This window comes from Caldimonas mangrovi (assembly GCF_023721835.1).
GTDB classification, from domain to species: domain Bacteria; phylum Pseudomonadota; class Gammaproteobacteria; order Burkholderiales; family Burkholderiaceae_C; genus Caldimonas; species Caldimonas mangrovi.
This window is the reverse complement of record NZ_JAMKFE010000005.1, coordinates 341,119-398,789: the sequence shown is the minus strand read 5'-3', so window position 1 is coordinate 398,789 and position 57,671 is coordinate 341,119. Positions and strand designations below refer to the sequence as shown.

Genomic DNA, 57,671 nt, shown 5'->3' with positions numbered 1-57,671 from the left:
GCCGTCGCCCTGCGGCACCATCAGCGTCCCCAACCGACGCTGACGGCGCTCGGCCAGGCCGTCCAGATCTTCGCGCCGGAACGGCTCGGGCAGGAACAGACGATCGGCCAGGCACAGGCCCTTGGCCCTGAGTTCCGTCGCGGCCTGCAGCAGGTGGTAGCGGAACACCGGCCAGTTGCGCTTGCCGGCCATGCGTGGGGACCAGCGGTTGAAGCCGGCACGCTCCATCAACAGGTGCAGCATCGCGCGCAGGCCGAGAGGACGGTGCGACGATCTCACATGGGTCGGAGCAGCTGGCTCGGCAGCCGCCCTGGAACTGCCCTGGCGTCGCGACAGCGGAAACGAAAACACCACCTCGAGCCGGTCGCCCTCGAGTTCCCGCACGGCGTCGCCCATCAACTCGCCGAGGCCACCGTGACTTGGCGGCGGCTCGTAGGCGTCGCAAAGCGGGTCGTGCTGGTGCCCGGTCCCGGGGCAGCGCTTGACCACGTAGTCCCGGTAGCGGGCGATGTAGACCGGGATGCCAGGGTCGCGGCACAGGCAGCGCAGCAGCAGCCGCCCGTCGTAGGCATGCGCGAGTCGCTGCTGGAAGTCGGGCTGCCGCGGATGGATGACCTCCTCACCCGCCAGGTAGCACGGTCCTAAGTTTTCCATCGCAACAATGTCCTGCCGGGAACCGTCCGTCGCTATCCGGATCCGGCCACCCGACGAGCAGCCGCCATGCATTCCATGGCATGAGCAACACGCAGGCTCACGGCTGGACCATGTTCGCCGGGCGCTATCCCCAGCCGCTGTGGACAACCCTGTGCGCCAGTCCCTGACGGGACGCTCCTGCCCGCATCGGTGGGGACACCGCATCGGATTGCTGCAATCTGCGGCAGCCAGCGTCAACGAGTTGGAGGAAACACTGAAGGACCTGCCCCTACTGCGGACAGGGATGCGTTGCGCCCGCCGCCCGGCATCTGCAGGCGCCGCGAACCGGGACAAATTTAGGACGCCGTTAGGACGCAGCGTCCCGGAATGACAAACGGGCTAGCAGCTTGTGGCTGCTAACCCGTTGATTTTATTGGTCGGGGTGGCGGGATTCGAACTCGCGACCCCTTGCACCCCATGCAAGTGCGCTACCAGGCTGCGCTACACCCCGACGAAGCCAAAGAGTATACGATGCTTTGCGTCAGATGACCAGCAAACTGCGGATCGACAGCAGTTCCTGGCGCACTTGATGCACCGAGTACGGCACCACGGCCGCGCGAGCGGAAGTGCTCGCGACCAGCGCGGCCGCGACCGCTTCCTGAGCCACAGGCGCCTCAACGACCTCGTGTTCGTAGACGGGCGGCACACTCTCCGGAGCATCGACCGATTCCTGCCGCGATGCATGGCTGCCCATTTCGGCCAACCGGTTGCGTGCGCCGCTGATCGTGAAACCCTGCTCGTACAGCAGCTCGCGTATGCGACGGATCAGCAGCACCTCGTGGTGCTGGTAGTAGCGCCGGTTGCCGCGGCGCTTCATCGGCTTCAGCTGGGTGAATTCCTGCTCCCAATAGCGCAGCACGTACGGCTTGACGCCGCACAGCTCGCTCACCTCACCGATGGTGAAGTAGCGTTTGGCAGGGATGGCGGGGAGCGATTTCTCCACTGAAATCAATAAGATCGAGCAAGAAAGCTAAGACTTTACTCGAACTCTTCCCCGGCGGGAATGTCTCCCTGCACAACACCCTTCAACTTGTGACTGGCGTGAAATGTGACCACATTGCGCGCCTTGATCGGGATCGCTTCTCCGGTGCGCGGGTTGCGCCCGGGCCGGGGCGCCTTGCGCCGGATCTGGAAGTTGCCGAACCCCGACAACTTCACGTCCTGGCCTTCCACCAGGCTGGCGTGAATGATCTCGAAGAAGGCTTCGACCATGTCCTTGGACTCGCGCTTGTTCAGCCCCAGCCGTTCGAACAGCAGGTCGGCCAGCTCGGCCTTGGTCAGCGTCGGCGTCTCGATGGACGGGAGTATCGCTCTATCCATGTTCGCTCCTCCGGCCCACCTCAGCCGCGCAGTCGGCCCCCCAGCCGGGACCCCAGTGTATCGACCACGGCTTGCACCGCGGCCTCGATCCGCTCGTCGGTCAGCGTCGCGTCGTCGTCGAGCAGCTCCAGTCGCAGCGCCACGCTGTGCTCGTCGGCACCGATTTCGCCGGTGGCAGCCTTGGGCTTGTAGATGTCGAACAAGGTCACGTCGCGCACCAACCCTCCGGTCGGTGCCGCTTGCACAGCCTCGATCAGCGCGTCGTAACGCACGTTGTCGGCCACGATCACCGCCAGATCGCGCGTCACCGCCTGTTGCCGGGCAATGGGCTTGTAGGTCGGCACCGGACGGCGCTGCAGCGCGGCTGCCTCGATCTCGAACACCACCGGCGCGTGCGGCAGCTCGTAGGCCTGCCGCCATTTCGGGTGGAGTTCACCCAGGTGGCCGACCACGCCATCGTCCAGCACGATGGCCGCGCAGCGTCCCGGGTGGAAGGCCGGGTGCTCGGCCACGACGAAACGCGGCTGCAGCGGCGCCAACAGCTGGGCCAGGTCGCCCTTCACGTCGAAGAAGTCGACCAGGCGCTCCGGCACGCCCCATTGCACCGGTGCCGCAGGGCCGTAGGCCAGTCCGCACACCCGCATCGGCTGGTGCAGGCCGGCCACGGTCGCGTCGCTCTCCGGCACGCTGTCGTCACGCAGGAACACGCGCCCCGCTTCGAACACGCGCACACGGCCCGCCTTGCGTGCCAGGTTGAAACGCAGCACCTGCACCAGGCTGCCGATCAGCGACGACCGCATCACGCTGAGGGAGCTGGCGATCGGGTTCAGCAGACGGATCGGCTGCACGTTGCCGGCAAAGTCACGTTCCCAGCGCTCTTCGACAAAGCTGAAGTTGAGGGTTTCCTGGTAGCCCAGGCCGGCCAGCGTCCTGCGCACCGCATGCAAGCCGCGCTGAGACTCGGTGCGCACACGCGGCACGATCGGGCCGAGCGGCGCGGTATCCGGCAGGTTCTGGTAGCCCAGCACGCGGATGACCTCTTCGATCAGGTCTTCCTCGATCTGCAGGTCGAAGCGCCAGCTCGGCGGCGTCACCGTCACCGTGCCGTCACCTTCGGTGAACGACAACCCCAGGCGGCGGAACACGTCGGCGCATTGTCGCTGCGTGACCGGCATGCCGATCACCTTGGCGGCGCGCTCGACGCGCAGTGTGACCGGCGCACGCTGCGGCAGGTTGACGATCTGGTCGTCCATCGGCCCGGCCTCGCCGCCACAGATTTCGAGCACCAACTGCGAGATGCGTTCGATGTGCTCGACCGTCAGCGCCGGGTCGACGCCGCGCTCGAAACGGTGGCCGGCATCGGTCGAGAAGTTGTAGCGGCGCGAACGTCCCGCGACGGAGTGCGGCCACCAGAATGCGGCTTCGACATAGATGTTGTGGGTGTCGTCAGACACCGCCGTCGCGTCGCCGCCCATGATGCCGGCCAGCGATTCGACAGCCTCGTCGTCAGCGATCACGCCGACCTTCTCGTCGACCTCGATCGTGTTGCCGTTCAGCAGCTTCAGCCGTTCGCCCTGGCGGCCCCAGCGTACCGTCAGGCCGCCGTGGATCTTGTCGAAATCGAAAATGTGAGAAGGCCGACCGAATTCGAACATCACGTAGTTCGAGATGTCGACCAGTGCCGTCACCGGGCGCTGACCGCAGCGCTCCAGCCGCTCGACCATCCAGGCCGGCGTGCGCGCCCGGGTGTTCACATTGCGGATCACACGGCCCGAGAAGCGGCCGCACAGGTCGGCTGCCTCGATGGCGACACGCAACGTGTCCGTGTTCTTCACGGGCACGGGCGCAAACGCGACAGCCTTCAGCGGGGCACCGGTCAGCGCAGAGACTTCGCGTGCAATGCCGTACACGCTGAGGCAGTGCGCCAGGTTGGGCGTCAGCTTCAACGTGAACAGCACGTCGTCGAGCTTCAGATGCTCGCGGATGTCCTGTCCGATCGGTGCCCCGTCGTCGAGCACGAGCAGCCCGCCGTGGTCTTCCGACAGTTTCAGCTCGCGCGCCGAGCACAGCATGCCCTGGCTTTCGACGCCTCGCAGCTTGCCGAGCTTGATCTGGAACGGCTTGCCATCTTCGCCCGGCGGAAGTTCAGCGCCGACCAGCGCACAGGGCACCTTGATGCCCGGGCGCACGTTCGGTGCGCCGCAGACGATGTTCAACGTCTGCCCGGTGCCGGCGTCGACCTGGCACACGTTCAGCCGGTCGGCGTTCGGGTGCTTGGCGACTTCCAGCACCTGAGCGACGACGATCCGCTGGAATGGCGGAGCGACCGGGCGCAGCTCCTCGACCTCGAGCCCGGCCATCGTCAGGATGTCGGCCAGCTCCTGCGTGCCGATCGGCGGGTTGCAGAACTCGCGCAACCATGATTCTGGGAATTGCATTTCGACTCCGGGCCTCTTACTTGAACTGCGACAGGAAGCGCAGGTCGCCGTCGAAGAACAGGCGCAGATCGTTCACGCCGTAGCGCAGCATCGCCAGTCGGTCGATACCCGAACCGAAGGCGAAGCCGATGTAGCGCTCGGGATCGAGCCCCATGTTGCGGATCACCTGAGGGTGCACCTGCCCCGACCCCGAGACCTCCAGCCAGCGCCCTTTCAGCGGCCCGCTGTTGAACATCATGTCGATCTCGGCGCTCGGTTCGGTGAACGGGAAGTAGCTCGGCCGGAAACGGATCTGCATGTCGTCAGTCTCGAAGAACTCGCGCAGGAAGTTCACGTAGACCGACTTCAGGTCCTTGAAGCTGACGTGCTCGCCGACCCACAGGCCTTCGACCTGGTGGAACATCGGCGAATGCGTGGCGTCGCTGTCGACGCGGTAGGTGCGCCCCGGCGCGATCACGCGGATGTCGGGCATCGGCTGGCCGGCGTCGAGCTGCACACGGTGCCGCTTGACGTGCTGCACGGCGTAGCGGATCTGCATCGGGCTGGTGTGCGTGCGCAGCAGGTGCCCGCCTTCGACATAGAACGTGTCGTGCATCGAGCGCGCCGGGTGGTCGGCCGGCGTGTTCAGTGCCGTGAAGTTGAACCAGTCGGCCTCGATCTCGGGACCGTCGGCCACGTCGAAACCCATCGAACCGAAGATCGCCTCGATGCGCTCCATCGTGCGGATCACCGGGTGCAGCGCACCGACGCCACCGCTGCGGCCCGGCAGCGTCACATCGAGCGCTTCGGCCCTCAACTGAGCTTCCAGCTCGGCCTCGGCCAGCGCGTGCCGGCGTTCGTTGAGCGCCGCCTCCACCTGCTGCTTCGCTTCGTTGATGGCGCCGCCGCGGGCCTTTTTCTCCTCGGGCGCCAAGGCGGCCAGCCCCTTCAGGAGTTCGGTCACGCGGCCAGCCTTGCCCAGGTAGCGCGCCTTGGCGTTCTCCAGGTCGGCCGGCGTCGGCGCCTGCAAGAACTCGGCGCGCGCCTGTAAGACCAGTTGGTCAAGCTCGTTCATGCTGTGCAGTCGGCGCGCCTCGGGGGCACGCTGCTATCGGTCTGGACATAAAAAAAGGCCGCACCCGGTGTCGGCCTTTTCCTGCTGCCCCGGTCTAGCGGGGCGCTGCGGTGGTCGGGGCCGTCGGCCTCGACGCCATCACGGCAATCAAGCAGCGAGTTGAGCCTTCACCTTTGCGACGATGCTGCTGAATGCAGCCGGGTCGTTCACAGCCAGTTCGGCCAGGACCTTGCGATCGATGTCGATCGAGGCCTTCTTCATGCCGTTCATGAACTTGCTGTAGGTGATGCCCTGCTCACGGGCCGCCGCATTGATACGGGCGATCCAGAGACGGCGGAACTCACGCTTCTTGGCACGGCGGTCGCGGTAAGCGTACTGGCCGGCCTTCATCACCGCCTGTTTGGCGATGCGGAATACGTTCTTGCGGCGGCCGCGGAAGCCCTTGGCCAGGGCCAGGATCTTCTTGTGACGGGCGCGTGCGGTAACACCACGTTTGACGCGAGGCATGTCTTTTCTCCTTCAACCGTTGAAAGCGGACCCGACGGTCACAGACCCGCGAAGGGCATCATCTGTGCGATGTGGCCCATGTTGGTGTCATGCACGTTGGCAGCGCCACGCAGATGGCGCTTGCGGGTCGTGGACTTCTTGGTGAGGATGTGGCGCTTGTACGCCTGACCGCGCTTGACGGTGCCACCCGGGCGAACGCGGAAACGCTTGGCCGCGCTCTTCTTGGTCTTCATTTTGGGCATCACTGCTCCTTCTTCGTTGTGCCCGTGAGGCGCCGCGAACCTTTCGCGGTCTTGTTGGCCCCGGGCCACTTGGCCTTGCCGCCGGCGACCAGACCGGCGACAGGTTTCGAACCTGACGGCTCCCTGCGGAGCCTTACTTCTTCTTCTTGGGCGCCAGCACCATGATCATCTGGCGGCCCTCGAGCTTGGGCATGTTCTCTACGACGCTGACGTCGACGAGATCGTCACGCACCCGCTCCAGCAATCGCATGCCCAGTTCCTGGTGCGTGATCTCGCGACCGCGGAACCGCAGCGTCACCTTGCCCTTGTCACCTTCTTCAAGGAAGCGGCGCAGGTTGCGCAGCTTGATCTGGTAGTCGCCCTCGTCCGTGCCGGGGCGGAACTTCACTTCCTTGATGTCGATGACGTGCTGCTTGGCTTTCGCCTCTGCGGCCTTCTTCTGTTCCTGGTACTTGAACTTGCCGTAGTCCATCAACCGGCAGACCGGCGGCGTCGCCGTTGCTGCAATCTCGACGAGATCGACATCGCTCTCAGAGGCGAGCCGCAAGGCTTCCTGCAGGCTCACGATGCCGATGGGTTCGTTCTCGGGGCCGTTCAACCGGACTTCCGGTGCGGTGATTTCCCGATTCAGTCGATGCTTGCGCTCCACGTTGGGAGTGCGCCGGTCCATGAAAGTAGCGATGGCTCAGATCCTCAGGGGTCCCGCCCCAAAACAAAAAAAACACGCACATCGGCTCGGAAGAGGCGGCAGGCGGGCCGCCTCTGCTCAAACCTTCTGGGCAATGTCGCTTGCAATCTTCAGGGAGAAGGTGTCGAGTGACATCGCACCGAGGTCTTGGTTGCCCCGGGCGCGCACTGCGACGGTTCCCGCCGCTTTCTCCTTGTCACCGACAACGAGGATGTAGGGAACCTTCTGCAACGAGTGCTCGCGGATTTTATACGTGATTTTCTCGTTGCGCAAATCACGTTCAACTCTAAGTCCTTGTTTTTGCAGCGTTTTGACCACTTCCTGGACGTAATCCGCCTGCGCGTCAGTGATATTGGCGACGACCACCTGCACGGGCGCCAGCCAGGCGGGCAGTGCGCCGGCGTGCTGCTCGATCAGGATGCCGATGAAGCGCTCCAGGCTGCCAACGATGGCGCGATGCAGCATCACCGGCACCTGACGCTCGCCGCTTTCCGTGACGTACTCGGCACCCAGGCGCTCGGCCATGAAGAAATCGACCTGCATCGTGCCCACCTGCCACGGGCGTCCCAATGCATCCTTCAGCGTGTACTCGATCTTGGGCCCGTAGAAGGCGCCGTCGCCCGGGGCGATCTCGAACGCGACGCCGGAGCGCCGCAAGCTCTCCATCAGGGCGTGCTCGGCCTTGTCCCAGGCGTCGTCGGAGCCGATGCGCGCCTCCGGCCTCGTGGCCACCTTGTAGATGATGTCGGTGAAGCCGAAGTCCTTGTAGACCTTTTGCAACAGCGCCGTGTAGACCTCGCACTCGGGCAGGATCTGGTCTTCGGTACAGAAGATGTGTCCGTCGTCCTGCGTGAAGCCGCGCACGCGCATGATGCCGTGCAGGCCCCCGGTCGGTTCATTGCGGTGGCATTGGCCGAACTCGCCGTACCGCAGCGGCAGGTCGCGGTAACTCTTGATGCCTTGCTTGAAGATCAGGATGTGGCCGGGGCAGTTCATCGGCTTGAGCGCGTAGTCCCGCTTCTCCGACTCGGTCGTGAACATGTTCTCCCGGTACTTCTGCCAGTGGCCCGTTTTCTCCCACAGCGTCTTGTCCAGGATCTGAGGGCCCTTGACCTCCAGGTAGCCGTTGTCGCGGTACACGCGGCGCATGTATTGCTCGACCTCCTGCCACAGAGCCCACCCCTTGGGGTGCCAGAACACCGTACCGGGCGAATGCTCGTCGATGTGGAACAGGTCCAGCTCGCGCCCCAGTTTGCGGTGATCGCGCTTCTCGGCTTCTTCCAGCATGTGCAGGTATTGCTGCAGCTCGTCCTTCGTCGCCCAGGCCGTACCGTAGATACGCTGCAACTGCTCGTTGCGATGGTCCCCGCGCCAGTAGGCGCCGGCCACTTTCATCAGCTTGAAGTGCTTCAGCCTGCCCGTGCTCGGCACATGAGGGCCGCGGCACAAGTCCTCGAAACCGCCTTCTCGGTACAGCGACACTTCCTCGTTCGACGGAATGCCGGCGATGATCTCGGCCTTGTAGTGCTCGCCCAGGCTCTTGAAATACGCGACCGCCTCGTCGCGGGGCAACACGCGGCGAGCGACCTTTTCGTCCTTCTTCGCCAGCTCGGTCATCTTCTTCTCGATGGCTTGCAGGTCATCCGGCGTGAACGGGCGCTTGTACGAAAAGTCGTAGTAGAAGCCGTTCTCGATGGTGGGGCCGATCGTCACCTGAGCGTCGGGAAACAGCTCCTTCACCGCGTAGGCCAGCAAGTGCGCCGTCGAATGCCGGATCACGTCCAGCCCTTCCGGGTCCTTGTCCGTCAGGATCGCGAGCGACGCATCGCTTTCGATGCGGTAGCTGGTGTCCACCACGTGAGCGTCCTTGCCCTGCCCCACCCGGCCCGCGATGGCCGCCTTCGCGAGCCCGGGGCCGATGGAGGCCGCCACTTCGCCCACGGTCACCGGGCCGGGAAACTCGCGTCGGGAACCGTCGGGCAACTGAATTGAAACCATGAAAACCTCTCTGGGCGGCCTCCGAGCGGACCGCTGAAAACAAAAAAGCGCGGGGGTCGCCGCGCTTTGTTGGAGAACAGACAAACGAAAGCCGCGGCCGACCGACTAGACCTTGAAGAAGGTGATGGTGGTCGTAGTTCGCGGTGTCATAACCCCTGATGCCTTTCTCGCTCTTGCCGGTCCGAGGGAAGCCGCAATTGTATCGCAGCAGACACAAAAAAGCCCGGCAAGAGGCCTTGGCCGGGCGAATGCATCTACCGATGCGGTTGGAGCTTTTCACTGGCGGGCACCATCGACGACGGCGCCCGCCCCCTCGAGGGCGATATCAGCCGTGCTTCTGGTCGAAGAATTGCTCGTCTTCGGTCGAACCCTTCAGTGCGGCGGTGGACGCCTCGCGTTCGATCGTCGTGGTCACGGCGTCGAAGTAGCCGGTACCGACCTCGCGCTGGTGCTTCACGGCGGTGAAGCCCTTCTCGGCGGCGGCGAATTCCTTCTCCTGCAGCTCGACGAAGGCGCTCATCTGGTTGCGGGCGTAGCCATGGGCCAGCTCGAACATCGAGTAGTTCAGGCTGTGGAAGCCGGCCAGCGTGATGAACTGGAACTTGTAGCCCATCGCGCCCAGCTCGCGCTGGAACTTGGCGATCGTCGCGTCATCGAGGTTCTTCTTCCAGTTGAACGACGGCGAGCAGTTGTAGGACAGCAGCTTGCCCGGGAACTGCTTGTGGATCGCCTCGGCGAACTTCTTCGCGTAGGCGAGGTCCGGCTTGCCGGTTTCGCACCAGATCAGGTCGGCGTACGGCGCATAGGCCAGGCCGCGGCTGATGGCCTGCTCCAGACCGGGCTTGGTGCGGAAGAAGCCTTCAACGGTGCGCTCGCCGGTACAGAACGGCTTGTCGTTGTCGTCGACGTCGCTCGTGACGAGGTCGGCTGCCTCGGCATCGGTGCGGGCGACCAGCACGGTCGGGGTGCCCATCACGTCGGCGGCCAGGCGGGCCGCAACCAGCTTGGCCACCGCCTCACGCGTCGGCACCAGCACCTTGCCCCCCATGTGCCCGCATTTCTTGACGGACGCCAGCTGGTCTTCGAAGTGCACGCCGGCGGCGCCCGCCTCGATCATCGACTTCATCAGCTCGAAGGCGTTCAGCACGCCGCCGAAGCCGGCTTCCGCGTCAGCCACGATCGGCGCGAAGAAGTCGACGTCGTCCTTGCCCTCGGACCACTGGATCTGGTCGGCACGCTGGAAGGTGTTGTTGATGCGGCGCACGACGGCGGGCACCGAGTTGGCGGGATACAGCGACTGGTCGGGATACATCTCGCCAGCCAGGTTGGCATCGCCTGCGACTTGCCAGCCCGACAGGTAGATGGCCTTCAGACCGGCCTTGACCTGTTGCATGGCCTGGTTGCCGGTCAGCGCTCCCAGCGCATTGACGAAGGGCTCGGTATTGATCAGGCTCCACAGCTTTTCGGAGCCACGCTTGGCCAGCGTGTGCTCGATCTGCACGGAGCCCCGCAGGCGCACCACGTCGGCGGCGCTATAGCCGCGCTTGATGCCCTTCCAGCGCGGGCTCTCAGCCCAGTCTTTCTCGAGGGCAGCGGCTTGTTGTTCACGAGTCGGGTTCGTCATGGGGACCTCCAGTTAGTCAAGACATCGATGCGATCAGGATGGAGCAAAGCTTACGAGTCTTGGGAGGCCAATGCGAGACTTATGTCTTATATAAGACACAAAAGTTTCTTCATTAAAAACAAAGGCTTAGCCGGTCGATTTCAGGATGCGGGAATGACTTTCCCACAATGGAAGAGCATGCGGCACTGCACCATGCCGAACTTTTCTCTATGCGAAATCTCGATTTCGTCATGTGGAAGCTTACCCCCCTGCCAGCCGACCGGCACCCTGCCTTCAGATCTCCAGCGCGGTGGTCCGCTTCACGGTACGCAGCACCAGCATCGAATTCAGGCGCACCGCGCCCGGCAGTCGCGCCAGCACCTCGGCATGGAAGCGCTCCAGATCTTCTGCGTCGCGGTAGCTGAACCGCAGCAGGTAGTCGCTGCTGCCGGCAACGTAGTAGCAGTCGAGGATTTGCGGCTCATCGCGCACCGCCTGCTCGAAGGCTCGCAAGCCTTCGGGCGTGGTGCGTTCGACGTTGACGATCGTGAATGAAACGCCCGGTTGCCCCACAGCCTTCGGCTCGAGCAGCGCGACGTAGCGGTCGATCACGCCGCTCTCCTCCAGCAGCTTCACCCGGCGCAGGCAGGCGGACGGCGACAGGTGAACGCGCTGTGCAAGCTCGACGTTGGACAGACGCCCGTCCGCTTGCAGTTCGCGCAAGATGGCGCGGTCGATCGCGTCGAGCGGCACTTCTCGGGCTGGGTTTCGCATGAAATTCTTTGGTGACGTCGATTCGCGGCATCTTATGCGACGGGACGCCGGCTGCACGCATGACCTTGCAACCCTGTTGCGCCCGCTCCGGCCTAGACTGGGCTTGACTTCGGCGCGCCGAAGTTCATCCTTTCACTCACCTCATCCAGCCTGCCCGCCCATGCACCAAGACCTTGATGCCTATTGGATGCCGTTCACGGCCAACCGCCAGTTCAAGAAATCGCCGCGGCTGCTCGCGCGTGCCGAAGGCATGTATTTCTGGACGCCTGAAGGTCGGCAGGTGCTGGACGGCGTGGCAGGGCTTTGGTGCGTCAATGCGGGCCATGCCAGGCCCAGGATCGTGGAGGCCATCCGCCAGCAGGCCGGCGAACTCGACTACGCGCCCCCTTTCCAGATGGGCCACCCGAAGGCCTTCGAACTGGCCGAACGGCTGGTCGAGCTGACACCACCGGAGTTGAGCAAGGTCTTCTACACGAACTCCGGGTCCGAGTCCGTAGAGACGGCATTGAAGATGGCGATCGCGTACCACCGGGTGCGCGGCGAAGGCCAACGCACGCGACTGATCGGCCGGGAGCGCGGCTATCACGGTGTCAACTTCGGGGGCATCTCGGTCGGCGGCATGGTGGCCAACCGGAAAATGTTCGGCACCCTGCTGGCCGGGGTCGACCATATCCGGCACACGCATGACCTGCAGCGCAACGCGTTCTCGCGCGGGCAACCCGAACACGGCGCCGAGTTCGCCGACGACCTGGAGCGCCTGATCGCGCTGCACGACGCCTCCACCATCGCAGCCGTCATCGTCGAACCGGTGGCCGGTTCCACCGGCGTGCTGATCCCGCCACAAGGCTACCTTCAGCGGCTGCGCGAGATCTGCGACCAGCACGGCATCCTGCTGATCTTCGACGAGGTCATCACCGGGTTCGGCCGCCTGGGATCGCCGTTCGCCGCGACCCACTTCGGCGTGACCCCTGACCTGATGACGGTCGCTAAAGGCATCACCAATGGGTGCGTGCCGATGGGCGCTGTCTTCGTGAAGCGGCAGATCCACGATGCCTTCATGAACGGGCCGGAACATCTGATCGAGTTCTTCCACGGCTACACCTACTCGGCGCACCCGCTGGCATGCGCGGCAGCACTCGGCACGTTGGATACTTACCAGGACGAGGCCTTGCTGACCCGCGGCCGGGGCGAACTGGCGCAGTACTTCGCTGACGCCGTGCATTCGCTGAAAGGCCTGCCGCACGTGATCGACGTGCGCAACATCGGCCTGGTCGGGGGTATCGAGCTGGCGTCCATTGCCGGTGCGCCAGGCAAGCGGGCGTTCTCGATCTTCCTCGACTGCTGGGAGCGCGGTGTGTTGATCCGCACTACCGGAGACACCATCGCGCTGTCGCCGCCGCTGATCATCGAGAAGTCCCACATCGACCAGATCGTCGGCACGCTGGCCGATGCACTGAAGCGGGTCGAGTAGAAGCTGCGCCGCAGCCCTCTCGGGACCGACTCCGCGTGTCTACCCGGCCCGCGTGCATCGGGTGTTTCCCCTGGCGGCATTGACACCGGCGGGTGCTTTGGCACACTGCCTGCGTAAGGAGCGTGAACCTCGCGCTGCACCCGCAAGCCCAGTGCGCCGTCGCAGACACCGGGTCAAGAGCCCAGCGCAGCAAGCCCCATGAGCCACCAACACCCGCCCACGGTGAACCGGCGCCAGCCCGTGGTCCTGGTTCCCGCCTGCAACAAGATGATCGGGCACCACCCGTTCCATGTTGCAGGCAAGAAGTACGTCGATGCCGTGCGGCTGGCAAGGTGCCTGCCGCTCGTGGTGCCGACCGCGACTGTCTCCGAGATCGATGAACTGCTTGCGCTCGCCGATGGCGTGCTGCTGACCGGGTCGGTGTCGAACGTGCATCCCGGCCATTTCGGCGAAGAGGTATACGACCCGAGCCTGCCTTTGGACCCCGGGCGCGATGCCTGGACGCTGCCGCTGATACCCGCCGCACTGGACCGCGGCATCCCCCTGTTCGCGATCTGCCGCGGCCTGCAGGAAGCCAACGTGGCCCTCGGCGGCAGTTTGCACCAGGCTGTGCAGGAGGTCCCTGAGCGGCGCGATCACCGCGCGAAACCCGGTGCCGACGTCCATGTGCAGTACGGCATCGCCCACCCGATCACCGTCGAACCGGGTGGCGTGCTGCAGCAGGTGCTGGGCCTGACGCAGTTCGACGTCAACAGCCTGCACGGCCAGGGCGTCAACCGGTTGGCACCGGCGCTGCGCGTCGAAGCCACTGCGCCGGACGGCATGATCGAAGCGTTCTCCCACCCCGAGGCATCGGGCTTCAACCTTTTCGTGCAGTGGCACCCCGAGTGGCGTGCTGCAGAGAACCCGGTGTCACTGAAGCTGTTCCAGGCTTTCGGCGACGCCTGCCGCCAATATCGAGACCGCCACTCGGGCCCCCTCACCTAGCGCCGCCCGCCCGTCAACCAGCGCAGACGCGGCGTCGCCGCGAGGGTCAACGAGGAAAGGGATGTATGGTGGTCCGAGACAGTTTCACTTTCAGCGAGCTGGAGCAATGGCTCAACGAGCGACGCGTGACCGAGATCGAGTGCCTGGTGCCCGACCTCACCGGCGTGGCGCGCGGCAAGATCCTGCCGCGCGAGAAGTTCACCGAAGACCGCGGCATGCGCTTGCCGGAGGCGATCGTCGCCATCGGCGTCACGGGTGAGTTCCCGGACGAGGGGCCGTACTACGACGTCATCACGCCCACCGACCGCGACATGCACTTGAGGCCCGATCCGGCGACGGTGCGCATCGTGCCGTGGGCCACCGACCCGACGGCGCAGGTGATCCACGATTGCTTCGACCGCCACGGCAACGTCGTACCCTACGCGCCACGCTCTGTGCTGCGGCGGGTGTGCAACCTGTTCAATGCCGAAGGCTGGGAGCCCATCGTTGCGCCGGAGCTGGAGTTCTACCTGATCGAGCGCAGCACCGACCCGAACCAGCCGCTGCGCCCGCCGGTCGGCCGCAGCGGCCGCGCCGAGACGTCGCGTCAGGCCTATTCGATCGACGCGGTGAACGAGTTCGACCCGCTGTTCGAGGACATCTACGCGTACTGCGAGCAGATGGAGCTCAACGTCGACACGCTGATTCACGAGGTGGGCGCCGGGCAGATGGAGATCAACTTCTTCCACGATCGTCCGTTGCAACTGGCCGACGAGGTGTTCTTCTTCAAGCGCACGATCCGCGAGACGGCGCTGCGCCACGGGATGTACGCCACCTTCATGGCCAAGCCGATGGCCAACGAGCCGGGCAGCGCGATGCACGTGCACCAGAGCCTGCTCGACAAGGCGACCGGGAAGAACCTGTTCAGCAACGAGGACGGCTCGCCGTCCCAGGCGTTCTACTGGTACATCGGCGGCCTGCAACGCTACACGCCCGCGGCGATGGCCTTGTTCGCGCCCTACGTCAATTCCTACCGCCGCCTGGCACGCGCCACCGCGGCGCCGATCAACATTCAGTGGGGCACCGACAACCGCACGGTCGGCATCCGGTCTCCGGTCGCCGCCCCGGCGGCACGACGCATCGAGAACCGCGTGATCGGCGCCGACGCGAACCCCTACGTCGCACTGGCCGCAACGCTGGCCTGCGGCTACCTGGGACTGAAGAACCGCATCGAGCCGACGCCCGAGTGCAAAGGCGACGCCTACCTCGGCGACTACGCGCTGCCGCGCAGCCTTGGCGAAGCGCTCGCACTGCTGAAGGATGAAGCCGACCTGCACGAGGTGCTCGGTCGGGAATTCATCACCGTCTACACCGAAGTCAAGGACACCGAGTACGAAGAGTTCATGAAGGTGATCTCGCCCTGGGAGCGGGAACACTTGCTGCTGCACGTCTGAACCCTCTGGCCCCGACCATGACCATGAATGCCGACATCTCCTCGAGCCGCAGCACGCGCGACTGGCAGGCCGCCGACGCCGCACACTTCTTGCACCCGTTCACCGACTTCCAGTCGCTTGCCCGCAAGGGCGCTCGCATCATCACGCGTGGCGAGAACGTCTACCTCTGGGACAGCGACGGGCACAGGATCTTCGATGCGATGAGCGGCCTGTGGTGCGTCAACGTCGGCTATGGGCAGCAGGCGCTGATCGACGCCGCCGCGCGGCAGATGCAGCAGCTACCGTTCTACAACGCCTTTTTCCAGACCGCCACGCCGCCCGCGATCCAGCTGGCCGAGTTGCTGGCCGAAGTCACGCCGCCGCAGTTCCAGCACGTCTTTTTCTCAGGCTCGGGCTCCGAAGGCAACGACACTGTGGTGCGCATGGTGCGGCGCTACTGGGACCTGCTCGGCCAGCCCGAGCGGCAGGTGATCGTCAGCCGCAAGAACGCCTACCACGGCTCGACCATGGCCGGCGCGTCGCTGGGCGGCATGGCGGCGATGCATGCGCAAGGCGGCCTGCCCATCCCGGGCATCGTGCACATCGAGCAACCGCACTGGTATCAGGTGGGCCGCGAGATGACTCCGGAAGCCTTCGGGGTGCACGCGGCCGGCTGGCTGGAAGAGAAGCTGCTCGAACTCGGGCCGGAGAAGGTCGCCGCGTTCATCGGCGAGCCGGTGCAAGGTGCCGGCGGGGTGATCGTGCCGCCGGACAGCTATTGGCCGGAGATCCAGCGCATCTGCGACAAGTACGGCGTGCTGCTCGTCAGCGACGAGGTGATCTGCGGCTTCGGTCGCACGGGGCATTGGTTCGGTTGCGAGCGCTTCGGCTCGCGGCCCGACCTGATGACCTTTGCGAAGGGAGTGACGTCCGGCTACGTACCGCTCGGCGGCGTGATGGTCGGCGAGCGGATCGCGAAGGTGCTGATCGAGCAAGGCGGCGAATTCGAGCATGGGTACACCTATTCAGGCCACCCGGTGGCCTGTGTGGTCGGTGTCGAGAATATTCGCTTGATCCAGCAGCTGAAGCTGGTGGAACGGGTGCGAGACGAGACCGGCCCTCGTCTGGCGAAGCTCTATGCGTCGCTGCGAGACCACCCGTTGGTCGGCCATGCCGAGACCTGCGGCCTGATGGGCGCCATCCAGCTCGTCAAGGACAAGAGCGACGGCACCCTGTTTCCTTCCGAACTCGAGGTGGGCATGGTGTGTCGCGGGCATTGCTTCGGCAACGGGCTGATCATGCGGGCGGTCGGCGACCGGATGATCGTCGCGCCTCCGCTCGTCACGACGGCCGAACAGATCGACGAACTCGGCCGGTTGATCGCGATGTGCCTCGACAAGACCTGGGCCGACGTGAAGGCCAACGGCTGGGTCTGACACCCCACCACGGAGACACCCGACATGCCACAGAACCCGATCGACTGGCACGCACGTGCCGCAGACCTGCAGCCGGATGGCCGTCTGCTGATCGATGGGCGGCGCTGCGACGCTGCCGATGGTGCAAGCTTCGACAAGCACTCGCCGATCGACGGCCGTCGGCTCGGCGTGGTCGCACGTGGGATGGCCCCCGATGTCGACCGCGCCGTGGCGGCTGCGCGTGCCGCCTTCGATGACGGCCGCTGGGCGCACCAGCCTCCGGCAGCGCGCAAGAAGGTGCTGCAGCGCTTTGCCGAGAAGATCCTCACGGCCCGCGAGGAACTCGGGCTGCTCGAAACCCTGGACATGGGCAAGCCGATCCGCTACAGCATCCATGTGGACGTGCCGGCAGCGGCGCGCTGCCTTGCCTGGTACGCCGAAGCCGTCGACAAGGTGTACGACGAGATCGCGCCCACCGGCCCCAACGCGCTGGCGCTGATCACACGCGAGCCCGTGGGCGTGGTCGGTGCGATCGTGCCGTGGAACTACCCGATGATCATGGGCGCGTGGAAGCTGGGGCCCGCCTTGGCGACCGGCAACAGCGTCGTGCTGAAGCCCTCGGAGAAGTCGCCGTTCACGGCGCTGCGGCTGGCCGAACTGGCGCTTGAGGCCGGCCTGCCGCCCGGTGTTTTCAACGTGGTGCCGGGGTACGGGCATGAAGCCGGCGAGGCGCTCGCACTGCATGCGGACGTCGACGCTATCGGCTTCACTGGCTCGACCCGTACCGGGCGCCGCATGCTCGAGTACGCCAGCCGCTCCAACCTGAAGCGCGTCTACAACGAACTCGGCGGCAAGTCGGCCTTCATCGTCTTCCCTGACGCAGACGACCTGGAACGAGCGGCGAACACCGCCGCCGGTGCGATGTATTTCAACCAGGGCGAGTCGTGCAACGCGCCGTCGCGCGTGCTGGTGCACGAGAGCATCGCGGACGAGTTCGTGCAGCGCGTCGCCGCGCTGGCGCCACGCTTTCGGCCCGGCGACCCGCTGGACGCGTCGACCGAGATGGGGGCACTGGTCGACGAGAGCCAGTTGCGCACCGTGCTCGATTACATCGAGTCCGGCCGCACCGAAGGGGCCCGCTGCGTCACCGGGGGCAACCAGGCCCTGCAGCACACCGGAGGCTACTACGTCGAGCCGACGCTGTTCGACGGCGTACGCAACGACATGCGCATGGCGCGCGAGGAAATCTTCGGGCCGGTGCTCTGCGTCATACGCTTCAAGGACGAAGCCGAGGCGATCCGGCTGGCGAACGACTCGCCCTACGGCTTGCAGGCCAGCGTCTGGAGCCACCACCTCGACCGCGCGCACCGCGTCGCCCGCGCGCTGCGCGCCGGGACCGTGCACGTGAACCAGTACGACGAGGACGACATCACCGTGCCTTTCGGCGGCTACAAGCAATCCGGCAACGGACGCGACAAGTCGCTGCACGCGTTCGACAAGTACACCGAGCTGAAGACGACCTGGCTGCGCATCGGCCCGTGACGGCGGTGCGGCCTGCAGACAACGGCGCGCGCGAAGTCCGCCCGACTTCGGCATCATGCGCGGCGGCATCGTCGCCCTCCTCCTTTTCACGCCCGAGCCCGATCTTGCACCTTCGCACCCCTGTTCTCGCTTACGCCTCCCTCGCACTCAGCATGGCCCTTGTCGGCAGCTATGTCGCGCTGTCGAAGGTGCTGGTCCTCGTGTTCCCGGTGCTGCTGCTCGCCTGGCTGCGCTTCGGCATCGGCGCCATCGCGATGGCGAACTGGGTGCAGCGCCAGCCCGGCGAAGCACCGTTGTCGGCACGTGACCGCAAGCTGCTGTTCTGGGAATCGTTCTTCGGCAACTTCCTGTTCTCGGTGTGCATGCTGTTCGGCGTTTCACTGACGTCGGCGCTTGCGGCCGGCGTGATCATGGCGTCCATCCCGGCGGTCGTGGCCGTGCTGTCGTGGGCCCTGCTGCGAGAGCGCATCGCGCCGCGCGTGCAGCTCGGCATCGCCTGTGCCGTCGCCGGCATTGCGCTGCTCTCGATCGCGAAATCCTGGAACGGTGGCAACAACTCCAGCGCGGATCCGAGAGCACTGCTCGGCAACCTGCTGCTGTTCGCAGCCGTGTGCTGCGAGGCCACCTATGTGGTGATCGGCAAGCAGTTGACGGCCAACGTCTCGGCCAAGCGCATCAGCGCACTGGTGAACCTGTGGGGCTGGACGCTCGTCACGCCGTTCGGCCTGTACTTCGCATGGCAGTTCGACTTCACGACGGTTGCCACGGGTCACTGGGCGCTGCTGGTGTTCTATTCGCTGGCCGCCAGCATGATCACCGTCTGGTTGTGGATGAGCGGCCTGCGTCAGGTGCCGGCCGCGTCGGCCGGCGTCTTTACCGTGATGCTGCCGATCAGTGCAGCAGCCGTCGGCGTGGTCTTCCTCGATGAGCAGTTCACCGTCGGGCACGCAGCGGCCTTCGCGCTTGCGCTGGCCGGGGTCGTGTTGGCCACCTGGCCCGGCCGTCCGACGCCAGCGACCGTCGCGCCTCCTGTCGGATGACGTCGGCGCGCGGGGTTTCAATTCGTAGCAACCCCGTCGCACCTCCCCCCTACAGCTAGGGGTGCCCAGCGCTTTTCCCTGGCGGGTTAGGGATGTCAAGCTCGCGGCCTTTGATGCAACGTTTGCTCCGCAGTTCAGAAGAACACGGAAGCAACCAGGTGCCATGTCGGGGAGTCGAGGCGGCAGGCACTGATGAATCGCGACAACAAAGGACGAGTTCTCAGTGGACGTGCTTGCGCAAGTCTCGACCCCGCTCGGGGACGATGCCCTGCTTTTCTATCGAATGCAGGCAGACGAAGCCATTTCCGAGCCCTTCGACTACCGGCTGGAATTGCTCGCCGAATCGGCCGACCTCGCCTTCGACAGGCTGATCGGCCAGGGCATGTCGGTTGCGCTGCAGGTCCCGGACGCCAAACGCCACTTCCACGGGTTGGTCACGCGTTTCGAGCTGGCCGGCCGCCACGGGCGCTACTTTCTCTACGAAGCCACTGTTCGGCCCTGGCTGTGGGTGCTGACGCGCACGCAGGATTGCCGCATCTTCCAGGAGAAGTCGACGCTGGAGATCGTCAAGGAGGTGTTCGAGGATCACTCGGTCGCGGTCTTCGAGGACCGCACCACCGGCTCCTACGACAAATGGGAGTACTGCGTGCAGTACCGGGAAACGGATCTCCAGTTCGTCAGCCGGCTGCTGGAGCACGAAGGCATCTACTACTTCTTCGAGCACGACGAGGGCCAGCACACGCTGGTTCTGGCCGACGGCGCCCCGGCACACCAGAAGACGCCGGGTTACGAGAGCATTCCCTTCGTCGAGATCGCCGGTGACGAACGCACCGACCGCGAAGCTGTGCGCACCTGGCGGCTCACTGAAGAAATGCAGCCCGGCAAGGCCGTGATCGAGGACTATGACTTCGAGCGCCCCAGCGTCGACCTGTTGCAACAGCGCGCCGCGCCGCGCACGCACGACCACGCCGAGGAAGAAGTCTTCGACTACCCCGGCGAATACACCCAGGCGGAACGCGGCGAGCAGTTCGTTCGCACCCGCCTGGAAGAGTTGCAGTGTCGCTACCGCAGGGCGCGGGGTACCGCCGACGCACGCGGTGTCACGTGCGCCGCGATCTTCGATCTCGCCGGCTTCGACCGCGAGGACCAGAACATCGGCTACCTCGTGACCCGTACGCACATCGAGGCGGCCCAAGCCGACCCGGAGAGCACGTTGTCGGCCGGCAGCAGCTTCCAGTGCAACTTCGAGTCGATCGCCGCCGACGAGCCCTTCCGGCCAGCCCGCACGACGCCGAAACCAGTGGTGCGCGGCCCCCAGACCGCCGTCGTCGTCGGCCCGGACGGCGACGAGATCTACACCGACAAGTACGGCCGCGTGAAGGTGCAGTTCCACTGGGATCGCTACGGCAAGCGCGATGCGAACAGCTCGTGCTGGGTGCGCGTGTCGCAGCCGTGGGCCGGCAAGAACTTCGGGTTCATGGCGATCCCGCGCATCGGTCAGGAGGTGATCGTCGATTTCCTCGAAGGCGACCCGAACCGGCCGATCATCACCGGCCGCGTCTACAACGCCGAGCAAATGCCGCCGTGGGATCTGCCGGCGCAGGCTTCGGTGATGGGCATGAAGTCCGACAGCACCAAGGGCCGCGGCGGCCACAACGAGATGTCGTTCGACGACACCAAAGGCAAGGAGAAGATCACGATCCACGGCCAGTACGACATGGCCACCACGGTGCTGCACGACCAGACGCTCAACGTGTCGAACAACCGCACGGACACGGTCGGGGTGGACGATTCGGAGACGGTGGGCAGCAACCAGACGCAGACGATCGGCTCGAACCAGACCATCTCGGTGGGCGCAAACCGCAGCGAAACGGTCGGCGGGACCGAGACGATCACGATCACCGGGCATCGCACGGAAACGGTCAATGGCGGAGAGACCGTCACCGTGAACGGCGTCCGTTCGCACACGGTAAACGGGGTGCAGACCACCACCATTTCAGCCGCCGAAATGCATTCGGTCGGCGCGGGGCGCATGCACAACGTCGGCGCCGCCGAGGCGATATCCGTGGGCGGTGCACAGGCAGTTTCGGTAGGGGGCGCCCAGATGGTGACGGTCGGTGCAGTGCAGAAGGTGAGCGTCGGCTCTCTCCAATCGGTATCGGTCGGCGGCCCGCACAAGCTCTCGGCGGCCGCCATACAGCAAACTTCGAAAGGCGTGTTCCAGGTCAAGGCATCGGGTACCGCGATGATCGAGGCGCCCACCATTGTGCTCAAGGCCGGCGGCAGCAAGATCACGATGAACTCGGGGGGCATCACGATCACGGCGTCGAAGATCACCATCAAGGGCAGCGGAGGCGTGGCGGTGAACAGTGGCGGCTCCGTGAAGATCAAGGGATCGACCGTCGGGGAGAACTGACAGCATGAACATCGAAGCTCTGCTCGCCCAAGTCGCGGGTCCACCCTCTCCCTCTCCCGCGCCCGACTCGTCGGGCGGTGCGGTGCCTGCCGCAGCGCCGATGCCACTGGCGCCGGGCGAGGTGAGCATCGCCACTTTCTGTGGTTTCGGCCCGCACGGCGAGTTCCTGATTTCTTTCGATGGCGGCTCCACGCGCCAGGCCGTGGTGTCGGCGGTGGGCCTGCAGGCGGCTGATGCAGGTCGCGCCGTGGTGGTTGCCCCGTTGCCCGGCTACAGCGAACAACTGGCCGTGCTCGCGCGAGTACAGGCCCACGCTCCACCGCCGGCCGCCGATCTGAAGCTGGACGGCAAGCGCGTCGTGCTGCACGCCGAGCGCGACATCGAGATTCGTTGCGGCGAAGCAAGCATTGTGCTGACCCGGGCGGGCAAGGTGCTGATCAAGGGCGAATACGTGCTGACCCGCTCTCGCGGCGCGAACCGCATCAAGGGTGCCCACGTCGACATCAATTGACAGAGCCCGCGGCACTGCAGGCGTCGATCTGCCCTGCCGCCCAAGGAGCACCCCATGTGGCAGTTGGACAACCGGACGCCATTCGCCGCCGACCGTGCCTGGGTACGTGACCGCGACGGCACCGAGATCTGGCTCGTGGCCGTGAAGGCCAGTTTCACCTTGCAGCCCGACGGCCGACTCAAGGTGGCCGACGAGCAGCCACCGGTGACGCAAGCCCCCAGGCACAACGGCAAACCGGGCGGCTCGAGCCTCCAGTACGACACGGACCTGCCTCGCACCCGGCTCACGACCGATGTCATCCTGAACGGATGCGCGCACGCGCCGCGGGCAGAACCGGTCGCGAGCCTGGATGTGGGCCTCGCCGTCGGTCCCGTCGTGAAGATGCTGCGGGTGTTCGGAGACCGCATATGGCAGGGCCGCTCCATGTCATCACCACGTCCGTTCACGGCAATGCCCCTCGTGTACGAACGCGCATACGGCGGCCGCGATGCGCGGGCCGGTACGCCGGAAGCCCCCTCCCTGGACGTACGCAACCCGGTCGGCACCGGTTGGATCGAGGCCGCCGAGCACGCGGACGGCACGCCGCTGCCCAACGTCGAAGACCCGCGTGCATTGATCAGGCACTGGAATGACCGGCCCGCCCCTGCCGGGTTCGGCGCCATCGCGTGCCATTGGCAACCGCGTGCCTCGCTGGCCGGCACGTACGACGACCACTGGGAGCAGACGCGCCTGCCGCTGTTGCCTGACGATTTCGACGACCGCCACTATCAGTGCGCGCCACTCGACCAGCAAGCGCCGCAGTTCCTGCGCGGCGGGGAACCGGTCACCCTGCGCAACCTCACCCTCGGCGGCGGCGACGTGCGCTTCCACCTGCCGCGGGTCCATCTCGCCTTCGAGACGTTCTTCCGTGCGGGCGAGCAGGTCGCGCACGCGCCGCCGAGGCTGCACACGGTGATTCTCGAGCCGGGGGAAGCACGCGTTTCTCTCGTCTGGCACACCTCGCTCCCCTGCCATCCCAAGGTGTTGAAGCTGCAACGCACGCGGATCCGTCTGAAACAGGACCTGCGCGACGGCATCCTGGCCCCTCAGCCCATCGACGGAGGGGTCGCCAACGATGTTGCCTGATCGCTTCCACCTTCTCTCGTTCGGTGCCTGTACGCCCATCGGTACGACGGCCGCGACGAGCGTCGCCGCTGCACGGGCAGGCGTCTGCGGCTTTCGAGAACACGCTTTCATGACCGATTCGGCAGGCGAGCCGATGCGTGTGGCGCAGGCACGAGGGTTGAACGATCGAACGCAAGGACCCGAGCGCTACATGGCGATGCTGCGACCTGCACTCGACGAGGCCCTTGCCGTGCTGCCGCCCGCCTGCACGGTGCCGCTCGCGCTCGGGCTGCCGCCGGACCGCCCCGGACGGCCGCAGAACCTCGCTTCGCAGTTGCAAAGCCGGCTTGAGGCCGCCTATCACGGCAGGCTCCAACCTGTGATCGTGTTCGAACTCGGTCATGCCGCCACCCTGTACGCCCTCGACACGGCCGGCAACAGCATGCGCCACGGCAGCATTCCGCTGTGCCTCGTCGCAGGAGTCGATAGCTACCTCGACCCCGAAACGCTGGAATGGCTCGACGACAGCGACCAGTTGCACGGAGGAGGACCGTTCAACAACGCCTGGGGTTTCATCCCGGGCGAGGCAGCCGCGGCGATGCTTGTCGTGAGACCGGACCTGCGCGCGCGCAGCCCCATACCCATGCAAGCCGAAGTGCTGGGCGTGAGCACCGGCTGCGAAACCAAACTGATCAAGACGGACGCGGTCTGCATCGGCGAAGGGCTGACGCAGGCCTTCAGGCAGGTGCTGCAGTGCCTTCCGGCCGAAGCTCGCGTCGACAACATCTTCTGCGACATGAACGGCGAGGCGTATCGGGCTGACGAGTACGGCTTCACCGCATTGCGAACGCGCGAACGCTTCTTCGATGCCACTGCCTTCATCGCGCCTGCCGACTGCTGGGGAGACGTGGGCGCGGCGGGAGCGGTACTGCACGCCGCCATGGCTGTCGCGTGTTCCGCGCAGGGGTACGGCCGTGGCCCGTTGAGCCTGGTCTGGGCCAGCTCAGAAGGCGGAGAGCGCGCGGCCGCTCTGATCCATGCGCCCTTCGTGTCCAGGGAGTGAACGATGCCGGTCACGATCAAGGTCAATGGGACCGTCAACTCGCTGGTCCACAAAATGAGCAACGGGCTGTCGACCGCGACGATTCCCGACGTCTGCAAGACGCCGTCTCCAGGCGGGCCGGTCCCTGTCCCCTACCCCAACATCGCGCAGTCGATCACCCTGTCGGATGGCACGACGTCGGTCAAGGGCGACAAGATGATGGCGGCCGTCAAGGGCTCGAAGTTCGCGCTGTCGAACGGCGACAACGCCGGTGTCGCAGGAGGGGTCAAGTCCAGCACCTTCATGAAAGAGGCCACCTGGATCCTCTACGCCTTCACCGTCAAGCTCAACAGGAAGAACGCTTGTCGATTGACCGACAAGATGTTCCACAACTCGCAGAATGCCGCCAATCTGGGGGGCATCATCCAGCAAATGGTCGAGGCCGGCATGTCGGAAGACGAGGCCAACGCGATCTGCAAGGCCTTCTGCGATACGCAGGCCGAGTACGACGAGGGAAAGATCAGCGGCCGGGGGTGCTGCTCGGACTCTTTCGAGAAGAAGATCAACAAGCTCAAGAGCGACGGCAAGCTCGGCAAGGGCATCCAGTCCGAGCAACCATTCTTCATGAACACCAACCCGCCGACGAAGATCAACCCCATGGCAGACGGCAACATCATCCAATCGCTGGTCGACGGGCTGCCTTCCGTCGTGGCCGATGCAGCTTTCCTTCGCGGCGGCGCACTCGGTGGCCCGGGCGGCACGCCGTCGAGGAGCTTCCTGCGCGAGGTCTGCTCCTTCTACAAGCGCAACCCCCGGCAGAAGAGCATCTGCTTCCCCGACCTCATCGTCGAAAGCAAGGGCAAGAGGCGGGTCTTCGACGCCAAGTTCAGCTACGAATCACGGGGCCGCGGGCGCGACAAGTTCGGTACCGACCAGGTTGAGAACTACCGCAAGATCTCGAAGCCGCCGGGCCAGGATCCGGAGGCGATCACACCTGAAGGATGCAACTGCCCCGGCTACGGCGCGAAAGGAAAAGGCGCATGAAGCCGTTGTCTCCGAGCTGTCCCGTGGTCTTTGAACGCGAAAGCGAAGTGCTGGCGACACTGACCGGCGCCGTCACGCTGTTCTTCCGGCATCCGGATCTCGACTTCGAGCGGCTGCGCGAGACCTTGCACAACTGTCTGCAACTCGTGGGCCCCATGGCAACCTGGTTCCGCAACGACTTCATGGAACGCAACGAGGCGGCAACCCCGTCGACGCTCGCCGAACAGGTCGGCCTGGCCCTTGAGGAAATGGGCAATGGCTACAACTACTACCTCATCGTCGACTCGGGCAGGACCCTTGACGAAGTGGGCCCGTGGGCGCTCAAGTTCGGGTACCGGGGCGAATACGGCGACGACGCGCTTGGCTGGCTGCAGCTGCACATTCCACCGGAGCGGGCCATCGAACGCTCGGCCGAGTTTCGAATGCTGATGGAGCGGCTCGTCGGCACGATGCAGTTTTGGCACGGCACGGCCGGTCTCGACGTGAACTACGACTACGGCGAAACCGACCCGGAGCGCAACACGGCCATTCGTAGCGCACTGGAGCGATATGCCGGGCTGGACGGGCACGACCTGATCACCGAGTCGCGGGGTCTGCTCGCTGCGCTGAAAGGCGCGCAATGGCAGACATGGCTGCACCGGGATTTGGTGGCACGCAGCCGCGAAGCGCAGGACGCGCTGGGCCGGCTCGCACAAGGCGGTGCCGCCTCGGTCGCCAGAAGCACGCACGGCGTCCTGGTACAAGCCGGGCCGGCGCCCCTGCTCGGCGACCGGCACCGCGCGGAAAGCGTCGATCCCTACCGCGTCGTCAACGACGCATTGGCCCCGCTGCTCGTCGACAACCTGTTTCCTCTGCCCGGCTTTCCTGACGAAACGGCCACACGCGACTGGCTTCACCGCATGCGCTCGGGCGACTGAGGACATGAACGAGAACCTGCTGGAATTCCACGACGAGGCCCAGTTCCTCTGGCTGCAGCGCTGCTATGCCGTCAAGGCGCCCAACTACTCGCCGGCACAGTTCACGGACCTCGATGAGCAGCTTGCCGCTCAGCTGGACGGATTGCGCAACGAGGCGGAAAGCGCGTGGAAAGTGTGCATGCCGTCCCTCGACGCCGGAGGCGCAGAAGAGTTCTTCGTCGCGTCGGTACTCGCCATCGACACACCCTCCTGGTGGTCAACAGTGCTGGAGCGTTCCGTGCAATTGCCGGAAGTGTTCTCCGGCGTCGCCTCGGCGCTGGGCTGGATGGGCTCCAGCCGACTTGCCGATGTCACCAGGCACCTGCTCGGCACGACGAACGGACGGATCCAGGCGCTAGGCATCGCGGCATGCGCCATGCACAGGCAAGACCCGGGCCCCGCACTGAAGACCTGGCTGAGCGCCGCTTCCGGTGTGGCCAGGCTGCGCGCGCTGCGGGCGGCGGGCGAACTGGGTCGCATGGATCTCCTGCCCGAGCTGCAGGCAGCCCTGGAAGACCCTCAGCCGGAAACCAGGTACTGGGCTGCCTGGTCCGCCGTATTGCTGGGAGACCGGGGCGCGGCATGCCATGCGCTGCGGCAACTCGCGCTCAAGCCCGGCCGACGCCAGCAGCAGGCGCTCCAGGCGTTCATCCTCGCATCGGACTGGCAGCAAGGCCATGAACTGCTCGCGGAACTGGAAGGTCTGCCCGGTGCATCACGCCTGCGAATCATCGGCGCCGGCTGCACCGGGAACGCCCGCTATGCGCCTTGGCTGCTCGAACAGATGGGCCGGCCGGAGACCGCTCGCATTGCCGGCGAATCGTTCGTGCTTATCACCGGCGTCGACTACAACGCCGAGCAGTTGGAAGCCATGCCGCCGGAAGGTCATGAAGACGGACCCAGCGACGACCCGGAGGACGAGAACGTCGAAGTGCCCGAGGACGTCGCGTTGCCGTGGCTGAACGTCGAGCGCACCAAAGCCTGGTGGGCGGAGCATCGGTCCCGCTTTGCTCCGGACCACCGCAGTTTTCTCGGTGCCTCGCCGGACGAACAGCACTGCCGTCACGTGCTGCGCACAGGATCGCAGAGGCAACGGTGGCTCGCAGCGCAGCTGTGGTGTTTGTCTGTGCCGGGATCGCCCCTGTTCCCGACCGCGGCCCCGGCATGGCGACAACAGCGCCTGATGCAAGCCTGGCCGGCTTAGCGTGGCGTGTTCACTGACGACGCTTGGCTGTACGAGCGTGCCTGCCGGTACACGGCACTTGCCGGCTCGCCCTTGAGACGGTGGTCGGACCACACCTGGCGCCACCGGCGCGCACCGGGCAATCCGTTGCGCAGCCCGAGCATGTGGCGCGCGACGTGCGGCCATGGCACGCCGCGTGCAGCCTCGCGCTCGCAATAGCGGACCATCTCTTCTTCCACCGCTTCGCGATCGGGAATGGCCCGCTCGTCGCCGAAGAACCGGGCGTCCCAGGTCGCCATCACCCACGGGTTGTGATACGCCTCGCGCCCGATCATCGCACCGTCGAGATGCTGCAATTGCGCGGCGATCGCGTCGTCGTCCCCCAGCCCGCCGTTGATCGCGATCGTCAGCCGCGGGAACTCTCGCTTCAGCCGGTGCACCAGCTCATAGCGCAGCGGCGGCACTTCGCGGTTCTCCTTCGGGCTCAACCCCTTCAGCCACGCGTTGCGGGCGTGCACGACGAAGACCTCGCAGCCTGCCTGCGCCACGGTACCGACGAAGTCGCGCACGAAGTCATAGCTCTCGACCTTGTCGATGCCGATGCGGTGCTTCACCGTCACAGGAATGTCGACTGCATCGCGCATCGCCTTCACGCAATCCGCGACCAGCAAAGGCTCGGACATCAGGCAGGCACCGAAAGCGCCGCGCTGCACGCGCTCGCTCGGGCAGCCGCAGTTCAGGTTGACCTCGTCGTAGCCCCACTGCTGTGCAAGCCTTGCGCAAGCGGCCAGGTCGTGTGGCTCGCTGCCGCCCAGCTGCAGCGCGACAGGGTGCTCTTCCTCGTTGAAGTCCAGATGCCGAGGCACGTCGCCATGCAGCAAGGCGCCTGTCGTCACCATCTCGGTGTAGAGACGGGTGTGGCGACTCAGCAGCCGATGGAAGTAACGGCAATGCCGATCGGTCCAGTCCATCATCGGGGCGACGGACAGGCGCCACGGGTCTTGCGTCGGGCGGGGCAAGGCTGCGGTCATCGGTCGATGGATCAATCCAGGCTGTGCAGAGGGTGCGCGTGCCGGGGCCAGGGGCTGCGGAAGAACTGCTGCACCATCTCCGGCGTCACCGTCTCCACGGTGGGCGGGCTCCAGCGCGGGCTGTGGTCCTTGTCGACCGCCAGCGCGCGGATGCCTTCGACGGTCTCGCTGGCCTCGCCCGGGCGGATGAAGAAGCAGTTGCGCACGAGATCGCGTTCCATCCGCAGGTCGTCGGCCAGGCCCATCGAACGCGCACGGCGGATCTGTTCGAGCGTGACGCACATCATCAACGGCGAGCGCTTGCGCATCGCGGCCCATGTCTCCTGCGCCCAAGGGCTGCTGTCCTGCTGCAGCGAGGCCATGATCTCGCGCACGGTCGGCTGCGCGAAGTGGTAGTCGATGGCCGGCTGCTCGGCCGCCAGCAAGGGTGCCGGAGCCTGCTTCAGCCGCGCGCGGGCATACCGCAGCACCTCGGCATCGCTGGAGAAGAAGCCGGCGTTCGGCGCATCCTCGAAGGTGTCGAGTGCGTCGGATGCGGCAAAGCCGTCCGCCAGGCCCCAGGCCAGCGCATCGCCCGCGCCGATCACCTGTCCGGTCAGCGCCAGGTATTCCCCCACCTGGCCAGGACAGCGCGACAGGAACCAGCCGCCACCGACGTCTGGAAACAGCCCGATGTTCGTCTCGGGCATCGCCATCTTCGTGCGCTCGGTGACGATGCGCAGCGCCGCCCCCTGGCTGATGCCCATGCCGCCGCCCATCACGACGCCGTCCATCCACGCGATGTAGGGTTTGGGGTAGGCATGAATCAGGTGGTTGAGCGCGTACTCCTCGGTGAAGAAGTCCTCGAGCTGGGGGTTGCCGGACAGTGCCGCCTGGTGGAAGAAGCGGATGTCGCCACCGGCACAGAAGGCCACGGCCTTGCCTTCCTGCGTGGCACCCCGCACAAACACCGCTTTGATGGCGGGATCGTCACGCCACGCCAGCAACAGGGTCGTCAGGTCGCGAATCATCGGCAGCGACAACGCATTCAACGCCTGCGGTCGGTTCAGCGTGATGATGCCGACATCGCCGAACGTGTCGTGCAGCACATGGCCGTTGGACTGAAGGGAAAGCGCGCGGGAATTCATCTTGTCTCCGGTACTTCGATGGGGACGATGCTAGCGCCGTTCGCGTGCCTGACGCAGGCCCAGGGCCTCGTTGGTGCCCAGCGCCAGCAGCACCAGTGCACCACCACCCAGCACATGCGGCGTTGGCGCTTCGCCGGCGCCCAGCCACGCCCAGGCGACGCCGAACACCACTTCGAGCAGCGCCAGCAACGCCACCTCAGGTGCCGGCAACACGCGTGCGAGCTGAACAGCCAACAGGCAGGGAATGGCGAGCTGGAACAGGCCCAGCAACGCCAGCAGCGAGAGGTCGTGCGTCGAAGCCTGCATCGGCCACGCCAGCGGCAGCGACACCAGGGCCGACAGCGCTGCACCGATCAGCACGGCCGGCAGCATGTCCTGAGTGGCCCCCGGCCTTCCACGATGGCTGCTGCGTTGAATGACCGTCCAGTTGACGGCTGCCGCCATCGGTACACCGAGCGCAACCAGCGTGCCCAGCAGATGCTGCGGGTCGATACCGCTCACCTCGCTGCCGTACATCCATGCGATGCCGGCACCGGCCACTGCAATGGCACCCCAGGTGCGCGCCGGCAGGCGCTGCTTCAAGACCACGCGCGACACCAGCGCGGTCGCGAGCGGCGCCAGCGCCATCGTGATCAGCACGTTCGCCACCGTCGTCAGCGTCAGCGCGACCATGAAGCACGTGTACATGATCGACCACATCAGGCCTGACACCCACAGCGGCCAGCCACCGTTGGCGAAGCTGCGCCACAGCCCGCCCCTGCGCCACAGCGCCAGGGCGACCAGCAGGAAGCAAGCATTGAAGAAGCTGCGCCAAAACGTCACCTCGAAGGCGCGAGCGGCCTCCAGGTGGCGTGTCACGACGCCGGCAATGCTCCACATCAGCGTGACGACCACCATCAACGCCACAGCACGCGAATGCGACATACACGACAAAGGGAGCCGCAGCCCCCTTCTTGTTGGTTGAAACGACCGAACGCCCTGCTCAGGCGGCTTCGCGCTGGGCACGCTTGCGCTCATGCTCCTTGAGGAAGCGCTTGCGCAACCGGATCGACTTCGGCGTGATCTCGACCAGTTCGTCGTCTTCGATGAACTCGACGGCGTACTCCAGCGTCAACTCGATCGGCGGCGTGATCTTGATCGCGTCTTCCTTGCCCGAAACGCGGAAGTTCGTCAGCTGCTTGGCCCGCACCGCGTTGACGACCAGATCGTTCTCGCGGCTGTGGATGCCCACGATCATGCCTTCGTAGACCGGATCACCAGCCCTCACGAACATGCGGCCGCGGTCGTCCAGCTTGCCGAGCGCGTAGGTCACGATCTCGCCATCGTCCTGGCTGATGAGCACCCCGTTCTTGCGGCCTTCGATCTCGCCCTTGTAGGGTTCGTAGCCGTCGAAGATGTTGCTGATGAGGCCGGTGCCGCGCGTGAGGTTCAGGAACTCGTTCTGGAAGCCGATCAGTCCGCGCGCAGGGATGCGGTATTCCAGTCGCACCCGGCCCATGCCATCCGGCTCCATGTTGACCAGCTCGCCGCGACGCAGGCCCAGCGCCTGCATCACGCCGCCCTGGTGCTGCTCCTCGATGTCGGCCGTGACCATCTCGATCGGCTCGCAGCGCTCGCCATCGATGTCCTGGAACACCACGCGCGGCTTCGAGACAGCCAACTCGTAGCCTTCACGGCGCATGTTCTCCAGCAGGATGGTCAGGTGCAGTTCGCCACGGCCCGAGACTTCGAAGATGCCGTCTTCGGGCGTCTCGCGCACACGCAGCGCGACGTTCGACTGCAATTCCTTCTGCAGCCGGTCCCAGATCTGGCGACTGGTGACGAACTTGCCTTCGCGACCGGCCAGCGGCGACGTGTTGACGCAGAAGTTCATCGTCAGCGTCGGCTCGTCGACTTTCAACATCGGCAGCGGCTGCGGTTCGAGCGGGTCGGTCAACGTGACACCGATACCGATGTCTTCGATGCCGTTGATCAGCACGATGTCGCCCGGGCCGGCCGAGTTGGCCTGCTTGCGCTCCAGCCCCTCGAATTTCAGCACCTGATTGATGCGGCCCTTGTAGGACTTGCCGTCGGGGCCTTCCATCACCAGCACATCCATCGCCGGCTTGATGGTGCCGGCGTTGACGCGGCCGACGCCGATGCGCCCGACGTAGGTGGAGTAGTCCAGTGACGAGATCTGTAGCTGCAGCGGAGCGTCCGGGTTGCCTTCGTGCGCCGGCACATGCTTGAGCACGGTGTTGAACAGCGCGCTCATGTCCTGGCCCCATTGCTGGCCCGGCTCGCCTTCTTCCAGCGAGGCCCAGCCGTTCAGGCCGGACGCATAGACCACCGGGAAGTCGAGCTGTTCATCGTCGGCGCCGAGCTTGTCGAACAACTCGAACGCGGCATTGATGACGTAGTCGGGGCGAGCGCCCGGCTTGTCGACCTTGTTGACGACGACGATAGGCTTCAGGCCCAGCGCCAGCGCCTTCTTGGTCACGAAGCGCGTCTGCGGCATCGGCCCTTCCTGCGCATCGATCAACAGCACGACGCCGTCGACCATCGACAGCGCTCGCTCGACCTCGCCGCCGAAGTCGGCGTGCCCCGGGGTGTCGACGATGTTGATGTGGGTGTCCTGCCAGCTGACTGCGCAGTTCTTCGCGAGGATGGTGATGCCGCGCTCGCGCTCGATGTCGTTGCTGTCCATCACGCGTTCGCTGACCTGCTGGTTCTCGCGGAAGGTGCCGGACTGGCGCAGCAACTGGTCCACCAGCGTGGTCTTGCCATGGTCGACGTGGGCGATGATGGCGATGTTGCGAATTTGCTTGCTCATGATGGGTTTCGGTTCTTCGATGCTTGAGCATTCAGAAGTCCTTCGACCTCCAGCGGGCTCAACAACCGCGTTGAAATCAGTTCGCCGGCCTTGACGCTGGCGCTGCCCAGAAAGGCGGCCTGCTGCGGACCGTAGACACGCACCTGGGGCGCGTCGGCCTGCACGGTGCGCCGTCGCATGCCGCTCAGGAAACGACCCGCGTCGTCGGCTTCGAGCCTGAGCACCGGCCACTCGCCGAGCAGCTCATCGACCGGCCGCAGCAGCGCGTCGCGCTCGGCTTCGCTCGCTGCTTCGAGTTGCTCCAGCGTCACGGCGCCCGACAGCATCAACGGGCCGCTGGCCGTGCGGCGCAGCGCGATCAGGTGGGCACCGCAGCCGAGCGCTTCACCAATGTCCTCGGCCAGCGTGCGGATGTAGGTGCCCTTGCTGCAACGCACCTCGATCTCGACCTCGTCATGCTGGCAGTCGAGCATGTCGATGCGATGAATCGTCACGCGGCGCGGCTCGCGCTCGACTTCGATGCCGGCGCGCGCATACTCGTACAGCGCCTTGCCGTCGCGCTTCAGCGCCGAGTGCATCGGCGGCACCTGGTCGATCACGCCGACGAAGCGCATGCAGGCCGCCAGCGCATCGTCGCGCGTCGAGTGCACCGGGCGTTCCGTCAGCACCTCGCCTTCCGCATCGCCGGTCGACGTGCGCACGCCGAGCTTCAGGCGCGCGCGATAGGTCTTGTCGGCCTCCAGGCTCACCTGGGAGAACTTCGTTGCCGCACCGAAGCACAGCGGCAGCAGACCGGTCGCCAACGGGTCGAGCGTGCCGGTATGACCGGCCTTTTCGGCCCGGTACAGCCGCTTGGCTTTCTGCAGCGCGTCATTGCTGCTCAAGCCTAGCGGCTTGTCGAGCAGCAGCACGCCATGGACGGCGCGACGCGGCAGCTTCTGCCGCGTGCCTGGTAGCGTCGTCATCGGAGCGTGCATGGCTCGTCCTGCCTCATTCCTTCGCGCGGTTCGCGTTGGCCTGGTGGATGAGCGCGTTCAGGTCGGCCGCCCGTTCGGTGGTGCGGTCGAACACGAAGTGCAGCGTCGGCACCGTGTGAATCTGCAGCCGCTTGAACAGCCCGTTGCGAATGAAACCCGCCGCCTCGTTCAGTGCCGCCTCGGATTCCTCAGGATTGCCGACCAGCAGCGAGAAGAACACCTTCGCGTGTGCATAGTCCGGCGTCACCTCGACCGCGTTGACCGTGACCATGCCGACACGCGGGTCCTTGAGGTCGCGGATCAGCTCGGCCACGTCGCGCTGGATCTGGTCGGCCACGCGGTAGCTGCGGTTGGGAATGGATCGCTTGTGTCGCATCGGTGTGACTCCTTCTTTGCCGCCCAAACACAAACCCCGCCTATCTTTCGATCGGCGGGGCTTGCTGCAGGTGCGACAAGTTCCGCCTTACAGCGTTCGTGCCACTTCCTTGATCTCGAAGAACTCCAACTGGTCGCCCTCGGCGATGTCGTTGTAGTTCTTGATGTTCAAACCGCACTCGAAGCCCTCTTTCACCTCGCGGACATCGTCCTTGAAGCGCTTGAGCGATTCCAGTTCGCCGGTGAAGACCACCACGTTTTCGCGCAGCAGGCGCAGGCGCGCATTGCGGCGAATGATCCCGGAGGTGACCATGCAGCCGGCGATCGAGCCGATCTTGGAGGCACGGAACACCTGGCGGATCTCCGCGGTTCCGATGATCTCTTCCTTGTGCTCCGGCGCCAGCATGCCAGACATCGCCGCACGGATCTCATCGACCGCGTCGTAGATGATGTTGTAGTAGCGGATGTCCACCCCGTTGTGCTCGGCAAGCTTGCGCGCGCCGGCATCGGCTCGGGTATTGAAGCCGATCAGCACCGCCTTGGACGCCAGTGCCAGGTTGACGTCGCTCTCGCTGATACCGCCCACCGCCGCGTGCACGATCTGCACCTTGACTTCGTCGGTCGACAGCTTCAGCAGCGAGGCCGCCAGTGCCTCCTGCGAACCCTGCACGTCGGCCTTGATGATCAGCGGCAGGTTCTGGACCGCGCCGGCCCCCATCTGCTCGAACATGTTCTCGAGCTTGGCAGCCTGCTGGCGGGCCAGCTTGACGTCACGGTACTTGCCCTGCCGGAAGGTCGCGATTTCGCGCGCCCGGCGCTCGTCGGCCAGCACCATGAACTCGTCGCCGGCCTGCGGCACTTCGGTCAGGCCCTGAATCTCGACCGGAATCGATGGGCCGGCTTCCTGGGTCGGCTTGCCGGTTTCATCCAGCATGGCGCGCACACGTCCGAAGCTCGAGCCCGCCAGCACCACGTCGCCGCGTTTCAGCGTACCTGACTGCACCAGCACGGTCGCCACCGGGCCGCGCCCCTTGTCGAGCTGGGCCTCGATCACGAGGCCCTTGGCCGGCGCATCCTTGGCAGCTTTCAGCTCCAGCACTTCAGCTTGCAGCAGCACGTTCTCGAGCAGCTCGTCGATCCCCTGGCCGGTCTTGGCGGACACCGGACAGAACGGCGATTCACCGCCGAACTCTTCCGGCACCACCTCTTCGGCGACCAGCTCGGACTTCACCCGCTCGGGGTTGGCCTCGGGCTTGTCGATCTTGTTCATCGCCACGACGATGGGCACGCCCGCCGCCTTCGCGTGGTGGATCGCTTCCTTGGTCTGCGGCATCACTCCGTCGTCGGCCGCCACCACCAGGATGACGATGTCGGTCGCCTTTGCGCCGCGCGCCCGCATCGCCGTGAAGGCCTCGTGGCCCGGCGTGTCGAGGAAGGTGATCATGCCGCGCGGCGTGTCGACGTGGTAGGCGCCGATGTGCTGCGTGATGCCGCCCGCCTCACCCGCGGCAACGCGGGAGCGGCGAATGTAGTCCAGCAGCGAGGTCTTGCCGTGGTCGACGTGGCCCATGACGGTCACCACCGGTGCGCGCGGCAACAGCTCGTGGTCCTGCGTCGTGACGTCTTCTTCCAGGAAGGCCTCCGGATCGTCCAGCTTGGCGGCAAGCGCCTTGTGGCCCATCTCCTCGACCACGATCATCGCGGTCTCCTGGTCCAGCTGCTGGTTGATCGTCACCATCTGGCCGAGCTTCATCATCTGCTTGATGACCTCGGACGCCTTGACCGACATCTTGTGTGCCAGATCGGCCACGCTGATGGTTTCCGGCACGTGCACCTCATGCACTTGCGGCTCCATTGGCGGCGTGTAGCCCGAGCCGCCATCGCCACGGTCACCACGACGACCGCCCTTGGAGGGCGCGCGCCAGCCGGCACGGCCACCCGACGAATCGCCGCGGGTCTTCAGTGCGCGCTTCTTCGCAGCGTCGTCGGCCCAGCTCGACGAAAGCTTCTCGGACTTGACCGACTTCTTGTCACCCGGCTTGGCACCCGGCGCTGCAGGCGCCGCAGCACCTGCCGCGCCCGGAACTGCCTTCGGCTTGTGGATCGTGCCCTTGATGCCTTCCTTGCTCGCGTCGGCCTTCGGCTTCTCGTCCTCAGGCTTCTTCGCGGTCAGCACCCCCCTCTTCGGCGCGGCCATCATTGCGCGGATCGCGGCCGCCTCGGCTTCAGCAGCCTTGCGGCGCTTTTCGAGATCGGCCATGCGCTGCTTCTCTTCGGCCTCGACTTCAGCGGCACGCACGACGCGCACGCCGGGTTTCGGCGTCTCGGGTGCCGGTGCCGGTGCAGGCGCAGCCACCGGGGCTTCGGCTGCAGCAGGAGGCGGTTCTTCGCCAACGACCGCCGTGCTCTTCTGAGCCTGCGCGGCACGTGCTGCTGCTTCGGCGGCGGCCTTTTCCTCGGACTCGCGGGCACGTGCGGCTTCCGCCTCTTCGCGCTGGCGACGCTCCTGCTCCTCGCGTTCACGACGTTTTTCCGCCAGCTCTTCTTCCTGACGGCGCAGCAGTTCGGCCTGGCGGCTGGCTTCTTCCTCGCGGCGCTGCAACTCGGCGTCGTCGACGACCGGCGTCTTCGACTCCGGTGCTTCCTCGACCACGGCCGGTGCATCGTCACGCTTGACGAATACACGCTTCTTGCGCACCTCGACCTGGATCGTGCGCGCCTTGCCCGACGAATCAGCCTGCTTGATCTCGGTGGTGGACTTCTTGGTGAGCGTGATTTTCTTGCGTTCACCGCCGGCTGTGCCGTGCGACGAGCGCAGGAAATCGAGCAGACGTTCCTTGTCTGCTTCGGTCAACGAGTCCTCCGGCGACCCTTTCGCCACCCCTGCGGCTTTGAGCTGCTCGAGCAGCGCCGTCGCGGGGCGGTTCAGCTCCGAGGCGAACTGTGCGACTGTGGTAACGGCCATTGTGTGTATCCTTGGGGCAGAGCGAGTTCAGTGAGTGGCAGGGATCGCGACATACGCGGGCGGCGGCGGCTCGGCCTTCAGGCGGTGAACCAATGTTCTCGCGCCTTCATGATCAGCGCCTTGGCACGCGCCTCGTCCATGCCCGTCATCTCGGTCAGTTCGTCGACGGCCAGGTCGGCCAGGTCGTCGCGGGTGTGGATTCCCCCGTCGGCGAGCTTGGCGATCAGTTCGCCGTCGAGACCTTCGAGATCGCGCAGGTCCTGCGACACTTCCTCGACTTTCTCTTCCTTGGCAATCTCCATCGTCAACAGCACGTCCTTGGCACGGGTGCGCAACTCGTTGACGGTGTCTTCATCGAAGGCTTCGATTTCCAGCATCTCCTGCAGCGGCACATAGGCCACTTCTTCCAGGCTGGTGAAACCTTCCTCGATCAGGATGTCGGCGACTTCCTGGTCCACGTCCAGCTTGTCCATGAACAGCGCACGGCTCGTGTGGGTCTCCTCGGCCTGCTTGGCCTGGGATTCCTCCGCCGTCATGATGTTGATGCGCCAGCCGGTCAACTCGGACGCCAGGCGGACGTTCTGCCCGCCGCGGCCGATCGCGATCGCGAGATTCTCCTCGTCGACGACAACGTCCATCGCGTGGCGCTCCTCGTCAACCACGATCGACACCACGTTGGCCGGCGCCAGCGCACCGATCACGAACTGCGCCGGATCCTCCGACCACAGCACGATGTCGACGCGTTCGCCGGCCAGTTCGTTGGTGACCGCATTGACGCGTGAGCCGCGCACACCGACGCAGGTGCCGATGGGGTCGACCCGCTTGTCATGCGACAGCACCGCAATCTTTGCGCGTGAACCGGAGTCGCGAGCACAACTCTTGATCTCGAGCAAACCCTGCTCGATCTCCGGCACTTCCTGGCGGAACAGCTCGACCATGAAGGCCGGTGCGCTGCGCGACAGCATGATCTGCGGCCCTCGTGCGGTCGGATCGACCTCGGCGATGACGGCACGTACGCGGTCGCCGGTGCGCAGATTCTCCTTGGGGATCATCTCGTTGCGCTTCAGGCGCCCCTCGACACGGCCTGATTCGATGATGAGGTCGCCCTTGTCCATGCGCTTGACGGTGCCGACGAAGATCTTCTCGCCGCGCGAGAGGAAGTCGGTCAGCAGTTGCTCGCGCTCGGCATCGCGGATCTTCTGCAGGATCACCTGCTTGGCGGCCTGCGCACCGATGCGACCGATCGGTACCGACTCGACCGGCTCCTCGATGTAGTCGTCGACCTCGATATCGGAAATCTGCTCGCGAGCTTCGAACAGCAGGATCTCTGCGTCAGGCAGTTGCAGGCCCGCTTCGTCCGGCACCACGTGCCAGCGGCGGAAGGTCTCGTATTCACCGGTCTCGCGGTCGACCGAGACGCGCAGGTCCACCTCGCCCGAATAGAGCTTCTTGGTGGCCGAAGCCAGCGCGGCCTCGACGGCGCCGAACACCACGTCGCGGTCGACGCTCTTCTCGCGAGAGATGGCATCAACCAGCATCAACAGTTCGCGGTTCATGATGAAACTTGACCTCCGTCTTCTTGTGCGTTGGCTGAGGGCGCGTCAGCGGGAGCCTCGGGCTTGTTGCGGCGGCGGCCTTTGAAATCCACCACCGGCACCAGGCGAGCCTCGCGCACCTCTTCGATCGAAAAACTCAGGGCCTGATCCTGCTTGCCGTCATTGAAGACGAGACGCCAGTTGTCGCCTTCGGCCTCCAGCACGCCGCGGAACTTCTTGCGGTTCTGAAACGGGACCTTCAGGGTGATGTCGACATCCTGGCCGGCAAAACGCAGATAGTCGGCCTGCTTGTGCAGCGGGCGGTCCAGGCCAGGCGAGGAAACTTCGAGCCGCTCGTAGGGCACGCCTTCGACCTCCAGCAGGTACTGGAGTTGCCGTGTGACCTTCTCGCAGTCGTCGACGGTGATGAACTCACCGCCCGGGTCGTTCGGCAGCTTGTCGATGAAAACGCGCAGCAAGCCCCGCGCGCTGCGCTCGAGCTCGACGAGCTCGTAGCCCAGGCCCGTGACGGTGCTCTCTACCAAAGCCTGCCAACCCACCTGACCTACCACTTCGGACCGTACTCCTGAACAACGTGGAAATCGTTTCGCCCCGACGCGATACAGTTGCTCCACACTTGCTTCACAACGGCGCACATCGGCCACCCACGAAAACTTCGCAAAAAATCCGCCCAAGCAAAAAAAATGGGCTGGATTCCTCCGCCCACTGACCATGACTTAGCGAAAGTCGAATTGTACTTCGGCGCCAGAAGTCAAGCAAGTCCTGGGCCCGGCTTATTCCCTGGTTACGCTTGGGATACCCCGACCCGCACCCCTCTTGCAACCCGCCGCGGCAAGGCGGCATGCGAAAATCCGCGATTCCTGATTTTTGGAGACACCATGGGATTTCTCGCTGGCAAACGCTTGCTGATCACCGGCCTGCTGTCCAACCGCTCCATCGCCTACGGCATTGCCAAGGCGTGCCGACGCGAAGGGGCCGAACTGGCGTTCAGCTACGTCGGCGAGCGCTTCAAGGATCGCATTGCCGAGTTTGCACGGGAATTCGAAACCGAGCTCGTGTTCGACTGCGACGTCGGTGACGATGCCCAGATCGACCAGCTGTTCGCAGACCTGCGCAAGACGTGGCCCAGCTTCGACGGGTTCGTCCACTCGATCGGCTTTGCGCCGCGCGAGGCGATCGCCGGTGACTTTCTCGAGGGGCTGTCGCGCGATGCCTTCCGCATCGCACACGACATCTCGGCTTACAGCTTCCCGGCAATGGCCAAGGCCGCCGCACCGATGCTCAACCCCAGCGCGGCCTTGCTGACGCTGAGCTACCTGGGCGCCGCCCGCTACGTACCGAGCTACAACACCATGGGTCTGGCCAAGGCCTCGCTGGAAGCCAGCGTCCGCTACCTGGCCGCCAGCCTCGGCCCGAAGGGCGTCCGCGTCAACGGCATCTCGGCCGGGCCGATCAAGACGCTGGCGGCGTCGGGCATCAAGGGCTTCGGCAAGATCCTCGAGGTGGTCGAGACCAACGCGCCGCTGCGGCGCAACGTGACGATCGAGGACGTCGGCAATGTCGCGGCCTTCCTGCTGTCCGACCTGGCCTCGGGCGTGACCGCCGAGATCACCTACGTCGACGGCGGCTTCAGCCACGTGATGGGCGGGGCCAGCGAGCCGCTGCCGACCTGATCGGCCGCACCTGCGCGAAACAAAAAACGGCCCGCGATGCGGGCCGTTTTCGTTGGCCGGCCAGTCAAAGCGTCTGCAGGATCTCGCGCCGCTTCTGCTGGTACTCGTCTTCGGTGATCAGTTCCTGGTCGCGCAACCGCTTCAGCGTGCGCAGCCGCTGCTCCTGCTCCTCGAAGAAGCGGGCGTCGCGGGCTCCGGCGGCGGGCGCGGGTGCAGCTGCAGGCGCGGGAGCGCGCTGCACCACGGGGGCCGCAACCGGCGCAGGCGCCGCGGCCGCCAGCGGGGCGGCCGGCGCATCGAGCCGGAATGCCACCCAGTCCGGACGCGTCTGGGTGCCGGCCGAGGCCTTCAGCACCGCCTTGCTCGGCTTGTCGCGCGAGCCGAAGACGAAGTCCGGCAGGATGCGTGAACCGCGATAGGCGTGAACGAAATCCAGCCGTGTGTCATGCACCACGACGTGCAGAGCCCCGCCCTGCACGAACAACCGCGCCGTCACGCCATAAGGGGTGCCGAGGATGCCGGCGTCGCGCTTCGACGTGCTCAGCAACAGCAGGTCGTCCTGCGGGCGAGCGATCGACAGCGCCTGAGAGATCGGCCCCGCCAGTTCGGACGCCTCGTCCGCGTCGAACAGGCGCTCTTCGCGGTTGTTGACGCCGATCATGATGGTGCCCAGCACCTGCTTGACCCAGTCCGGGCTCACGGTGGCGGGATGGGCGTTTGGCGCCGCCCCAGGCTCCTGTGCGTCGAGGCGCACTGCGGTGAATTCACGGATGACCCACTCGCGCCGCTTGGGCGAAGGCCTGGACGCCTCACTCTGCGCCGAGGACGAACCGCCGAACAGAAAGTCCATGACCCCTGCCTGCGCAGGCGCGGCCGCAAAACCACCCGACCATGCGATGACGGCAGCGGCTGCCGCAGGCCCGATACGACGAATCATCTGCTTGCTCCTCTTTTGGGTTGATCAAAGCTCTTCGAGTGCGCGCGCGGCGCCGGTCAGCGCCGGCGGCGTGCCGGCCTGCACCACATACGTCGGGATGGCTTCGAGGTAGGTGCGGAAGCGCCCCTTCTCCTCGAACCGCTGCCGAAACTTCGAGCGCTCGAACCAGTCGCCAAGCTTCGGCACGATGCCGCCGCCAATGTACATGCCGCCCCGGGCGCCGAGCGTCAACGCGAGATTGCCCGCGACGTTGCCGAGGAAGCTGCAGAAGAAGTCGAGCGTCCTGGCACAAGACTCGTCAGTGCCCGCCAACGCAGCGGCGGTGATGTCGGCGGCACCTGCCGATGGCACCGGCAAGCCGGCCACCTCGCACACCGCGGCATGCAGATTCAACAGGCCGATCCCCGACACCGCACGCTCGGCCGACGCGTGCCCGAAGCGCAAACGCAGCACGCGAATCACGGCCTCTTCATCGTCATCCATCGCCGCCAGCGTCGTGTGTCCGCCTTCGCCATTGATCGGAATGGCGCCGTGCCCCGCCACCGCCGGGAGCAAGCCGGACACCCCCAACCCGGTCCCTGGCCCGAGCAGGCCGAGCGGCGCATTGAGCGCCGCCTTCCCGCCGCCGACCTGACGCAGATCGGACGGCGCAAGTGCCGGCAGCGCCAGCGCCAGTGCGGTGAAATCGTTGATGACCAGAAAGCGACCCATCCCGAGGCGGCGCTGCACCTCGCTGATCGAGAACGACCAGTGGTGATTGGTCATTTTGACCTGATCGCCCACCACAGGGTTGGCGATGCCGATGGCGCACCAGCGCGGCAGCGGCTTGCCGTGATCGGCGAGGTAGCACTGCATTGCATCGAGCAGCGTGGCGTGCTCCGAGCAGCGATAGGTCGCCACCGAGTCGAGCGGCGCACCCGGCGCCTCCAACCAGGCAAACCGGGCGTTGGTCCCGCCGATGTCTCCCACCAGGCGGGGGTATGTCTTTGCTTGCATCGAGTTGTCGTGATCGCTGTTTCTTCGAAGTCGGCGGCCCGGCATACCGCTGTCCGAGCCCTTCCGTCGAGACGAAGCGCCCCCGCGCCCACGGGCAACGCTGATGCAGCGCATGACCCGTCACGCTGTAGGCAAACTACAAAACCATATTAGTGACCCGTCACTACGCTGTCCAGTGTTTTGACTACATTCGTAGCTTCGTTCTCGCTTGGCAGCGCGTTGGTTCTCGGGTTTACCCGCGTTCACCGACGGTAGTTTCATTACTAAAGTTGCGTCCGTTAGAAAACTACAGACATCTGTGTAGTCTTCCGGACCTTGGACCGCCAGTCTATATGCCCGCTTTTTCGTGTTTCGCGCTGCCCTGCCCGACCGGCCGTCATACGGCCTACGGTCCGGGGTGCACGTGCGCCGGGGCAGGCGATGAGCGCCGGGTCGTCTCCCCGTCATCTCAAGAGAGCGAGTTCGCGGCGCCCTTCGGGGCGTCGCCCTTTTTTTGCAGCTCGCCGTGCCGGCTCGAGCAGCACCGCTTTCTTGCGGGCGCGCAGCGCCCCGACCGATTCCCCAACCGCTGGAGTCCGCGCCCGTATGCAGCGGGCCGGACGACGGCATCCCCCCAAGCAAAAACCTTTGAGGAGTATCCCGATGAGAGGAAAGTTCAAGCTGCTGGCGGTCGCCGCTGCGGCGGCCGGCGCCTTTGCGGGCGCGTCAGTTCAGGCGCAGGGCCTGGAGTTCCATGGTTACGTACGCACAGGTACAGGCGTCACGAGTGAGGGCGGCAAGCAGGCGTGCTTCGGCATCGCACCGGCGAAGTACCGCCTTGGCAACGAATGCGAGACGTACGGTGAAGTCGCGTTCGCGCTGCCGTTCGGCAAATCGGATGGTGCATGGGCCAAGTACAACCTGATGCTTGCGCTGATCGAGGACAACGCGGCGTCCGACTTCGAAAGCTCCAAGGACGACGACTTCGATATCGCCAGCCGCCAGCACTACTTCGAGGCCGGCGGTTTCTTCGGGGAGGGCGCCTTCGAGAACGCGAAGATCTGGATCGGCAAGCGCTACTACAACCGCCACGACGTCCACATCAACGACTACTACTACTGGAACAACAGCGGCCTGGGCGGCGGCATCGAGGACATCGCCTTCGGCTCATCGGTCAAGTTCGCAGCCGCCTATCACAGCAAGGGTGACGACACGCTCGCGTCGGATTCCTTCAACGGCCTGAATACGCAGCGCTTCTCGTTCCGCGTCTACGACATCCCGGTGAACCCGAACGGCAAGCTGGAGACCGAGTTGGTGTACCTGCGCGGCAGCAGCCCGTCGGGCAACAACGAAGGCAACGGTTACGCGCTGTTCGTCCAGCACATGCAAACCGGCATCCTCGGCGGCTTCAACAAGCTGGCTTTCATGACGGGCAAGGACGCGGGCTTCGGCGGCAACTGGGTACCCACCTACCGCGACGCGAATGACGGTGCCAAGGGCAAGGATTGGCGCATCGTCGACCAGCTGTTCATCGCTCCCGAGGGCTCGAACTGGTCGGGCCTGGGCACCATCGGCGTCCAGGAGATCAAGCCGGACGACGGCGACAAGCAGCGTTGGATCACCTTCGGCGTGCGTCCCCAGTACAACTTCAGCGACAACTTCAGCCTGGCGGTCGAGTTTGGCCACGACCGCACCAGGACCGGCGACGGCGACACGGCCAAGCTGACCAAGCTGACCTTCGCGCCGCAACTGGCGCTGTCGCGTGGCTTCTGGGCTCGCCCGGTGTTCCGCGCCTTCGCCACCTACGCCAAGTGGAACGACGCTGCCGGCGACGCCGGCACTGGCGGCACCTTCGGCGAGGACAACGACGGCATGAGCTTCGGCATCCAAGTCGAAGCCTGGTGGTGATCGGCTGAAGTAGCGCGTGCCCTTGGCGGGCATTGCGCGCCTTGCTGCGCCCGGCCCCGTTCACTGTTGGTGCGGGGCCGAGCCCAGTGCCGTGCGCCCAGCTCCACCGAGCTGCGCACCGCTCTGGGTTCGAGCCTACTTATTCACGTCCTGATATGTCCAAACCTGTTTCCCCTGCAGCCGGCGCCTGGTGGCGCGGCGGTGTCATCTATCAGATCTATCCGCGCAGCTTCGCCGACAGCAATGGCGACGGCATCGGCGACCTGCCCGGCATCATCGAGAAGCTGCCGTATGTGGCCAGCCTCGGTGTCGATGCCATCTGGGTCTCGCCCTTCTTCCGTTCACCGATGAAGGACTTCGGCTACGACATCGCCGACTACCGCGACGTCGACCCGATGTTCGGCACGCTGGCCGACTTCGACCGCCTCGTCGAGCGCGCGCACGGGTTCGGCCTGAAGGTGGTGATCGACCAGGTGTTGTCGCATACCTCCGACCAGCATGTCTGGTTCAAGGAAAGCAGCGCGAGCCGCGACAACCCGCGTGCCGACTGGTACGTCTGGGCCGAACCGAAGCCGGACGGCTCGCCGCCGACCAACTGGCTCAGCGTGTTCGGCGGTTCGGCCTGGCAATGGGATGCGCGCCGCCGCCAGTACTACCTGCACAACTTCCTGGCAAGCCAGCCCGATCTGAACTTCCACTGCCCCGAGGTGCAGCAGCAGATCCTGGCGGACATCCGCTTCTGGCTGGAGCGCGGGGTCGACGGCTTCCGTTTCGACGCGTGCAACTTCCACTTCCACGACACCCGGCTGCGCGACAACCCGCCGGCCACCCGTCGTGACAACAAGAGCGTGCAGGACACCAACCCGTACGGCATGCAGCGCCATCTGTACGACAAGACGCAGGCCGAGAACCTGCCCTTCCTCGAGAAGATCCGCACGCTGCTCGACGAGTACGGTGCAGCCAGCCTCGGTGAAGTCGGTGACGACGAAGCGCTGCTGACGATGGCCGCCTACACCGCCGGCGACAACAAGCTGCACATGGCCTACAGCTTCAACCTGTTGACGGCCGAGAACACGGCCGAATACATCCGCTCTCAGGTCGAGGAACTGGAAGAGCACATGCAAGGCGGCTGGCCCTGCTGGTCGATCGGCAATCACGACGTGCAACGCGTGCTGACACGCTGGGGCGGTCCGGACGCCACGCCGGCCTACAGCAAGATGGCGCTGGCGATGCTGCTGTCGCTGCGCGGCAGCTCGTGCTGGTACCAGGGCGACGAGCTGGCGCTGCCCGAGGCCGAGATTCCGTTCGAGAAGCTGCAGGACCCGTACGGCATCGCCTTCTGGCCCGAGTTCAAGGGCCGCGACGGCTGCCGCACGCCGATGCCATGGGCCGAGCACATGCCGCATGCAGGCTTCAGCGGCAACGCGGACGTGCTGCCGTGGTTGCCCGTGCCATGCGAACACGCCGCCCGCGCGGTGGACGTGAACGAGGCGACACCCGACTCGATGCTGCATTTCATGCGGCGCTTCCTCGCGTGGCGCAAGACACGGCCGGCACTGGTGGGCGGCCGCATTCGCTTCCTCGACGCCAAGGAGCCTGTCCTCGCGCTGCTGCGCACGCCCGAGGGCGGCGGCGACAGCGTGCTGGCCGTGTTCAACCTGGGTGCCAGGCCGGCCGCCGTGAAGATCGCAGGCGCCCCTGCCAGCACGCCGCTCGCCGGGCACGGCTTCAGCGAAGCCCAGACCGGCATGCGGGATGGCACGAATTTCAGATTGCCGGCGCACGGCGCCTACTTCGGCGCCGTGACCGCCCCTCCCCGCCACTGACACCGCTCATTCCATGGCTAACCTGCAACTGAAGGCCTTGCGCAAGTCCTACGGCGACGTGCAGACGCTGCACGGCATCGACCTCGAGATCCTGGACGGCGAGTTCGTGGTGTTCGTCGGCCCGTCCGGCTGCGGCAAGTCGACCATGCTGCGCTGCATTGCCGGCCTGGAGGAGATCACCAGCGGTGAGCTCTACATCGGCGGCCAGAAAGTCAATGATGTGCCGCCGGCCAGGCGCGGCATCGCGATGGTGTTCCAGAGCTATGCGCTCTACCCTCACATGACGGTGGCCGAGAACATGGCTTTCGGGCTGCGGTTGGCCGGCTTCAAGAAAGAAGAGCAGCAGGCCGCGGTACAGCGTGCCGCGCAGATCCTGCAGATCGAGCACCTGCTGGACCGCAAGCCCAAGGCCTTGTCGGGCGGGCAGCGCCAGCGTGTCGCGATCGGCCGCGCGATCGTGCGCAAGCCGGGCGTGTTCCTGTTCGACGAGCCGTTGTCCAACCTCGATGCGTCGCTGCGCGTGCAGATGCGTGTCGAGCTGGCCCGGCTGCACCGCGAGCTGAAAACGACGATGGTCTACGTCACCCACGACCAGGTCGAGGCGATGACGCTGGCCCACCGCATCGTCGTGTTCAATGCCGGTCGCATCGAACAGGTGGGCTCGCCGATGGAGCTGTATCACCAACCGGCCAACCTGTTCGTTGCCGGCTTCATCGGCTCGCCGAAGATGAACTTCATCCCCGGTGCACTGCTGGCGGCGACCCCACAGGAGGCGCGCGTGAAGCTGGCCGACGATAGCGAGGTCGCCGTCGCCGTCGATGCAACCGCCCTGCCCGCCGGCGCCAGGGTGACGCTCGGCGCGCGGCCCGAGCACATCCAGGCCGGTACCGCGCGCAGCACCAATGAACTGCGCGGCACGGTGCAGGTGGCCGAGCACCTGGGTGATGCGACCTACCTGTACGTCGAAGTGGCAGGCGCCCAGGCGCCGGTGGTCGTGCGGGCCGCTCCGGAGATCCCGCTGGCCACCGGCGACATCGCCCATCTGGGCCTGCAGCCGCAGCGCTGCTTCCTGTTCGACGAGCGGGGCGACGCCTTGCCGCGCACGAAATGAACTGCTTTTCCCCACCGAGTCGATCCGACTTGCAGACAAGCGCCGACGAGGCGAATACCAAAGGAGCAAACGTCATGAGCAACCAACGTCAACGCATCAAGCTGTTGGCCGCCGCCGCCGCGCTGGCGGTATCGGCGGGCTACGCGGGTACCGCCGCGGCCGCCGAACCCGGCAAGCTGCTGATCTGGATCAATGGCGACAAGGGCTACAACGGCCTGGCCAAGGTCGGTGAAGAGTTCACCAAGGCCACCGGCGTGCAGGTGATCGTGGAGCATCCCGAGGACGCGCCGAACAAGTTCCAGCAGGCTGCCGCCGCCGGCAAGGGCCCCGACATCTGGATCTGGCCGCACGACCGCATCGGCGAGTGGATCGCCGGCGGCCTGCTGCAGCCGGTCACCCCCGGCAAGCAGGTGCAGGCGGACATCGACCCGCTGGCCTGGAAGGCGTTCAACGTCGGAGGCCGCACCTGGGGCTACCCGATGTCGATCGAGGCCGTCTCGCTGATCTACAACAAGGACCTGGTCCCCACGCCTCCGAAAACCTTTGATGAAGTCATCGCGCTGGACAAGAAGTTGTCCGCACAGGGCAAGAAGGCCATCCTCTGGGACTACAACAACACTTACTTCACTTGGCCGCTGCTGGCGGCGAACGGCGGCTATGCCTTCAAGCTGAAGGCCGACGGCACCTACGACCCGGCCGACACCGGCGTCAACAATGCCGGTGCGCTGAAAGGCGCCGAGCTGCTGGCCAAGATGGTCAAGGACGGCGTGATGCCCAAGGGGGCGGGCTATGCCGACATGGAGGCCGGCGTCAACCAAGGCAAGATCGCGATGATGATCAACGGCCCCTGGTCCTGGGACAACCTGAAGAAGTCGAAGATCAACTTCGGCGTCGCGAAGATTCCGACCGTCGCCGGCAAGAAGGCGGCTCCCTTCGTCGGTGTGCTGGGTGCGATGGTCACCAAGGCGACTCCGAACCGCGACATCGCGGTCGAGTTCATCGAGAACCACATGCTCACCGTCAAGGGCCTGAAGGCCATCAACGACGACGTGCCGCTGGGCACGCCGGCCAGCAAGGCCTTCTTCGCCGAGCTGAAGAGCGACCCGAACATCCAGGCCACGATGGCCAGCGCGCAGGACGGTGCGCCGATGCCGAACAACCCGGAGATGGGGCGCTTCTGGTCGTCGATGCAGTCGGCGCTGCAGAACCTGACCGAAGGCCGCCAGAGCCCGAAGGAAGCCTTGGACGCGGCGGCGAAGCGCATCACCGCGAAGTGATCGGCAGACGGGTGACCGCTGCTTGAGCGCGGCGGCCCGGCAACACGGCCGGGCCGCCGCCACCCCGAGGCTTGTCAACCCTGCGCGTGCAGCACGCGAGCGTAGCGTTGACAGGCTGCAGGCCGGCGGGCGACGCCGGCCCGACCTCATCTTCGACCGACATGAACCATTCCTCAGGCATCCAGCGCTGGCTGGGCCCGGCAGCCGGTGTGGCGCTGGTCCTGGTGTCCTTGTACTTCGTGACCGTGGTGTATGCGGCCGGCGAATGGCTGCTCGCCGGCACCATCCTGCTCGTGCTCGCGCTGGCCGGCTGGGTCTACACGTCACCCAGGGTGTATGCGTGGCGCTATCTGTTCCCCGGCGTGGCCGGCGTAGTCATCTTCGTCGTCTTCCCGATCCTCTACACCGTCTCGATCGGCTTCACCAACTACAGCACTCGCAACTTGCTGAAGTTCGAGCGCGCCACGGCCTACTTCCTCGACGAGACCTACCAGGCCGAGGGCAGCAGCTACGCATTCACGCTCCTGGCCGACGGTAACGACTACCGCGCACGACTGCAGGAATCCGAAGGCGAGCGTGTGTACGCAACGCCCGTGCTCGACCTCGGCAAGCCCGCCGCCCGGACCGTCGAAGCCCGAGCGGTATCCACCGGCGAAGACACGCCCGGCGAGCCGGTGCAGCTTCGCGAGCTCATTCGCCTGCAGCCTGCGCTGAAGACCTTGACCATCGAGTTGCCGGATGGCGCCAGCGTGCGCATGACCGGCCTGCGACAGTTCGGCCCGGTGCAAAAGCTCTACCAGCAGGACGACCGCAAGCGTCTCGTCAACCAGCAGACCGGCGAGGTGTTGACGCCGAATTTCGAGACGGGCTTCTACGAGCGCCCCGGCGGCGAGGCGGTGCCGCCAGGCTTCCAGATCAACATCGGGCTGGGCCACTTCAAGCGCGTGTTCACCGACGAGGCCTTTCGCCAGCCCTTCCTGCGCATCTTCGCGTGGACCGTCGTCTTCGCCGGGCTCACGGTGGTGTTCGCGGCCTCGCTGGGCATGCTGCTGGCCGTGCTGATGAGCTGGGAAGCGCTGCGTTACAAAAACGTCTATCAGACGCTGCTGTTCCTGCCGTACGCCGTGCCGGGCTTCATCTCGATCCTGGTGTTCAAGGGGCTGTTCAACAACAACTTCGGCGAGATCAATCTGATCCTCGACGCGCTGTTCGGCGTCAAGCCGGCATGGTTCTCCGATCCCTTCCTGGCGAAGGCGATGATCCTGATCGTCAACACCTGGCTCGGCTATCCGTACATGATGGTCGTCTGCATGGGGCTCATCAAGGCGATTCCCTCGGACTTGTACGAGGCATCCGCGGTGGCCGGAGCCGGGCCGTTGACGAACTTCTTCCGCATCACGATGCCGCTGGTACTCAAGCCGCTGACGCCGCTGCTGATCGCCGCCTTCGCGTTCAACTTCAACAACTTCGTGCTGATCAGCCTGCTGACCAACGGACGGCCGGACTTCCTCGACACCAGCGTGCCGGCCGGCACGACCGACATCCTGGTGTCCTACACCTACCGCATCGCGTTCGAGGACTCGGGGCAGAACTTCGGCCTGGCCGCCGCCATCTCGACGGTGGTCTTCGCGATGGTGGCGCTGCTGTCCTGGATCAACCTGCGCGCCGCGCGCGTCACCAAGGAAGAGGCTCGCTGAAGCGGCGGGCTGCGGAGCAAACACATGGCCATCGTTCTCGACAAGTCCCACCGCTGGCGCGTCGTCGCCGCGCACGCCTTCCTGATCGCGCTGGTGTGCGTGGTCATCTTCCCGTTCCTGATGATCCTGTCGATCTCGTTGCGGCCCGGCAACTTCGCGGCCGGCAGCCTGATCCCGGACCAGATCAGCCTGGAGCACTGGAAGCTGGCGCTCGGCTTTTCTTATGAAGGGCCGGACGGGCGCATCGTCGAGCCGCCCTTCCCGGTGCTGCTGTGGCTGTGGAATTCGGTCAAGGTGGCGACGATGACGGCAGTGATGATCCTGCTGCTGTCGACCACCGCTGCCTATGCCTTCGCACGCATGCGCTTTCGCGGCAAGTCGGAAGCGCTGTCGGCGCTGATGCTGATCCAGATGTTCCCGGCAGTGCTGGCGCTGGTGGCCATCTACGCGATCTTCGACCGCGTCGGCAACGTGTTTCCGATGTTCGGCATCGACAGCCACGCCTCTTTGCTGCTGGCGTATGCCGGCGGCATCGGCATGCACGTGTGGACCATCAAGGGCTATTTCGACACCATCCCGGCCGAGATCGAGGAGGCCGCCAAGGTCGACGGCGCATCGCCGTGGCAGGCGTTCTACCTGGTGCTGCTGCCGATGGCGGTGCCCATCCTGCTGGTCGTGTTCCTGCTGGCCTTCATCGGCGCCATCATCGAATACCCGGTCGCCTCGGTGCTGCTCAACCAGGAGCGCCAGCTCACGCTGGCAGTGGGCTCACGCCTGTTCCTCTACGAGCAGCGCTACCTGTGGGGCGACTTCGCGGCCGCGGCCATTCTCTCCGGCCTGCCGATCACCGCCGTGTTCATCCTGGCCCAGAAGTGGATGGTCTCCGGCCTCACTGCCGGTGGCTTGAAAGGATGAGGCGCCGCCCTTCCCCCCATACCCGAGGTTCCCCAACCGCACCCCGAAAGAGGAGACTGACCATGCTGACCCGTGCAAGCCACCCCCGCACCCTCGTCGCCGCGCTGCTGTGCATCGGCGCGTCCGGTGTTGCGCTGGCGCAATCTTCCGCACCGCCGGCCGGATCGGCGACGATCCACTACAACCGCTGCGACAGCAACTACGACGGCTGGGGCCTGCACCTGTGGAAGGACGGCGGCGTGCCGCTGCCCGGCGTCGAATGGCAGAAGCCGATGATGCCTGCCGGCCAGGACGACTTCGGCGTGTACTGGCACACCCGACTCGACGATTACATCAAGGGCCGTGTCAACTACATCATCCACAAGGGCGACACCAAGGACCAGGGCGGCCGCGACATGGCCTTCGACGGCAATGCCACGAAGGAGATCTGGGTCAACAACGGGGACCGCAAGATCTACACCTCGCTGGCGGACGCCAAGAAGGCACGCGAAGAAAAGCCCTGCAAGTAGTCCTTGCCCCCGTGACGGCGCGCCCGGTGCGCGCCGTTGACGCGGCCGCGCATACGCCCCGGCCGCATCCACCGAACCGTGCAGATCCGGATGAACCAGCCCGCCCCGACCCGCCGGCATGCAGCCCTGCCGCTGCTCGTCGCCGCCCTCCTCGCCGCCTGTTCGAGCGCTCCGCCGGCATCGGCGCCCGTTGCCCAGCCAGCCGCTGCAGCGGTGCCCGCCGGCCCGCCCGCCGCGAGCGGCAGCTTCGCCGACAACCCCATCGTCTATTTCGTCATCACCGACCGCTTCCACAACGGCAATCCCGCCAACGACTTCGCGTACGGCCGGCAGAAGGATGGCGAGAAGGAGATCGGCACTTTTCATGGCGGCGACCTCAAGGGCCTGACGCTGAAGCTCAAGGAAGGCTGGTTCAAGCAGCTCGGCGTCAATGCGCTGTGGATCACGGCCCCCTACGAACAGATCCATGGTTGGGTGGTCGGCGGCGACAAGGCGTTCAAGCACTACTCCTACCACGGCTACTACGCGTTGGACTACACCGTGCTCGACAAGAACATGGGCACGCCCGAGGAACTGCGCGAGATGGTCGACACCGCCCACGCGCAGGGCATCCGCGTGCTGTTCGACGTGGTGATGAACCACCCGGGCTACCTCGACATCCAGACCGCGAAGGACCTGAACCTCAAGGTGCTGTGGCCGGGTGCCGAGAAGGCAAGCCTGCGCGACTATCACGGCTACATCGACTACAACAACTTCAACTTCGGCGACTGGTGGGGCCGCGACTGGGTGCGCGCGGGGCTGCCCGGCTACATCGACGGCGGCCGCGACGACCGCACGATGCAGCTCGCCTATCTGCCCGACTTCCGTACCGAGAGCACGGCCTTCGTGAAGCTGCCCAGGTTCCTGCGCGACAAGCCGGACACCCGCGCGGTCGACCTGCCCGACACCACCGTGCGCGGCTACCTGGTCGCATGGCTCACCGACTGGGTGCGCGAATACGGCATCGACGGCTTCCGTGCAGACACCGTCAAGCATGTCGAGCCGCAGGCATGGGCCCAGTTGAAGCAGGAGGCGGTCAAGGCACTCGCCGAATGGAAGGCCAGGCACCCGACGAAAAAGATCGACGACGCACCGTTCTGGATGGTCGGCGAATACTGGGGCCACGGGCCCGTGCGCGGGCCGCTGCACGACGCCGGCTTCGACGCCTTGCTCGACTTCGACTTTCAGCAGCGCGGCCGGCAGTTCGGCCAGCCCGAGCCGCTGTTCGCTGCCTATTCGCGTGTCTATGCCGGGCGGCCCGGTTTCAGCAACCTCGCCTACATCTCCTCGCATGACACCGAGCTGTTCGACCGCAAACGCCTGTTCGAAGCCGGCACGGCGTTGATGCTGACGCCGGGCGGCGTGCAGATCTACTACGGCGACGAGACGGCGCGGCCGCCCGGGCCGGTGCCGCGCAGCGACCCGCAGCAGGCCACCCGTTCCGACATGAACTGGTCGAGCCCGGACGCCGCGCTGCTCGAGCACTGGCGCAAGCTGGGGTCGTTCCGCTCACGCCACGTGGCGGTGGCACGCGGCGTGCATGAACGCCTGGGCGAAGCACCTTATGTCTTCAGCCGCGTCGATGCGCTCACCGGCGATCGCGTCGTTGTCGCGCTCGGCGCGAGCGGCGATGTGCAGCTGCCCGTCGGTAAGGTGTTTCGCGACGGCGAGACGCTGCGAGACGCCTACAGCGGCCGCGAAGCGGTCGTCGAAGGCGGCCGCGTGAAGCTGCAGGCACAGCGCGTGGTGTTGCTGGAGCGCGCTGCTGCCGCGACAAGGTGAACCGATCGTGAAGTCGACGATGGAGTGGACCTGGAACTTGGTTACAGTGTGCGGCTGGAGCACTTTCCATGCCCGTACTGCATCTGTCGAGTTCGTCCGTATCCGCCACCTCCAGTTCGCTGCCCAGCGTCCCGGCGGAGCCTGAGATGGGCAGCTTCACTTCCCCTTACCCCGAGCCGCGCCTGCTGGCCGACATCGGCGCCACCTACGCCCGTTTCTGCCTCGAGCAGGTACCGGGCCGCTTCGACCATGTCGCGGTGCTGCCATGCGCCGACTACCCCGGCTTCATCGCGGTGATGCAGGCCTACCTCGACTCGTTGCCCGGGCTGCGCCCGAAGCACGCAGCGGTGGCCATCGCCAACCCGATCGAGGGCGACTGGGTGCGCATGACCAACCGCGATTGGGCCTTCTCGATCGAGAACGCGCAGAAGCAGCTGGGCGTGGCAACGCTGCTGGTGGTCAACAACTTCACCGCGCTGGCGATGTCGCTGCCCCGCGTCGGCCCCGAGGGGCGCGAGCAGGTCGGCGGCGGCGAAGCCCAGGCCAACGGCGTGATCGGACTGCTCGGCCCCGGCACCGGCCTGGGCGTGTCGGGCCTGGTGCCCACCGGCGACCGCTGGACCACGCTGGCCACCGAAGGCGGCCATGTCAGCTTCTCGCCGGTCGACGAGCGCGAGCTGAAGGTGCTGACCTATGCGTGGAAATCCTTGCCGCACGTTTCGGCCGAACGCCTCGTCTCCGGCCCCGGGCTGGAGATCGTCTACCAGGCGCTGACCGAGGGCCGGACCGACGCGCCGCCCCATCTGCCGACGGCCGATATCGTGCAGCGTGCGATCCAGAAGCTGTGCCCGTGGTGCGTCGAGGCCGTGGAGTGCTTCTGCAACATGCTGGGCACCGTGGCATCCAACCTCGCGCTGACGCTCGGGGCCACCGGCGGCATCTACATCGGCGGCGGCATCGTGCCGCGGCTGTCGAGCCTCTTTCTCGCCTCGGGCTTCCGGGAGCGCTTCGAGGCCAAGGGCCGTTTTTCAGGCTACGTGTCGCGCATCCCGACCTACGTGCTGACGGCCGAGAACCCCACCTTCCACGGCGTGTCGCTGCTGCTGGCCGAGCACGTGCCGGCGCACGAGGGCGGCAACCCGTTGATGGAGCGCGTTCGCAACGCCCGCAACAGCCTGTCGCCGGCCGAGCGCCGCGTGGCCGACTTCGTGCTGGAGAACCCGCGCACCGTGCTGAACGACGCGATCGCCGTGATCGCGCAGATGGCCGAAGTGAGCCAGCCGACGGTGATCCGCTTCTGCCGCTCGCTGGGTTTTCAGGGCCTGGCCGACTTCAAGCTCAAGCTGGCGTCGGGGCTGACCGGCAACATCCCGGTGCAGCGCACGCAGGTGCGCCGGCAGGACGCCACGCCCGACCTGTGCGCCAAGGTGCTCGACAACACCATCTCGGCCATCGTGCAGTTCCGGGAATCGCTCAACGTCGATGCCGTGGACCGCGCGATCGAGATCCTGCGCGAAGCCAAGCGCGTGGAGTTCTACGCGATGGGCAACTCGTCGGTGGTGGCGCTGGATGCGCAGCACAAACTGTTCCGCTTCCGGATCCCGTCGGTCGCGCACACCGATGCGTCGATGCAGACCATGGCGGCCGAGTTGCTCGGACCGCAGGACGTGGCGGTGTTCATTTCCAGCTCGGGCCAGTCACCCGAGCTGGTGCGGGCCGCCACGCTCGCGCACGACCGAGGCGCCGCCGTCATCGCCGTCACGTCGAGCAAATCGCCGCTGGCACGGAAAGCCACGGTGTGCATCTCGGTGGATCATGGCGAGGACAGCTCGACCTTCATCTCGATGATCTCGCGCATCCTGCATCTGCTGGTGGTCGACATGATCTCGGTCGGTGTCGCCGTGCGCCGCGACCCGGGCGCCAACATCCCGCGGCTGGCCAACGAACCGGGGGCGCCTCCGGCACCGGGGGTCATGATCTCGCACGTCGCATAGGCTATGCGGCCCGCATGACGAACGACCGATGGGCTGGCGTCCATCGGTCGTCCTTCCGATTGCGTGGCGGGCAGCACCCGCCGCCGTCTCAAGTCTGACGCACGCAATCGACGAAGTACGTCGCGTTGCCGGCCTCGTCGACCTCCTGCACCAGCCCGTGCACGTCGGTGTCGAAGCCCGGGAACTTGCGGTTGAACTCGCGCGCGAAGCGCAGGTAGTCGACGATCTTCTTGTTGAAGCGCTCGCCGGGAATCAGCAACGGGATGCCCGGCGGGTACGGCGTCAACAGCGAAGTGGTCACCCGGCCCTCGAGCAGGTCGATCTCGACCCGGTCGGTCTCGCGGTGGGCGATGCGTGCATAGGCATCGCTCGGCTTCATCGCCGGCTGCAGGTCGGACAAGTACATGTCGGTCGTCAGCCGGGCGATGTCGCCCTTCGCGTACATCTCGTGAATGCTCTGGCACAGGTCGCGCAGGCCCATGCCCTCGTAGCGCGGGTGCTGCGCGCAGAATTCCGGCAGGATGCGCCACATCGGCTGGTTCTTGTCGTAGTCGTCCTTGAACTGCTGCAGCGCCGTCAGCAGCGTGTTCCAGCGGCCCTTGGTGATGCCGATGGTGAACATGATGAAGAACGAGTACAGGCCGGTCTTTTCGACCACCACGCCATGCTCCGCCAGGTACTTGGTGACGATGCTGGCCGGGATGCCGGTCTTGGCGAACTTGCCGTTGAGGTCCAGGCCCGGCGTCACGACGGTGGACTTGATCGGGTCCAGCATGTTGAAGCCTTCGGCCAGCTTGCCGAAGCCGTGCCATTTGGCGTCGCCCTTGATGATCCAGTCGTCGCGCTCGCCGATCCCGGCGGCTGCCAGCTTTTCCGGCCCCCAGACCTTGAACCACCAGTCCTTGCCGAACTCTTTTTCGACCTTGCGCATCGCGCGGCGGAAGTCCAGCGCCTCGGCGATGCTTTCTTCCACCAGCGCGGTGCCGCCGGGCGCCTCCATCATCGCTGCGGCGACGTCGCACGACGCGATGATCGCGTACTGCGGCGACGTCGAGGTGTGCATCAGGTAGGCCTCGTTGAAGAGGTGCCGGTCGAGCCTGCGATTCTGCGAGTCCTGCACCAGGATCTGCGACGCCTGGCTCAGGCCCGCCAGCAGCTTGTGCGTCGACTGCGTCGAGAACACCAGCGATTCGCGCGCCTTGGCCTTGCCCTTGCCCATTGCGTGCATGCCGTTGTAGTACGGGTGGAATGCCGCGTGCGGCAGCCAGGCCTCGTCGAAATGCAGCGTGTCGATGTAGCCGTCCAGCATCGACTTGATGGTCTCGGTGTTGTAGAGCACGCCGTCGTAGGTGCTCTGCGTCAGCGTCAGGATGCGCGGCTTGACCTTCTTCGGGTCCACGCCCTGCAGCAACGGGTTCGCGGCGATCTTCTTCTCGATCGCTTCGCGGGAGAACTCGCTTTGCGGGATCGGGCCGATGATGCCGTAGTGATTGCGCGTGGGAGTCAGGAACACCGGCACTGCGCCCGTCATGATGATGGCGTGCAGGTTGGACTTGTGGCAGTTGCGGTCGACCACCACCACGTCGCCCGGTGCCACCGTGTGGTGCCACACCATCTTGTTGGACGTGGACGTGCCGTTGGTGACGAAAAAGCAGTGGTCGGCGTTGAAGATGCGTGCCGCGTTGCGCTCCGAAGCCGCGACCGGGCCGGTGTGGTCGAGCAGCTGGCCGAGTTCTTCGACCGCGTTGCACACGTCGGCGCGCAGCATGTTCTCGCCGAAGAACTGGTGAAACATTTGGCCGATCGGGCTCTTCAGGAAGGCCACGCCGCCGGAGTGCCCCGGGCAGTGCCAAGAGTACGAGCCGTCCTGCGCGTAGTGAACCAGCGCCCGGAAGAACGGCGGCGCCAGGGAATCGAGGTAGCTGCGCGCTTCACGGATGATGTGGCGCGCGACGAACTCCGGCGTGTCCTCGAACATGTGGATGAAGCCGTGCAGCTCTTTCAGCACGTCGTTGGGGATGTGCTCGGACGTGCGCGTCTCGCCGTACAGGTAGATCGGGATCTCGGCGTTCTTGAAGCGGATCTCGCCGACGAAGGCGCGCAGGTTCTTCAGCGCCGCGTCGACTTCCTCCTTCGAGCCGGCGCCGAACTCCTCGTCGTCGATCGACAGAATGAAGGCGCTGGCGCGGCTTTGCTGCTGTGCGAACTGCGACAGGTTGCCGTAGCTCGTAACGCCCAGCACCTCGAAGCCCTCTTTCTCGATCGCTTCGGCGAGAGCCCGAATACCGAGGCCCGAGGCGTTTTCCGAGCGGAAGTCCTCGTCGATGATCACGATGGGAAAGCGGAAGCGCATCATGGGTAGCCTTTCTGAGAAGGCAGGTAAAGCAGCGAACCGCGAAGTGTAGAGCCTTGCGGTTCGCCGTGTGATGACCCTGAGCCCTAAACAACAACAGCGCAACAGCAGGCATCGGCTCCCAGTCCGGGCAAACCTGATGCAAGCGGCGGGCGAGCCCGGCGTACACTGCCGCCGGGGTCGAAAACGCAAGGAGGGAAGATGGATTTCAATGCCTCCACCTGGTGGTGGGTTCTGGCCGGCATCGCCGTCGCGGCCGAGCTGGCCAGCGGCACCTTTTACCTGCTGATGCTGGCGCTCGGGCTGGCGGGCGGGGCCCTGGCGGCGCACGCCGGGCTGGGCTTCGCAATGCAGCTCGTCGCGGCCGCCGTGATCGGCGGCGGCGCCGTCGC

General features: G+C 65.6%; 47 protein-coding genes and 1 tRNA gene (2 of these 48 only partly in view). 24 read left to right on the top strand and 24 right to left on the bottom strand.

Annotation, left to right across the window (positions count from 1 at the left end):
- The 12 genes from M8A51_RS11225 to M8A51_RS11170 form a co-directional block, all read right to left on the bottom strand.
- Window positions 1-654: the 5' portion of a DUF1173 family protein gene (locus M8A51_RS11225; protein ID WP_251778401.1), read on the bottom strand. 579 nt of this gene lie to the left of the window's left edge; 654 of the gene's 1,233 nt are visible here — the first part of the coding sequence; it begins with the start codon at window positions 652-654; its stop codon lies beyond the left edge, outside the window.
- Between the two features lie 413 nt (window positions 655-1,067).
- Window positions 1,068-1,144: transfer RNA gene (locus tag M8A51_RS11220), tRNA-Pro, on the bottom strand.
- 30 nt (window positions 1,145-1,174) lie between these two features.
- On the bottom strand, window positions 1,175-1,636 hold the full coding sequence (locus M8A51_RS11215) for a MerR family transcriptional regulator (protein ID WP_251778400.1): 462 nt from the start codon (window positions 1,634-1,636) through the stop codon (window positions 1,175-1,177).
- 35 nt (window positions 1,637-1,671) lie between these two features.
- Complete coding sequence (locus tag M8A51_RS11210) at window positions 1,672-2,013, bottom strand: integration host factor subunit alpha (RefSeq protein WP_251778398.1); 342 nt, start codon at window positions 2,011-2,013, stop codon at window positions 1,672-1,674.
- Between the two features lie 20 nt (window positions 2,014-2,033).
- Window positions 2,034-4,451 (bottom strand): phenylalanine--tRNA ligase subunit beta, encoded by a 2,418-nt coding sequence (pheT, locus tag M8A51_RS11205; protein WP_251778395.1) that lies wholly within the window; start codon window positions 4,449-4,451, stop codon window positions 2,034-2,036.
- A gap of 16 nt (window positions 4,452-4,467) precedes the next feature.
- Window positions 4,468-5,505, bottom strand: coding sequence for a phenylalanine--tRNA ligase subunit alpha (pheS, locus tag M8A51_RS11200; protein ID WP_251778393.1), 1,038 nt, complete (start codon window positions 5,503-5,505; stop codon window positions 4,468-4,470).
- A gap of 147 nt (window positions 5,506-5,652) precedes the next feature.
- On the bottom strand, window positions 5,653-6,012 hold the full coding sequence (gene rplT, locus M8A51_RS11195; protein WP_251778391.1) for a 50S ribosomal protein L20: 360 nt from the start codon (window positions 6,010-6,012) through the stop codon (window positions 5,653-5,655).
- A 38-nt stretch (window positions 6,013-6,050) separates the two neighbouring features.
- Window positions 6,051-6,254, bottom strand: a complete 204-nt coding sequence (gene rpmI, locus M8A51_RS11190) for a 50S ribosomal protein L35 (RefSeq protein WP_251778389.1) — start codon at window positions 6,252-6,254, stop codon at window positions 6,051-6,053.
- 133 nt (window positions 6,255-6,387) lie between these two features.
- Window positions 6,388-6,924 (bottom strand): translation initiation factor IF-3, encoded by a 537-nt coding sequence (infC, locus tag M8A51_RS11185; RefSeq protein WP_251778387.1) that lies wholly within the window; start codon window positions 6,922-6,924, stop codon window positions 6,388-6,390.
- A gap of 96 nt (window positions 6,925-7,020) precedes the next feature.
- Window positions 7,021-8,940, bottom strand: coding sequence for a threonine--tRNA ligase (gene thrS, locus M8A51_RS11180; protein WP_251778385.1), 1,920 nt, complete (start codon window positions 8,938-8,940; stop codon window positions 7,021-7,023).
- A 325-nt stretch (window positions 8,941-9,265) separates the two neighbouring features.
- Window positions 9,266-10,564, bottom strand: coding sequence for an isocitrate lyase (gene aceA / locus M8A51_RS11175; protein WP_251778383.1), 1,299 nt, complete (start codon window positions 10,562-10,564; stop codon window positions 9,266-9,268).
- Window positions 10,565-10,837: 273 nt separating this feature from the next.
- Complete coding sequence (locus M8A51_RS11170) at window positions 10,838-11,317, bottom strand: Lrp/AsnC family transcriptional regulator (RefSeq protein ID WP_251778381.1); 480 nt, start codon at window positions 11,315-11,317, stop codon at window positions 10,838-10,840.
- A 160-nt stretch (window positions 11,318-11,477) separates the two neighbouring features.
- Between M8A51_RS11170 and M8A51_RS11165 the strand changes: the two genes are divergently transcribed.
- The 13 genes from M8A51_RS11165 to M8A51_RS11105 all read left to right on the top strand — a co-directional run bounded on the left by M8A51_RS11165 (window position 11,478) and on the right by M8A51_RS11105 (window position 27,461).
- Window positions 11,478-12,788 (top strand): aspartate aminotransferase family protein, encoded by a 1,311-nt coding sequence (locus M8A51_RS11165; protein WP_251778379.1) that lies wholly within the window; start codon window positions 11,478-11,480, stop codon window positions 12,786-12,788.
- A 198-nt stretch (window positions 12,789-12,986) separates the two neighbouring features.
- The gene (locus tag M8A51_RS11160; RefSeq protein WP_251778377.1) at window positions 12,987-13,775 is read left to right on the top strand and encodes a gamma-glutamyl-gamma-aminobutyrate hydrolase family protein; all 789 of its coding nucleotides are present in this window, start codon (window positions 12,987-12,989) and stop codon (window positions 13,773-13,775) included.
- A 65-nt stretch (window positions 13,776-13,840) separates the two neighbouring features.
- Window positions 13,841-15,208 carry a glutamine synthetase family protein gene (locus M8A51_RS11155; protein WP_251778375.1) on the top strand — a complete coding sequence of 456 codons (1,368 nt, stop codon included), beginning with the start codon at window positions 13,841-13,843 and terminating at the stop codon, window positions 15,206-15,208.
- Window positions 15,209-15,231: 23 nt separating this feature from the next.
- Window positions 15,232-16,623 carry an aspartate aminotransferase family protein gene (locus M8A51_RS11150; RefSeq protein ID WP_251778460.1) on the top strand — a complete coding sequence of 464 codons (1,392 nt, stop codon included), beginning with the start codon at window positions 15,232-15,234 and terminating at the stop codon, window positions 16,621-16,623.
- A gap of 24 nt (window positions 16,624-16,647) precedes the next feature.
- Window positions 16,648-18,144 (top strand): aldehyde dehydrogenase, encoded by a 1,497-nt coding sequence (locus tag M8A51_RS11145; RefSeq protein WP_251778373.1) that lies wholly within the window; start codon window positions 16,648-16,650, stop codon window positions 18,142-18,144.
- 101 nt (window positions 18,145-18,245) lie between these two features.
- Window positions 18,246-19,184, top strand: a complete 939-nt coding sequence (locus tag M8A51_RS11140; RefSeq protein WP_368408541.1) for a DMT family transporter — start codon at window positions 18,246-18,248, stop codon at window positions 19,182-19,184.
- A gap of 223 nt (window positions 19,185-19,407) precedes the next feature.
- Entirely contained in the window at window positions 19,408-21,600 is a 2,193-nt protein-coding gene (locus M8A51_RS11135) for a type VI secretion system Vgr family protein (protein ID WP_251778369.1), read from the top strand.
- Between the two features lie 4 nt (window positions 21,601-21,604).
- Complete coding sequence (locus M8A51_RS11130) at window positions 21,605-22,111, top strand: hypothetical protein (RefSeq protein ID WP_251778366.1); 507 nt, start codon at window positions 21,605-21,607, stop codon at window positions 22,109-22,111.
- 54 nt (window positions 22,112-22,165) lie between these two features.
- Window positions 22,166-23,236, top strand: a complete 1,071-nt coding sequence (locus tag M8A51_RS11125) for a DUF2169 family type VI secretion system accessory protein (protein WP_251778364.1) — start codon at window positions 22,166-22,168, stop codon at window positions 23,234-23,236.
- Window positions 23,237-23,345: 109 nt separating this feature from the next.
- The gene (locus M8A51_RS11120; protein WP_251778361.1) at window positions 23,346-24,278 is read left to right on the top strand and encodes a hypothetical protein; all 933 of its coding nucleotides are present in this window, start codon (window positions 23,346-23,348) and stop codon (window positions 24,276-24,278) included.
- A gap of 3 nt (window positions 24,279-24,281) precedes the next feature.
- On the top strand, window positions 24,282-25,301 hold the full coding sequence (locus M8A51_RS11115) for a DUF4150 domain-containing protein (RefSeq protein ID WP_251778359.1): 1,020 nt from the start codon (window positions 24,282-24,284) through the stop codon (window positions 25,299-25,301).
- The gene (locus M8A51_RS11110; RefSeq protein ID WP_251778357.1) at window positions 25,298-26,218 is read left to right on the top strand and encodes a type VI immunity family protein; all 921 of its coding nucleotides are present in this window, start codon (window positions 25,298-25,300) and stop codon (window positions 26,216-26,218) included. The genes M8A51_RS11115 and M8A51_RS11110 overlap by 4 nt, the downstream gene beginning before the upstream one ends.
- A gap of 4 nt (window positions 26,219-26,222) precedes the next feature.
- Window positions 26,223-27,461 carry a TIGR02270 family protein gene (locus M8A51_RS11105; protein ID WP_251778355.1) on the top strand — a complete coding sequence of 413 codons (1,239 nt, stop codon included), beginning with the start codon at window positions 26,223-26,225 and terminating at the stop codon, window positions 27,459-27,461.
- Here the strand turns inward: M8A51_RS11105 and dusA are convergent.
- From dusA to rimP, 9 genes are all read right to left on the bottom strand, one after another.
- The gene (gene dusA, locus M8A51_RS11100; RefSeq protein WP_251778353.1) at window positions 27,458-28,471 is read right to left on the bottom strand and encodes a tRNA dihydrouridine(20/20a) synthase DusA; all 1,014 of its coding nucleotides are present in this window, start codon (window positions 28,469-28,471) and stop codon (window positions 27,458-27,460) included. The genes M8A51_RS11105 and dusA overlap by 4 nt on opposite strands.
- An 11-nt stretch (window positions 28,472-28,482) precedes the next feature.
- Entirely contained in the window at window positions 28,483-29,598 is a 1,116-nt protein-coding gene (locus M8A51_RS11095) for an enoyl-CoA hydratase/isomerase family protein (RefSeq protein ID WP_251778351.1), read from the bottom strand.
- A gap of 30 nt (window positions 29,599-29,628) precedes the next feature.
- Window positions 29,629-30,522, bottom strand: a complete 894-nt coding sequence (locus M8A51_RS11090) for a DMT family transporter (protein WP_251778349.1) — start codon at window positions 30,520-30,522, stop codon at window positions 29,629-29,631.
- A 58-nt stretch (window positions 30,523-30,580) separates the two neighbouring features.
- Window positions 30,581-32,410 carry a translational GTPase TypA gene (gene typA, locus M8A51_RS11085; RefSeq protein ID WP_251778347.1) on the bottom strand — a complete coding sequence of 610 codons (1,830 nt, stop codon included), beginning with the start codon at window positions 32,408-32,410 and terminating at the stop codon, window positions 30,581-30,583.
- Window positions 32,407-33,375, bottom strand: a complete 969-nt coding sequence (gene truB, locus M8A51_RS11080) for a tRNA pseudouridine(55) synthase TruB (RefSeq protein WP_251778345.1) — start codon at window positions 33,373-33,375, stop codon at window positions 32,407-32,409. The genes typA and truB overlap by 4 nt, the downstream gene beginning before the upstream one ends.
- A gap of 25 nt (window positions 33,376-33,400) precedes the next feature.
- Window positions 33,401-33,763 carry a 30S ribosome-binding factor RbfA gene (gene rbfA / locus M8A51_RS11075; RefSeq protein ID WP_251778343.1) on the bottom strand — a complete coding sequence of 121 codons (363 nt, stop codon included), beginning with the start codon at window positions 33,761-33,763 and terminating at the stop codon, window positions 33,401-33,403.
- Between the two features lie 87 nt (window positions 33,764-33,850).
- Window positions 33,851-36,727: a translation initiation factor IF-2 gene (gene infB, locus M8A51_RS11070; RefSeq protein ID WP_251778341.1), complete on the bottom strand. Its 2,877-nt coding sequence runs from the start codon at window positions 36,725-36,727 to the stop codon at window positions 33,851-33,853.
- A 77-nt stretch (window positions 36,728-36,804) separates the two neighbouring features.
- Window positions 36,805-38,283 (bottom strand): transcription termination factor NusA, encoded by a 1,479-nt coding sequence (gene nusA / locus M8A51_RS11065; RefSeq protein WP_251778339.1) that lies wholly within the window; start codon window positions 38,281-38,283, stop codon window positions 36,805-36,807.
- Window positions 38,280-38,822 (bottom strand): ribosome maturation factor RimP, encoded by a 543-nt coding sequence (gene rimP, locus M8A51_RS11060; protein WP_251778459.1) that lies wholly within the window; start codon window positions 38,820-38,822, stop codon window positions 38,280-38,282. The genes nusA and rimP overlap by 4 nt, the downstream gene beginning before the upstream one ends.
- Before the next feature lie 339 nt (window positions 38,823-39,161).
- On the opposite strand from rimP, the gene fabI reads away from it, so the two are divergent.
- On the top strand, window positions 39,162-39,956 hold the full coding sequence (gene fabI, locus M8A51_RS11055) for an enoyl-ACP reductase FabI (protein WP_251778337.1): 795 nt from the start codon (window positions 39,162-39,164) through the stop codon (window positions 39,954-39,956).
- Between the two features lie 64 nt (window positions 39,957-40,020).
- On the opposite strand, the gene M8A51_RS11050 is transcribed toward fabI, so the two are convergent.
- Window positions 40,021-40,893 carry an SHOCT domain-containing protein gene (locus M8A51_RS11050; protein WP_251778335.1) on the bottom strand — a complete coding sequence of 291 codons (873 nt, stop codon included), beginning with the start codon at window positions 40,891-40,893 and terminating at the stop codon, window positions 40,021-40,023.
- A gap of 24 nt (window positions 40,894-40,917) precedes the next feature.
- Window positions 40,918-41,889: a glucokinase gene (locus tag M8A51_RS11045; protein WP_251778333.1), complete on the bottom strand. Its 972-nt coding sequence runs from the start codon at window positions 41,887-41,889 to the stop codon at window positions 40,918-40,920.
- A 642-nt stretch (window positions 41,890-42,531) separates the two neighbouring features.
- On the opposite strand from M8A51_RS11045, the gene M8A51_RS11040 reads away from it, so the two are divergent.
- The 9 genes from M8A51_RS11040 to M8A51_RS11000 all read left to right on the top strand — a co-directional run bounded on the left by M8A51_RS11040 (window position 42,532) and on the right by M8A51_RS11000 (window position 54,926).
- Window positions 42,532-43,776 (top strand): maltoporin, encoded by a 1,245-nt coding sequence (locus M8A51_RS11040; protein WP_251778331.1) that lies wholly within the window; start codon window positions 42,532-42,534, stop codon window positions 43,774-43,776.
- A gap of 155 nt (window positions 43,777-43,931) precedes the next feature.
- Window positions 43,932-45,602 carry an alpha-amylase family glycosyl hydrolase gene (locus tag M8A51_RS11035; protein WP_251778329.1) on the top strand — a complete coding sequence of 557 codons (1,671 nt, stop codon included), beginning with the start codon at window positions 43,932-43,934 and terminating at the stop codon, window positions 45,600-45,602.
- Window positions 45,603-45,615: 13 nt separating this feature from the next.
- Window positions 45,616-46,713 carry an ABC transporter ATP-binding protein gene (locus M8A51_RS11030; RefSeq protein ID WP_251778327.1) on the top strand — a complete coding sequence of 366 codons (1,098 nt, stop codon included), beginning with the start codon at window positions 45,616-45,618 and terminating at the stop codon, window positions 46,711-46,713.
- A 74-nt stretch (window positions 46,714-46,787) separates the two neighbouring features.
- A complete protein-coding gene (malE, locus tag M8A51_RS11025; protein WP_251778325.1) occupies window positions 46,788-47,990 on the top strand; it encodes a maltose/maltodextrin ABC transporter substrate-binding protein MalE in 1,203 nt (400 codons plus the stop codon).
- Between the two features lie 161 nt (window positions 47,991-48,151).
- A complete protein-coding gene (gene malF, locus M8A51_RS11020; protein ID WP_251778323.1) occupies window positions 48,152-49,687 on the top strand; it encodes a maltose ABC transporter permease MalF in 1,536 nt (511 codons plus the stop codon).
- 24 nt (window positions 49,688-49,711) lie between these two features.
- Window positions 49,712-50,602, top strand: a complete 891-nt coding sequence (gene malG, locus M8A51_RS11015; protein ID WP_251778321.1) for a maltose ABC transporter permease MalG — start codon at window positions 49,712-49,714, stop codon at window positions 50,600-50,602.
- A gap of 62 nt (window positions 50,603-50,664) precedes the next feature.
- A complete protein-coding gene (locus M8A51_RS11010) occupies window positions 50,665-51,111 on the top strand; it encodes a pullulanase-associated domain-containing protein (RefSeq protein WP_251778320.1) in 447 nt (148 codons plus the stop codon).
- A gap of 90 nt (window positions 51,112-51,201) precedes the next feature.
- Window positions 51,202-52,932: an alpha-amylase family glycosyl hydrolase gene (locus M8A51_RS11005; protein ID WP_251778318.1), complete on the top strand. Its 1,731-nt coding sequence runs from the start codon at window positions 51,202-51,204 to the stop codon at window positions 52,930-52,932.
- 68 nt (window positions 52,933-53,000) lie between these two features.
- The gene (locus M8A51_RS11000) at window positions 53,001-54,926 is read left to right on the top strand and encodes a glucokinase (protein ID WP_251778316.1); all 1,926 of its coding nucleotides are present in this window, start codon (window positions 53,001-53,003) and stop codon (window positions 54,924-54,926) included.
- An 88-nt stretch (window positions 54,927-55,014) separates the two neighbouring features.
- Here the strand turns inward: M8A51_RS11000 and M8A51_RS10995 are convergent, their stop codons facing one another.
- Entirely contained in the window at window positions 55,015-57,282 is a 2,268-nt protein-coding gene (locus M8A51_RS10995) for an arginine/lysine/ornithine decarboxylase (protein ID WP_251778314.1), read from the bottom strand.
- A gap of 198 nt (window positions 57,283-57,480) precedes the next feature.
- On the opposite strand from M8A51_RS10995, the gene M8A51_RS10990 reads away from it, so the two are divergent.
- On the top strand, window positions 57,481-57,671 hold the 5' end (the start) of the coding sequence (locus M8A51_RS10990; protein WP_251778312.1) for an NfeD family protein. Its footprint extends 247 nt past the window's final position; the window shows 191 of its 438 coding nt (coding positions 1-191); its start codon is at window positions 57,481-57,483; the stop codon falls past the right edge of the window.

Bases quoted from the DNA above. Each gene is read 5' to 3' on its own strand.
- M8A51_RS11040 (WP_251778331.1), top strand. From the start codon at position 42,532: ATGAGAGGAAAGTTCAAGCTGCTGGCGGTCGCCGCTGCGGCGGCCGGC.
- M8A51_RS11005 (WP_251778318.1), top strand. From the start codon at position 51,202: ATGAACCAGCCCGCCCCGACCCGCCGGCATGCAGCCCTGCCGCTGCTC.
- nusA (WP_251778339.1), bottom strand. From the start codon at position 38,283: ATGAACCGCGAACTGTTGATGCTGGTTGATGCCATCTCTCGCGAGAAG.
- M8A51_RS11105 (WP_251778355.1), top strand. From the start codon at position 26,223: ATGAACGAGAACCTGCTGGAATTCCACGACGAGGCCCAGTTCCTCTGG.
- malF (WP_251778323.1), top strand. From the start codon at position 48,152: ATGAACCATTCCTCAGGCATCCAGCGCTGGCTGGGCCCGGCAGCCGGT.
- truB (WP_251778345.1), bottom strand. From the start codon at position 33,375: ATGACGACGCTACCAGGCACGCGGCAGAAGCTGCCGCGTCGCGCCGTC.
- M8A51_RS11165 (WP_251778379.1), top strand. From the start codon at position 11,478: ATGCACCAAGACCTTGATGCCTATTGGATGCCGTTCACGGCCAACCGC.
- M8A51_RS11115 (WP_251778359.1), top strand. From the start codon at position 24,282: ATGCCGGTCACGATCAAGGTCAATGGGACCGTCAACTCGCTGGTCCAC.
- malG (WP_251778321.1), top strand. From the start codon at position 49,712: ATGGCCATCGTTCTCGACAAGTCCCACCGCTGGCGCGTCGTCGCCGCG.
- M8A51_RS11110 (WP_251778357.1), top strand. From the start codon at position 25,298: ATGAAGCCGTTGTCTCCGAGCTGTCCCGTGGTCTTTGAACGCGAAAGC.
- M8A51_RS11210 (WP_251778398.1), bottom strand. From the start codon at position 2,013: ATGGATAGAGCGATACTCCCGTCCATCGAGACGCCGACGCTGACCAAG.
- M8A51_RS11170 (WP_251778381.1), bottom strand. From the start codon at position 11,317: ATGCGAAACCCAGCCCGAGAAGTGCCGCTCGACGCGATCGACCGCGCC.
- rplT (WP_251778391.1), bottom strand. From the start codon at position 6,012: ATGCCTCGCGTCAAACGTGGTGTTACCGCACGCGCCCGTCACAAGAAG.
- M8A51_RS11150 (WP_251778460.1), top strand. From the start codon at position 15,232: ATGAATGCCGACATCTCCTCGAGCCGCAGCACGCGCGACTGGCAGGCC.
- M8A51_RS11095 (WP_251778351.1), bottom strand. From the start codon at position 29,598: ATGAATTCCCGCGCGCTTTCCCTTCAGTCCAACGGCCATGTGCTGCAC.
- typA (WP_251778347.1), bottom strand. From the start codon at position 32,410: ATGAGCAAGCAAATTCGCAACATCGCCATCATCGCCCACGTCGACCAT.
- infB (WP_251778341.1), bottom strand. From the start codon at position 36,727: ATGGCCGTTACCACAGTCGCACAGTTCGCCTCGGAGCTGAACCGCCCC.
- M8A51_RS11090 (WP_251778349.1), bottom strand. From the start codon at position 30,522: ATGTCGCATTCGCGTGCTGTGGCGTTGATGGTGGTCGTCACGCTGATG.
- M8A51_RS11050 (WP_251778335.1), bottom strand. From the start codon at position 40,893: ATGATTCGTCGTATCGGGCCTGCGGCAGCCGCTGCCGTCATCGCATGG.
- aceA (WP_251778383.1), bottom strand. From the start codon at position 10,564: ATGACGAACCCGACTCGTGAACAACAAGCCGCTGCCCTCGAGAAAGAC.
- fabI (WP_251778337.1), top strand. From the start codon at position 39,162: ATGGGATTTCTCGCTGGCAAACGCTTGCTGATCACCGGCCTGCTGTCC.
- M8A51_RS11010 (WP_251778320.1), top strand. From the start codon at position 50,665: ATGCTGACCCGTGCAAGCCACCCCCGCACCCTCGTCGCCGCGCTGCTG.
- thrS (WP_251778385.1), bottom strand. From the start codon at position 8,940: ATGGTTTCAATTCAGTTGCCCGACGGTTCCCGACGCGAGTTTCCCGGC.
- M8A51_RS11045 (WP_251778333.1), bottom strand. From the start codon at position 41,889: ATGCAAGCAAAGACATACCCCCGCCTGGTGGGAGACATCGGCGGGACC.
- M8A51_RS11155 (WP_251778375.1), top strand. From the start codon at position 13,841: ATGGTGGTCCGAGACAGTTTCACTTTCAGCGAGCTGGAGCAATGGCTC.
- rpmI (WP_251778389.1), bottom strand. From the start codon at position 6,254: ATGCCCAAAATGAAGACCAAGAAGAGCGCGGCCAAGCGTTTCCGCGTT.
- malE (WP_251778325.1), top strand. From the start codon at position 46,788: ATGAGCAACCAACGTCAACGCATCAAGCTGTTGGCCGCCGCCGCCGCG.
- pheS (WP_251778393.1), bottom strand. From the start codon at position 5,505: ATGAACGAGCTTGACCAACTGGTCTTACAGGCGCGCGCCGAGTTCTTG.
- M8A51_RS11035 (WP_251778329.1), top strand. From the start codon at position 43,932: ATGTCCAAACCTGTTTCCCCTGCAGCCGGCGCCTGGTGGCGCGGCGGT.
- M8A51_RS11130 (WP_251778366.1), top strand. From the start codon at position 21,605: ATGAACATCGAAGCTCTGCTCGCCCAAGTCGCGGGTCCACCCTCTCCC.
- pheT (WP_251778395.1), bottom strand. From the start codon at position 4,451: ATGCAATTCCCAGAATCATGGTTGCGCGAGTTCTGCAACCCGCCGATC.
- M8A51_RS11120 (WP_251778361.1), top strand. From the start codon at position 23,346: ATGACCGATTCGGCAGGCGAGCCGATGCGTGTGGCGCAGGCACGAGGG.
- M8A51_RS10995 (WP_251778314.1), bottom strand. From the start codon at position 57,282: ATGATGCGCTTCCGCTTTCCCATCGTGATCATCGACGAGGACTTCCGC.
- M8A51_RS11160 (WP_251778377.1), top strand. From the start codon at position 12,987: ATGAGCCACCAACACCCGCCCACGGTGAACCGGCGCCAGCCCGTGGTC.
- rbfA (WP_251778343.1), bottom strand. From the start codon at position 33,763: ATGCGACACAAGCGATCCATTCCCAACCGCAGCTACCGCGTGGCCGAC.
- dusA (WP_251778353.1), bottom strand. From the start codon at position 28,471: ATGACCGCAGCCTTGCCCCGCCCGACGCAAGACCCGTGGCGCCTGTCC.
- M8A51_RS11125 (WP_251778364.1), top strand. From the start codon at position 22,166: ATGTGGCAGTTGGACAACCGGACGCCATTCGCCGCCGACCGTGCCTGG.
- M8A51_RS11000 (WP_251778316.1), top strand. From the start codon at position 53,001: ATGCCCGTACTGCATCTGTCGAGTTCGTCCGTATCCGCCACCTCCAGT.
- M8A51_RS11030 (WP_251778327.1), top strand. From the start codon at position 45,616: ATGGCTAACCTGCAACTGAAGGCCTTGCGCAAGTCCTACGGCGACGTG.
- infC (WP_251778387.1), bottom strand. From the start codon at position 6,924: ATGGACCGGCGCACTCCCAACGTGGAGCGCAAGCATCGACTGAATCGG.
- M8A51_RS11145 (WP_251778373.1), top strand. From the start codon at position 16,648: ATGCCACAGAACCCGATCGACTGGCACGCACGTGCCGCAGACCTGCAG.